Annotated in this window: 56 protein-coding genes (2 of these 56 only partly in view); 27 read left to right on the top strand and 29 right to left on the bottom strand. The window is 68.0% G+C overall.

Annotation, left to right across the window (positions count from 1 at the left end; genetic code table 11):
• Positions 1-1,050, bottom strand: the 5' portion of a protein-coding gene (locus tag ABD116_RS24625) for an alginate lyase family protein (RefSeq protein ID WP_343974704.1). The gene continues 162 nt to the left of window position 1, outside the view; 1,050 of the gene's 1,212 nt are visible here — the first part of the coding sequence; the start codon lies at positions 1,048-1,050; its stop codon lies beyond the left edge, outside the window.
• Between the two features lie 180 nt (positions 1,051-1,230).
• Here ABD116_RS24625 and ABD116_RS24620 point away from each other — a divergent pair, with 180 nt between their 5' ends.
• Positions 1,231-2,343, top strand: a complete 1,113-nt coding sequence (locus ABD116_RS24620) for a glycoside hydrolase family 88 protein (RefSeq protein WP_343974701.1) — start codon at positions 1,231-1,233, stop codon at positions 2,341-2,343.
• Here the strand turns inward: ABD116_RS24620 and ABD116_RS24615 are convergent.
• Positions 2,323-2,913, bottom strand: a complete 591-nt coding sequence (locus tag ABD116_RS24615; protein WP_343974698.1) for a TetR/AcrR family transcriptional regulator — start codon at positions 2,911-2,913, stop codon at positions 2,323-2,325. The genes ABD116_RS24620 and ABD116_RS24615 overlap by 21 nt on opposite strands.
• A 97-nt stretch (positions 2,914-3,010) precedes the next feature.
• Here ABD116_RS24615 and ABD116_RS24610 point away from each other — a divergent pair, with 97 nt between their 5' ends.
• Positions 3,011-3,712, top strand: a complete 702-nt coding sequence (locus tag ABD116_RS24610; protein WP_343974695.1) for an SDR family oxidoreductase — start codon at positions 3,011-3,013, stop codon at positions 3,710-3,712.
• A gap of 80 nt (positions 3,713-3,792) precedes the next feature.
• On the top strand, positions 3,793-4,944 hold the full coding sequence (locus ABD116_RS24605) for a class I SAM-dependent methyltransferase (RefSeq protein ID WP_343974692.1): 1,152 nt from the start codon (positions 3,793-3,795) through the stop codon (positions 4,942-4,944).
• A gap of 1 nt (position 4,945) precedes the next feature.
• Here ABD116_RS24605 and ABD116_RS24600 read toward each other — a convergent pair whose 3' ends face one another.
• On the bottom strand, positions 4,946-5,530 hold the full coding sequence (locus ABD116_RS24600; RefSeq protein WP_343974689.1) for a DJ-1/PfpI family protein: 585 nt from the start codon (positions 5,528-5,530) through the stop codon (positions 4,946-4,948).
• Between the two features lie 213 nt (positions 5,531-5,743).
• Here ABD116_RS24600 and ABD116_RS24595 point away from each other — a divergent pair, with 213 nt between their 5' ends.
• On the top strand, positions 5,744-7,813 hold the full coding sequence (locus ABD116_RS24595; RefSeq protein ID WP_343974686.1) for a sialate O-acetylesterase: 2,070 nt from the start codon (positions 5,744-5,746) through the stop codon (positions 7,811-7,813).
• A 51-nt stretch (positions 7,814-7,864) separates the two neighbouring features.
• On the opposite strand, the gene ABD116_RS24590 is transcribed toward ABD116_RS24595, so the two are convergent.
• Complete coding sequence (locus tag ABD116_RS24590) at positions 7,865-8,491, bottom strand: TetR/AcrR family transcriptional regulator (protein ID WP_343974683.1); 627 nt, start codon at positions 8,489-8,491, stop codon at positions 7,865-7,867.
• 86 nt (positions 8,492-8,577) lie between these two features.
• On the opposite strand from ABD116_RS24590, the gene ABD116_RS24585 reads away from it, so the two are divergent.
• Together ABD116_RS24585 and ABD116_RS24580 are read left to right on the top strand one after the other, a co-directional pair.
• Complete coding sequence (locus ABD116_RS24585) at positions 8,578-9,381, top strand: alpha/beta fold hydrolase (RefSeq protein WP_343974680.1); 804 nt, start codon at positions 8,578-8,580, stop codon at positions 9,379-9,381.
• 239 nt (positions 9,382-9,620) lie between these two features.
• Complete coding sequence (locus ABD116_RS24580; RefSeq protein WP_343974676.1) at positions 9,621-11,723, top strand: serine/threonine-protein kinase; 2,103 nt, start codon at positions 9,621-9,623, stop codon at positions 11,721-11,723.
• A gap of 90 nt (positions 11,724-11,813) precedes the next feature.
• On the opposite strand, the gene ABD116_RS24575 is transcribed toward ABD116_RS24580, so the two are convergent.
• Both ABD116_RS24575 and ABD116_RS24570 read right to left on the bottom strand, forming a co-directional pair.
• Positions 11,814-13,106, bottom strand: coding sequence for an adenylosuccinate synthase (locus tag ABD116_RS24575; RefSeq protein ID WP_343974673.1), 1,293 nt, complete (start codon positions 13,104-13,106; stop codon positions 11,814-11,816).
• A gap of 366 nt (positions 13,107-13,472) precedes the next feature.
• On the bottom strand, positions 13,473-13,964 hold the full coding sequence (locus tag ABD116_RS24570) for a VOC family protein (protein ID WP_343974670.1): 492 nt from the start codon (positions 13,962-13,964) through the stop codon (positions 13,473-13,475).
• 88 nt (positions 13,965-14,052) lie between these two features.
• Between ABD116_RS24570 and ABD116_RS24565 the strand changes: the two genes are divergently transcribed.
• Complete coding sequence (locus tag ABD116_RS24565) at positions 14,053-14,874, top strand: DUF6597 domain-containing transcriptional factor (protein ID WP_343974667.1); 822 nt, start codon at positions 14,053-14,055, stop codon at positions 14,872-14,874.
• Here ABD116_RS24565 and ABD116_RS24560 read toward each other — a convergent pair.
• The 3 genes from ABD116_RS24560 to ABD116_RS24550 form a co-directional block, all read right to left on the bottom strand.
• Positions 14,865-16,082 carry an MFS transporter gene (locus tag ABD116_RS24560; RefSeq protein WP_343974664.1) on the bottom strand — a complete coding sequence of 406 codons (1,218 nt, stop codon included), beginning with the start codon at positions 16,080-16,082 and terminating at the stop codon, positions 14,865-14,867. The genes ABD116_RS24565 and ABD116_RS24560 overlap by 10 nt on opposite strands.
• Before the next feature lie 125 nt (positions 16,083-16,207).
• Entirely contained in the window at positions 16,208-16,981 is a 774-nt protein-coding gene (locus ABD116_RS24555; protein WP_343974661.1) for a 2-phosphosulfolactate phosphatase, read from the bottom strand.
• 13 nt (positions 16,982-16,994) lie between these two features.
• Positions 16,995-17,402 (bottom strand): DUF3151 domain-containing protein, encoded by a 408-nt coding sequence (locus ABD116_RS24550; RefSeq protein ID WP_343974658.1) that lies wholly within the window; start codon positions 17,400-17,402, stop codon positions 16,995-16,997.
• A 146-nt stretch (positions 17,403-17,548) separates the two neighbouring features.
• On the opposite strand from ABD116_RS24550, the gene ABD116_RS24545 reads away from it, so the two are divergent.
• Positions 17,549-17,998: an HNH endonuclease gene (locus ABD116_RS24545; protein ID WP_164601105.1), complete on the top strand. Its 450-nt coding sequence runs from the start codon at positions 17,549-17,551 to the stop codon at positions 17,996-17,998.
• 91 nt (positions 17,999-18,089) lie between these two features.
• A complete protein-coding gene (locus ABD116_RS24540; protein ID WP_343974655.1) occupies positions 18,090-19,142 on the top strand; it encodes a type IV toxin-antitoxin system AbiEi family antitoxin domain-containing protein in 1,053 nt (350 codons plus the stop codon).
• Positions 19,143-19,152: 10 nt separating this feature from the next.
• Here ABD116_RS24540 and ABD116_RS24535 read toward each other — a convergent pair whose 3' ends face one another.
• The 3 genes from ABD116_RS24535 to ABD116_RS24525 all read right to left on the bottom strand — a co-directional run bounded on the left by ABD116_RS24535 (position 19,153) and on the right by ABD116_RS24525 (position 20,714).
• A complete protein-coding gene (locus ABD116_RS24535; protein WP_343974652.1) occupies positions 19,153-20,019 on the bottom strand; it encodes an LLM class flavin-dependent oxidoreductase in 867 nt (288 codons plus the stop codon).
• Between the two features lie 90 nt (positions 20,020-20,109).
• Positions 20,110-20,247: a hypothetical protein gene (locus ABD116_RS24530; protein WP_343974650.1), complete on the bottom strand. Its 138-nt coding sequence runs from the start codon at positions 20,245-20,247 to the stop codon at positions 20,110-20,112.
• Positions 20,247-20,714 (bottom strand): nuclear transport factor 2 family protein, encoded by a 468-nt coding sequence (locus ABD116_RS24525; protein ID WP_343974648.1) that lies wholly within the window; start codon positions 20,712-20,714, stop codon positions 20,247-20,249. Before ABD116_RS24525 ends, ABD116_RS24530 begins: the two co-directional genes overlap by 1 nt.
• Before the next feature lie 75 nt (positions 20,715-20,789).
• Between ABD116_RS24525 and ABD116_RS24520 the strand changes: the two genes are divergently transcribed.
• Positions 20,790-21,410 (top strand): TetR/AcrR family transcriptional regulator, encoded by a 621-nt coding sequence (locus ABD116_RS24520; protein ID WP_343974645.1) that lies wholly within the window; start codon positions 20,790-20,792, stop codon positions 21,408-21,410.
• Between the two features lie 28 nt (positions 21,411-21,438).
• On the opposite strand, the gene fbaA is transcribed toward ABD116_RS24520, so the two are convergent.
• Together fbaA and ABD116_RS24510 are read right to left on the bottom strand one after the other, a co-directional pair.
• Positions 21,439-22,464, bottom strand: coding sequence for a class II fructose-bisphosphate aldolase (gene fbaA / locus ABD116_RS24515; protein WP_343974638.1), 1,026 nt, complete (start codon positions 22,462-22,464; stop codon positions 21,439-21,441).
• 163 nt (positions 22,465-22,627) lie between these two features.
• Positions 22,628-23,347: a GntR family transcriptional regulator gene (locus ABD116_RS24510; RefSeq protein ID WP_132156117.1), complete on the bottom strand. Its 720-nt coding sequence runs from the start codon at positions 23,345-23,347 to the stop codon at positions 22,628-22,630.
• Between the two features lie 113 nt (positions 23,348-23,460).
• On the opposite strand from ABD116_RS24510, the gene ABD116_RS24505 reads away from it, so the two are divergent.
• A complete protein-coding gene (locus ABD116_RS24505; protein ID WP_343974635.1) occupies positions 23,461-24,513 on the top strand; it encodes an SIS domain-containing protein in 1,053 nt (350 codons plus the stop codon).
• Positions 24,514-24,665: 152 nt separating this feature from the next.
• Here ABD116_RS24505 and ABD116_RS24500 read toward each other — a convergent pair whose 3' ends face one another.
• Complete coding sequence (locus ABD116_RS24500; protein ID WP_343974632.1) at positions 24,666-25,043, bottom strand: winged helix-turn-helix transcriptional regulator; 378 nt, start codon at positions 25,041-25,043, stop codon at positions 24,666-24,668.
• A 107-nt stretch (positions 25,044-25,150) separates the two neighbouring features.
• Here ABD116_RS24500 and ABD116_RS24495 point away from each other — a divergent pair, with 107 nt between their 5' ends.
• On the top strand, positions 25,151-25,732 hold the full coding sequence (locus tag ABD116_RS24495; protein ID WP_343974630.1) for a hypothetical protein: 582 nt from the start codon (positions 25,151-25,153) through the stop codon (positions 25,730-25,732).
• A 13-nt stretch (positions 25,733-25,745) separates the two neighbouring features.
• On the opposite strand, the gene ABD116_RS24490 is transcribed toward ABD116_RS24495, so the two are convergent.
• Positions 25,746-26,537: an IclR family transcriptional regulator domain-containing protein gene (locus ABD116_RS24490; RefSeq protein WP_343974627.1), complete on the bottom strand. Its 792-nt coding sequence runs from the start codon at positions 26,535-26,537 to the stop codon at positions 25,746-25,748.
• Between the two features lie 77 nt (positions 26,538-26,614).
• On the opposite strand from ABD116_RS24490, the gene ABD116_RS24485 reads away from it, so the two are divergent.
• From ABD116_RS24485 to ABD116_RS24460, 6 genes are read left to right on the top strand one after another with little or no spacing between them, the layout of a single operon-like run.
• Entirely contained in the window at positions 26,615-27,433 is an 819-nt protein-coding gene (locus tag ABD116_RS24485; RefSeq protein WP_343974624.1) for a CoA transferase subunit A, read from the top strand.
• Positions 27,426-28,178, top strand: a complete 753-nt coding sequence (locus tag ABD116_RS24480) for a CoA-transferase subunit beta (RefSeq protein ID WP_343974621.1) — start codon at positions 27,426-27,428, stop codon at positions 28,176-28,178. Before ABD116_RS24485 ends, ABD116_RS24480 begins: the two co-directional genes overlap by 8 nt.
• Entirely contained in the window at positions 28,171-29,286 is a 1,116-nt protein-coding gene (locus ABD116_RS24475) for a maleylacetate reductase (protein ID WP_343974618.1), read from the top strand. Before ABD116_RS24480 ends, ABD116_RS24475 begins: the two co-directional genes overlap by 8 nt.
• Complete coding sequence (locus ABD116_RS24470) at positions 29,283-30,488, top strand: thiolase family protein (RefSeq protein WP_343974615.1); 1,206 nt, start codon at positions 29,283-29,285, stop codon at positions 30,486-30,488. Before ABD116_RS24475 ends, ABD116_RS24470 begins: the two co-directional genes overlap by 4 nt.
• Before the next feature lie 8 nt (positions 30,489-30,496).
• On the top strand, positions 30,497-31,369 hold the full coding sequence (locus tag ABD116_RS24465) for an intradiol ring-cleavage dioxygenase (RefSeq protein WP_343974612.1): 873 nt from the start codon (positions 30,497-30,499) through the stop codon (positions 31,367-31,369).
• A complete protein-coding gene (locus ABD116_RS24460) occupies positions 31,369-33,096 on the top strand; it encodes an FAD-dependent oxidoreductase (protein WP_343974609.1) in 1,728 nt (575 codons plus the stop codon). Before ABD116_RS24465 ends, ABD116_RS24460 begins: the two co-directional genes overlap by 1 nt.
• On the opposite strand, the gene ABD116_RS24455 is transcribed toward ABD116_RS24460, so the two are convergent.
• Positions 33,086-34,351, bottom strand: coding sequence for an alpha-amylase family glycosyl hydrolase (locus ABD116_RS24455; protein WP_343974606.1), 1,266 nt, complete (start codon positions 34,349-34,351; stop codon positions 33,086-33,088). The two genes, ABD116_RS24460 and ABD116_RS24455, sit on opposite strands and share 11 nt — an antisense overlap.
• A gap of 48 nt (positions 34,352-34,399) precedes the next feature.
• Entirely contained in the window at positions 34,400-34,681 is a 282-nt protein-coding gene (locus ABD116_RS24450; RefSeq protein WP_343974603.1) for a hypothetical protein, read from the bottom strand.
• Positions 34,682-34,904: 223 nt separating this feature from the next.
• On the opposite strand from ABD116_RS24450, the gene ABD116_RS24445 reads away from it, so the two are divergent.
• Both ABD116_RS24445 and ABD116_RS24440 read left to right on the top strand, forming a co-directional pair.
• Complete coding sequence (locus ABD116_RS24445) at positions 34,905-35,402, top strand: SigE family RNA polymerase sigma factor (RefSeq protein ID WP_343974600.1); 498 nt, start codon at positions 34,905-34,907, stop codon at positions 35,400-35,402.
• A gap of 23 nt (positions 35,403-35,425) precedes the next feature.
• Entirely contained in the window at positions 35,426-36,187 is a 762-nt protein-coding gene (locus ABD116_RS24440) for a hypothetical protein (protein ID WP_343974598.1), read from the top strand.
• Here the strand turns inward: ABD116_RS24440 and ABD116_RS24435 are convergent.
• A complete protein-coding gene (locus tag ABD116_RS24435; protein ID WP_343974596.1) occupies positions 36,184-36,858 on the bottom strand; it encodes a TrmH family RNA methyltransferase in 675 nt (224 codons plus the stop codon). The two genes, ABD116_RS24440 and ABD116_RS24435, sit on opposite strands and share 4 nt — an antisense overlap.
• 33 nt (positions 36,859-36,891) lie before the next feature.
• Between ABD116_RS24435 and ABD116_RS24430 the strand changes: the two genes are divergently transcribed.
• A complete protein-coding gene (locus ABD116_RS24430; protein ID WP_343976807.1) occupies positions 36,892-37,581 on the top strand; it encodes a DedA family protein in 690 nt (229 codons plus the stop codon).
• Between the two features lie 4 nt (positions 37,582-37,585).
• Here ABD116_RS24430 and ABD116_RS24425 read toward each other — a convergent pair whose 3' ends face one another.
• From ABD116_RS24425 to ABD116_RS24400, 6 genes are all read right to left on the bottom strand, one after another.
• Positions 37,586-37,990: a hypothetical protein gene (locus ABD116_RS24425; protein WP_343974593.1), complete on the bottom strand. Its 405-nt coding sequence runs from the start codon at positions 37,988-37,990 to the stop codon at positions 37,586-37,588.
• A 127-nt stretch (positions 37,991-38,117) separates the two neighbouring features.
• Complete coding sequence (locus tag ABD116_RS24420) at positions 38,118-41,102, bottom strand: AfsR/SARP family transcriptional regulator (RefSeq protein ID WP_343974590.1); 2,985 nt, start codon at positions 41,100-41,102, stop codon at positions 38,118-38,120.
• Positions 41,103-41,383: 281 nt separating this feature from the next.
• Positions 41,384-42,169 carry a LemA family protein gene (locus ABD116_RS24415; protein ID WP_343974587.1) on the bottom strand — a complete coding sequence of 262 codons (786 nt, stop codon included), beginning with the start codon at positions 42,167-42,169 and terminating at the stop codon, positions 41,384-41,386.
• Between the two features lie 65 nt (positions 42,170-42,234).
• A complete protein-coding gene (locus ABD116_RS24410; RefSeq protein ID WP_343976804.1) occupies positions 42,235-42,918 on the bottom strand; it encodes a hypothetical protein in 684 nt (227 codons plus the stop codon).
• A gap of 5 nt (positions 42,919-42,923) precedes the next feature.
• A complete protein-coding gene (gene pyrE, locus ABD116_RS24405; RefSeq protein WP_343974584.1) occupies positions 42,924-43,472 on the bottom strand; it encodes an orotate phosphoribosyltransferase in 549 nt (182 codons plus the stop codon).
• 11 nt (positions 43,473-43,483) lie between these two features.
• The gene (locus ABD116_RS24400; protein WP_343974581.1) at positions 43,484-44,116 is read right to left on the bottom strand and encodes a class E sortase; all 633 of its coding nucleotides are present in this window, start codon (positions 44,114-44,116) and stop codon (positions 43,484-43,486) included.
• A gap of 110 nt (positions 44,117-44,226) precedes the next feature.
• On the opposite strand from ABD116_RS24400, the gene tdh reads away from it, so the two are divergent.
• From tdh to ABD116_RS24380, 4 genes are all read left to right on the top strand, one after another.
• Complete coding sequence (gene tdh / locus ABD116_RS24395) at positions 44,227-45,270, top strand: L-threonine 3-dehydrogenase (protein ID WP_343974578.1); 1,044 nt, start codon at positions 44,227-44,229, stop codon at positions 45,268-45,270.
• Complete coding sequence (locus ABD116_RS24390) at positions 45,270-46,451, top strand: glycine C-acetyltransferase (RefSeq protein WP_343974575.1); 1,182 nt, start codon at positions 45,270-45,272, stop codon at positions 46,449-46,451. The genes tdh and ABD116_RS24390 overlap by 1 nt, the downstream gene beginning before the upstream one ends.
• A 6-nt stretch (positions 46,452-46,457) precedes the next feature.
• Positions 46,458-47,543: a winged helix DNA-binding domain-containing protein gene (locus ABD116_RS24385; protein ID WP_343974572.1), complete on the top strand. Its 1,086-nt coding sequence runs from the start codon at positions 46,458-46,460 to the stop codon at positions 47,541-47,543.
• A 62-nt stretch (positions 47,544-47,605) separates the two neighbouring features.
• On the top strand, positions 47,606-48,430 hold the full coding sequence (locus ABD116_RS24380; RefSeq protein ID WP_343974569.1) for an aldo/keto reductase: 825 nt from the start codon (positions 47,606-47,608) through the stop codon (positions 48,428-48,430).
• Here ABD116_RS24380 and ABD116_RS24375 read toward each other — a convergent pair.
• The gene (locus ABD116_RS24375) at positions 48,427-49,296 is read right to left on the bottom strand and encodes a LysR family transcriptional regulator (protein WP_343974567.1); all 870 of its coding nucleotides are present in this window, start codon (positions 49,294-49,296) and stop codon (positions 48,427-48,429) included. The genes ABD116_RS24380 and ABD116_RS24375 overlap by 4 nt on opposite strands.
• A gap of 224 nt (positions 49,297-49,520) precedes the next feature.
• On the opposite strand from ABD116_RS24375, the gene ABD116_RS24370 reads away from it, so the two are divergent.
• Complete coding sequence (locus ABD116_RS24370; RefSeq protein WP_343974564.1) at positions 49,521-50,438, top strand: LysR family transcriptional regulator; 918 nt, start codon at positions 49,521-49,523, stop codon at positions 50,436-50,438.
• Here the strand turns inward: ABD116_RS24370 and ABD116_RS24365 are convergent, their stop codons facing one another.
• Positions 50,439-50,810: a winged helix-turn-helix transcriptional regulator gene (locus ABD116_RS24365; RefSeq protein WP_343974561.1), complete on the bottom strand. Its 372-nt coding sequence runs from the start codon at positions 50,808-50,810 to the stop codon at positions 50,439-50,441. It abuts the gene before it with no gap.
• A gap of 121 nt (positions 50,811-50,931) precedes the next feature.
• Here ABD116_RS24365 and ABD116_RS24360 point away from each other — a divergent pair, with 121 nt between their 5' ends.
• On the top strand, positions 50,932-51,792 hold the full coding sequence (locus ABD116_RS24360; protein WP_343974558.1) for an SDR family oxidoreductase: 861 nt from the start codon (positions 50,932-50,934) through the stop codon (positions 51,790-51,792).
• Here the strand turns inward: ABD116_RS24360 and ABD116_RS24355 are convergent.
• Complete coding sequence (locus ABD116_RS24355) at positions 51,789-54,134, bottom strand: helix-turn-helix domain-containing protein (protein WP_343974555.1); 2,346 nt, start codon at positions 54,132-54,134, stop codon at positions 51,789-51,791. The genes ABD116_RS24360 and ABD116_RS24355 overlap by 4 nt on opposite strands.
• Positions 54,131-54,295: the final stretch of an SDR family NAD(P)-dependent oxidoreductase gene (locus ABD116_RS24350; protein WP_343974552.1), read on the bottom strand. 603 nt of this gene lie beyond the right edge of the window; the window shows 165 of its 768 coding nt (coding positions 604-768); its start codon lies beyond the right edge, outside the window — the gene reads right to left on this strand; it ends in the stop codon at positions 54,131-54,133. Before ABD116_RS24350 ends, ABD116_RS24355 begins: the two co-directional genes overlap by 4 nt.

The following is a 54,295-nucleotide window of genomic DNA, read 5'->3' as shown; positions in this document are numbered from 1 at the left end:
GCGGTTGACGCTGCCGCCGCACAGCCAGGACGGTACCGGCTCCAGGTTGCGTTCCCAGCGGGACTGGAAGCCGAGCGCCTGGCGCAGGCGCTCACCGAACTCGGGGTAGAGGTCGATGCCCTGGATCCGGGACGTCTCCAGCACGTGCCCGATCGCGGCGATGCCGTAGCCGGTGTGGACGAAGTCGCGGCAGGTCTCCTGGGTCAGGCCGGTGACGAAGGTGCCCTGGCCTTGCCAGTACGCGACGATCTTGTCGCGGGTGTTGAGGTTCTGGCTCGGCTTGGTCTTCGGCAGCGCGCCGTCGGACTCCAGGTAGACGAAGGCGGGGACGCGGACCCGGTACAGCGAGATCGCCTTGTCGTAGACGGTCCGGTCCTCCAGGAACACCCCGATGCCCTGGATCGCCTCGGTCATGCTCAACTCCCAGTTGCCGTTGGAGTTCGAGCCGTTGATGATCTCGGGCAGGTAGACGTTGCGCAGCATCGTGCCGAACCGGGCCGAGTTCGGCCAGTTGCCGTAGACGTGCTTGATGATCTCGGCGGCCTTCGGCCACGACGAGGCCGACCAGGCGGTCTGCAGCGGCGCGTTGCTGTTGGTGTGGTCCTGGATCGTCGCCGACCAGGCATCCATCAGCTGGATCGACTTCTGGGCATAGCGATCGTCACGGGTGATGTACCAGATCACCGCGTCCGTGTACGCCGCGATCGCATCGCCGCGCTCGTCGCGGCAACCGATGTCGGGGTTGGAGTACGGGCCGCACTCGACCACCGCACGGGCCTTCGGCGTCCGCGACAGCGAGCCGTACACGCTGTTCTTGGCCTGGTTGAACGCGTTCGTCCAGGGCTGCGCGCCGGCGTTGACCTTGGCGCGGACGAAGTCGAGTTGCGCGGCGCTGACGCCGACGCCGGGATGCGTGAAGGTGGCCGGCGCGAGCGGCGCCTGGGTCGTTGCCTCCGCCTTCGGAGCGGCGACGGCCGGGCTGGTCAAAAAGCCGGCGACCAAAGCCGCGCAAGCGGCGACCAGGGCTGGAACGACTGCTTTCTTCTTCATGGGCGGGTCCTTGCATGTGGGGGCGGAAAGACTCGCCGGTTCCCCCCACTACCGAAGAGTCTTTTCGGAAGTTTGACGACAGAGGGTGAAGGCGTCAATATCCAAGCCAGCACCAATTTCACCCTGGAACAGAAATCTGATTTGTCCCATTAAATCTGGAACAAAGTGAGGTCTTGTCCCATGAAACGACGCCACTTCCTGAGTCTCGGAACCGCCGTCATGGCCGCCCCGGCACTACCCTCCGTCACCGCCTTCGCCGCCCCGCCCTCCGACGTTCTTCCGGCGAGAACACAGATCGTCGGCCTGGTACGCCGGGTCGCCGATCAGTGGATCGCCACCCACCCCGACTCCGGCGACAACGGCTGGGCCCGGGCGACCTTCTTCAGCGGTCTGATGGCCGCCTATCGGCTGACCAACGAGAAGCGCTATCTCGACTACACCCGCAGCTGGGCCGAGAAGCATTCGTACGGGATCATGGGCGGCGTCACCACCCGGCACGCCGACAACCACACGGCCATCCAGGCCTACCTGGATCTCTACGAAATAGAGCCTTCCGCCAACAAGTTGACTGCGGCAACGGACACGCTGAGCCGGATGGTTGCCAGTAGCAAGATCGACGACTGGTGGTGGGACGACGCGTTGCACATGGCGATGCCGCCGTTCGCCCGGATCGGCAAGCTGCGCGGCGATCCGGCGTACTGGACGAAGCTCTACCAGCTCTACAACGACACCAAGACCAGGCGCGGTCTGTACGTTCCGTCGCGCGGCCTCTGGTACCGCGACGACCGGTTCCTGCCCGGCAAGATCGTCTCACCGAACGGCAAGCCGGTGCTCTGGTCACGGGGCAACGGCTGGGTCGCAGCCGGGCACGTGAAGACGTTGAAGGCATTGCCCGCGACCCAGGCGAATGTGGCCGAGTACCGGAGCACGCTGACGCAACTGGTGGGTGCGTTGCGGCCGATCCAGCGGACCGACGGATTCTGGAACGTCAATCTCGCCGACCCGCAACATCTGCCCGGCCCGGAGACCAGTGGCACGGCATTCTTCACCTATGCCACGGCATACGCGATCAAAACCGGTTTGGTGACCGGCAGTGGCTATCTCTCGACGGCGGCGCGCGCCTGGAACGGAATGGCCGCGACAGCCGTCCATCCGGACGGTTTCCTCGGCTATGTCCAAAAGGTCGGCGACCGGCCGGAGTCTAGCCAGCCGATCACCTACGACTCGACCGCCGACTTCGGCGTCGGCGGCTTCCTGCTCGCCGGCTCCGAACTAGCGGGCCTGGCCGGCTAGCTCGGGAGCCTTCACTCCGGCGGCATCCAGGAGTGCCTCCGCCATCCTGATCCCGACGCCGTTGAGCGCCTGGGCCCGTACGACGGCCCGGGCGCTCGCGCCGTCGAAGGCCATCGTCAGCTGGATCGCCATCCCCTCGGGGTCGTCGACCCTGGCCGCCACCAGTTCGCCGAGGAAGAAGTCGGTCAGCCGCTGCTTGAAGTGCCGCGCGACCACGCTGCCCGGGTGCTCCGGGTTCTTGAGCTCGAACGCCGTACTGACGAACGGGCAACCGTAGAAGTCGCCCTTGCGGCTCTGCTGGTCGAGCTTCACGAACACCGCCAGGATCCGCTCGCGCGGCGTCAGCCCGTCGCCGGCGTCCGGCTCCAGCGCGTGCTGGTACCCCGGTCCGACGCTGGCCAGGCTCTCGGCGATCAACTCGTCCTTCGAGCGGAACAGCTGGTACATCGACTTCTTCGAGACGCCGGCCGCCTTGCAGAGCGCGTCCACGCCGATGTTGACGCCGTCTCGGTAGAAGAGTTCGCCCGCGGCGTCCAGCAGCCGCTCACGGGGTGTCGCCTGGGTGTTCATACCCCGAGCGTACCGGCTGGATTTGCGTTTGGAAACCGATCGGTTTAGAGTCTGGAAACAGATCGGTTTCCATCCTTCTCCCCCAGGAGCATCTGACATGACCACCCTCGAAGGCGCCGTCGTTCTCGTCACCGGCGGCCAGCGCGGTATCGGCAAGGCACTCGTCGACGACCTGCTGACCCGCGGCGTGAAGAAGATCTACGCGACCGCCCGCACCCCGAAGCCGAGCACCGACCCGCGCATCGTCGCGCTGCCACTGGAGGTCACCGACCAGGCCTCGGTCGACGCCTTGGTCAGCCAGGTGCAGGACGTGACCGTGCTGATCAACAACGCCGGGGGCAGCTCGCCGGACACCTACCTGGACGTGCCGTTCGAGGCGCTCCGGGACGTCTTCGAGATCAACTTCTTCGGCCCGCTGAACCTGACCCGCGCCCTCGTCCCGGTGATCGAGCGCAACGGTGGCGGCCACATCCTGAACGCCCACTCGGCCCTGTCCTGGGTCGCCCGGCACGGCGCGTACTCCGCGACGAAGGGCGCTCTCTGGCTGGCCAGCAACTCACTGCGACTCGAGGTCCTCGACCGCGGTATCAACGTCACCGGCCTGCACATGGGCTACGTCGACACCGAGATGGCCGCCAACGCTCCCGGGCCGAAGACCGCCCCGGCCGACGTCGCCAAGGCAGCCCTCGACGGCATCGAGTCCAACGCGTACGAAGTACTGGCCGACGACACCGCCCGCTGGGCCAAGACCGCGATCGCCGGCGACATCTCCGACGTCTACGCCGAACTCAAGCGCTGACCGTCACGCCGGGTCCTCGAGGCACCAGGCGACACGCACGGGGCGTCTTTTCGTAGCCTTCTTGCGTAAAATGGTTCCCGATGATTGATGTCGTTGCGGTGACGCGTCCCGAGGACGTCGTGGTGGACTTCCTCTCCGTTCTCGATCCAGGCTCCGGCCGCGAAGTGCATCTGGTCATCGCCGACCGCGGTGCCTATCTGAAGCTGCCGGCGGGAGTCCCGCTCGCCGGCCGCCTGGCGCCGCTGGCCGACCTGCTGCAGACGTCCGGCGAGGGCGCGAAACCGTTCTCGCCGGGCAGCGCGGCCGACGCGATCGCGCTCGAGACCGGCGATGTCAGGGCGACCGTCTGGACCCACTCCCCCGCCGACACCCGTTCGAGCCGTGGCCGGTGGGCGCTCGACCTCGCTTCCGCACTCGGGCGGGCGCCGGTGCGGCACGCGGTCGGCGACGGGCACTGGTTCCAGTGGAGGTCCGACCTCGACGTACGGCTCGAGCAGCCGGTCATCGACGCCAAGCTCGACTTCGTCAACACGCACTGCGCCGACCTGCTCTTGTTGGGCGAGGAGGACGAGAACGCCCTCCTGACGCGTCGGCTCCACGCGGTCGAGCGGTTCTTCGACGCGGACGGCGACGAGCGCGCCCGGCTGTTCGCGTTGATGGGCAGCATGAGTTCGGACGCGGCGATCGTGCCCGATCCGTGGGAGTTCGCGATTTCGGCGTACGAGATCGAGCGGCTGGACGCGACGGCGGCCTGGGTACGCGCGCATCTCGATCCGGCGGCCGGGCAGGTCATCGAGGTCGGTGCGTGCGAAGGCGCGCTGACTCGGCGACTGCTCGCCGACGGCTACTCGGTCGATGCCACCGAGCCGAATCCGGCCTTCCTTTCCCGGTTGGAGAGCCTGGCAAGGCTGCACGAGAACGTCGAGGGTGCCGTCCGGATCCACCCGCACAGCTTCGAGGAGCTGACGACGACGCGGCGACTGACGGGTTCGGCGTATCTGCTGATCGAGATGCTGTACTACGGCCAGGACCTCACTCTCCTCGACCGCTTCCCCACCGACCGGCTGTTCGTCTCGATGGACCCCGAGGTCCTGGCGCACCAGGCCTGGCCGCCTGCGTGGTCGGTCGAGCAACAACTCGACCTCGTCACCCCGCGAGTCGAAACGGTCGTCAACGGCCGCGCCTACCTCCGCAAACGCGGCAGCCGCGGAATCCTCTTACGCAGAAGGTGATTCAGCTCCGGTAGACGTCCCGGACCCGGGCGTACTCCATCGTCGCCGCGATGCCGTCCGCGACCTCGGCCGAGACCTCGCGCTCGACGATGTGCAGGGCGAGGTCGATGCCGGCCGTGATGCCGCCGGCCGTCACCAGGTCGCCGTCGTCGACGACACGGTTGTGCTTCACGTCGGCGCCGAAGGTCTCCAGCTCATGCCAGGCGCCGCGGTTCGTCGTGGCCGGGCGGCCCTTCACCAGGCCGGCCTCGGCCAGCAGTATCGAGCCGGTGCAGACCGAGCCGATCCATTGGGTGTGGGGCGCGACCTCGGCGATCCTCGGCGCCAACACCGCGCGTTGCGCCCAGGACCCGCGCTCGGCGCGGTTCATCCAGCCGCCACCGGGGACGAACAGCGCGTCCGGCGTACCGAGTCCTTCCGGCGCTTTGAACTCCAGGCCGTGCAACCCGGTCACCGACGCCGGGCCGTCGAGCCCGACCAGGGCCAGCTCGAACTCCGGCCGCCGGGACGCGTGGCTCCAGACCTCGAACGGGCCCATCACGTCCATCTCGTCCACACCGTCGAACACCAGGATCTCGATTCGCATGGCACCAGCTCATCGTGACCGCCGCCACAGCGAAAGTGGCGCGATAGACATCGTTCACTAGATTCCAGCCAACGCGCTCGAACACCAGCACACAGAAAGTGGTAGTCACAACCGCTCGGCGCAGGGATCGGACCGCTGAGCGCAGAAAGCTCGCACGAAGGGTGAGCGACCCGCTACCCATGGTGGAGACATCCCGCCCATGGAGGTCCGCCCATGCCTCGACGCGTCAACGCCGGCTCGATCGTCACCATCGCCACCACCCTGATCGCCACCACTGCCACCCTGCAGGCGGTGGTGGCACCGGCAGTCGCAACCTCCTCCGGACAGTCGGCCGCAACCAGCTGCGACACCGCCGCCGCGGGCTTCACCCCGGTCCTCCAGCTGGACATCCCGCAGCAGGCCGGCTGGCTCAACGAGACCCCGCCGTACAGCCTCGACCGGACCGCCGAGATCGGCGCCAACTTCGACCGGGTCGGCTACTGCGTGGAGCTCAACGGACCCGACGGACCACAGTGGGTCTGGACGGCGATGGAGCCGTTCTCCAGCGACGCAAGGCGGATCGGACTGCCGACGAGGCCTGGTGAACTCGTCCGGCAGCGCGTGAGCGATCTGGACGTCCAGTCGAACGTGCCCAGCGTGACGAGTGGCACCGGCCAGACCGGCTACCTGGAGATGTGGCCGAACCAGTACCAGGAGAGCGCCAGCACCCAGGTCTCGAACGCGTCGCCGATCACTTTCGATGTCGACGACAACCCGACCTCGCCACTCGGCTACGGCTCGTTCCAGGTCGCGCAGATCGGGCCCACCCGACCGTCGGACCTCGCGGCCAAGCAGGTCTTCGCGATCAACACGTTCACCGAGTCGGACAACAGCACGCTGTCCCTCGGCATCGGCACCAGCCTGACGGGCCAACCCGACTGGACCTTCGCCAACAACGCGAACCGCTACTCCCAGCGCCGATTCACCGCGTACGTCCGTACTGCGGTCGTCGCGCTCAGCGAGTCACCGCAGGACCGGCAGTTGATCCCCCGCGACGCCAAGGGCGGCTCGACGGTACCGGTGGCCGGGCGGGTCACCGATCCCCGAGTACGCCGGGTGCAGCTGCGGGTGACCAGCAACGGCCACACGGACACGTACAGCTCGACATCGAGCACCTTCCGGTTCACCCCGAGGATCAAGGCGGGCCTGCAGGAGTACAGCTTCGAGGTGCGGGCTACTGGTCCGGGCTTCGACCGGGTAGTGGCTCGGCGAGACAGTGTGGTGTCCGGTGACGTCTATGTGGTGCAGGGGCAGTCCAACTCGGAGGCGGCGAAGTACAACGGCGCTGCCAACGTGGAGGAGTCGGAGTACTTGCGCAGCTACGGCTCGCCGACCTCGGACCCCAGCCTCTCGGGCGCCGATCGGGTCTGGCACTACGCGACCGGTGACGTGACCAACCAGTCCGGCTCGATCGGGCAGTGGGCGATCCGGATGGGCCGGCGGATCGTCGACACCTACAAGGTGCCGGTGGCGCTCGTCAACGGAGCACACGGCGGGCAACCGATCAGCTTCTTCCAGCGCAACGACGCTAACCCCGATGACGTGACCACCAACTACGGCAGGCTTCGGCAGCGCCTGAGCGCCGCCGGAGTGATCGGCCAGGTCCGGGGCGTGCTCTGGTACCAGGGCGAGTCCGACAACGACAACGCTGCGGTGCACATCGCCGGATTCACTGCCCTGCTTCAGGATTGGCGATCCGACTTCGGGAGCAGTGCCCGGTACTACGTGTACCAGGTGCGCACGTCGCCCTGTGGCAATACGACCGCGATGAGCTTGCGGGAGGCGCAGCGGGAGCTTGGCGACACGGCAGGGGTCACGGTGCTCTCCACCAATGGGGTGTCGGGGCATGACGGGTGCCACTACGCGTACCTGGGTGGGTATCGCGACTTAGGCGACCACACGTTCGCAGTACTGGCTCGCGATCTCTACGGCGGGACGGCCGTTGGGGTGGCTCCGCCTAACCCTTCCCGCGTCAGCGCTAGCGGGTCGCAACTCGTAGTACAGCTGCGGTCGAGTGATGTGCTGACTGTCGACGCAGGGGTTGCTGCTGACTTCCGGGTGGACGGTGCGGCGGTTGCCGTGTCGTCCGTGGCCTACCAGGCCGGCGGGAAACTCGTACTGACTCTGTCTGGGCCTGCGACGGGTGTGACTGCTCTGACCTATCAGGGGCACAACGGCGCTGGGCCCTGGATCGCCAATGCCACTGGGACCGGGCTGCTCGCCTTCACGTTGCCAGTCACCTAAAAGCCGGGCGCGGCCGGTGCCCTCCGCCCCGAGGCATTGGCCGCGCCAGTACTACCGCTTCTTGTAGGCAGCCAGGAAAGCCTCGACGCCTGCCTCGGTGAAGCGCGCGAGGTCTTCGGGTGTGTTGGCGTCCATCCGGCCGAAGAACATCACCCGGTTGCTCGGGATCCACAGCAGCAGGCCGGCCAGGTGGTTGGCGGCGATCACCGGGTCCTTGAGGTCGAGCAGGCCGCGTTCGGCCAGCCTGGCCAGGCAGGTGGCGAGGGTCGGGAGGACCCGGCCGAAGCCGCGGTTCCAGTACTCCTGGCCGAGGTCGGGGAAGCGGGCCGCCTCGGCGATCACCAGCCGGCGCATCTGCTGCACGGACTCGGTCATGATCCCGCCGACGAAGGCGTCGGCGAGCCGGCGTACCGCGTCGTCGATGTCGTCGGCCTCGGCGACCTCGCGGCCGATCTCGGCGAACGGGTCCTCGACCCGGTCGCTGATCGCGACGATCAGGGCCCGGAACAGGTGCTCCTTGTCGGCGAACTGCTTGTAGACGGTCTGCTTCGACACCGACGCGGTGGCCGCGACCTGGTCCATGCTCGCGCCGACGTAGCCGTTCTCCAGGAACGCCTCCAGCGCGGCGTCCAGGATCTGCTCGCGCTTGAGCGCCGCGCGGGCGGTGAGTTCTGGCATCGATCGTCTCCTTTCGGCAGTACTAGACAGTACCGTACTCTTCTGGGTACGGTACGGTTCAGTACCCAAATCGTGAGGAGAATCCGATGTCCACAGTTCGTTCGTCCGATGGCACCGAGCTCGGCTACTCGCAGGTGGGGTCCGGCCCGGCCGTGATCCTGGTCGACGGGGCCACCGGGTTCCGCGCCTTCAACCAGACCTCGGCGCAGATCGCGGAGCTGTTGTCCGGCTCCTTCACCGTCTACACCTACGACCGCCGCGGCCGGGGCGAGAGCGGCTGGAACGACGCCTCGACCACGCCGTACGACGACGAACTGGCCGACCTTGCCGCGATCATCTCCGCAGCAGGCGGTTCGGCCGCGGTCTGGGGCATCTCTTCGGGCGGGATCCTCGGGCTCGAGGCTGCTCGGGCCGGACTGCCGATCACCAAGCTGGCGGTCTACGAGCCGCCGTTCATCGTCTCCGACATCCGCCCGCCGCTGCCGGCCGACTACGTCGAGCAGCTGCAGGCCGCAATCGCCGATGGACGCCGCGACGACGCCGCGAAGATCTTCCTGATCAAGGCGGTCGGGATGCCGGAGGAGTACCTCGGCGGCATCATCGAGAGCCCGTTCTGGCAGACCATGCTGGACGTCGCGCACACCATCGCCAACGACGGCGCCATCGTCGGCAAGACGATGTCAGGCGACCCCGCCACGCTCGACCGGTACGCCGGTGTCGCGGTTGAGACGCTCGTCGCCTATGGGGATGCGACCGACGCATCCATCATCGAGGGCGACCAGTTGCTCGCCAAGGTGCTGCCGTCGGCGACTCTCGAAGTACTGCCCGGCCAGACGCATGACGTAGCCGCGGACGCGATCGCGCCGGTCCTACTGCGCTTCTTCAGCTGAGCACGTCGGTGGCCAGGGTGGCGTCGATCGTCTGCAGGTACTCGACGATGCCGGCGCCCATCCGGACGTTGGTCAGGTTGGCGATCGCGTAGTGCGTCATGGGCCGGTCTCCCTGTCGTTCCTTCGGATGAGAACAGCTTGGGACGGAACGCGCTTTAGGACGATTACGTCCGAGGTCATAGCGAAAGGACTCCGTCGCGGGACAGCGGTTGGGCTGGTCTCGACGTACGGTGGATGCCATGTCAGGTACAGGGGGACAGCCTTCGACACCAACGGAGGTGCTGGAGGAACGGATCGGGCCGTACCGGTTGATCCGGCGGCTCGGGCAGGGCGGCATGGGTGTCGTTTACCTGGCGGAAGGACCTGAACACAAAGAGGTAGCGCTCAAGGTACTGCGGGCTCACGTTGCGCACGACCCGACCGCGCGGGCCCGGTTGCAGCGTGAGGCGACGACGCTGCAGAAGGTGAACCACCCTGGTGTCGCGGGGATCCTTGACCACGACCTGCACAGCGACCGGCCGTACCTGGTGACGCGGTTCGTCCCGGGCCGACCCATGGACGAGCAGGTGGACGAGCGCGGGCCGCTGACGCCACAGCGCTGGCTGCCGGTGGCCGGCTGTCTGGCGGAGTCGCTGCAGGCGATCCACCAGGTGGGGGTCGTGCACCGCGACCTCAAGCCGGGCAACGTGATGATGTTCAACGGCAAGCCGGTGATGATCGACTTCGGCATCGCCCAGGCAGCCGACGACCTCCGCCTCACCCAGACCGGCCTGGTGATCGGTACGCCGGGCTACCTCGCACCGGAACTCATCGAGGGCGAGATGGTCTCCGAGTCCGCCGACTGGTGGGGCTGGGCGGCCACCGTCGCCTACGCCGCGACCGGCCGACGTCCCTTCGGCAAAGGCCCCTTCGAGGTAGTCCTCCACCGAGTCCACTCCGGCCAGGCAGACCTCGAGGGCCTGGACCCCCGCCTGAAGCCCCTGCTCGCGGCAGCCCTCTCCCCTGACCGCCGAGACCGCCCCACCCAGACAGAGATCATGGCCGGCCTGAACCGCTACGCCGAAGGCCGCGACGCCCTGATCCCCAACCCTGCAACCACCGAAGCACCCCCCAAGACCGCCCTCATCACCCCACCAACCGCGGTGATGACCCGAGTAATGCCCGAAGACGAAGCAGCAGCCGCCGCTGCTGCCGGCTGGGGAGCCGCTGGCGCGGCGGCGGGCGCCGCGGACGGCGAGCACGATCCGGCCGAGGTGGCACAGCTGGTCCCACCGGTGATCCCGCCGCTCTCCGCCTTCACCCCGGCCCGTGACATGCTCCGCGACGTCGCCGCCAAGCAGAAGGCCAAGAAAGCCGCCGCTGCCGCAGCAGCAGGCGCCGCAGGCGCGGCAGTGGTCGGCGGCCCGGCCGCCGCGGCCGGACTAGCCGGTCCGGCGGGAACGCCCGTTCATCCGGCGACCTACAGTCCCGTGCCTACTGCGGCTCCGCCTGCGGGGATGCCGCTGAACTACCAGGGGTATCAGCCCGGGGGTTACCAACCGCAGTATCCGGCGCAGCCGCAGTACCCGGTGCAGCCGCAGCCGCAGTTCCAGCCTCAGCCTCGGGGTTATGAGCAGCGTGGGAGTGAGGTTGCCCGGCGGGATACTGCTGTGCCGGTGGCTCGGGCTGATGTGCCGGCGTCGGCTGATCAGCAGGTGGCTCGGTCGGTGCTGGTGGTTGGCTTCATGCTGGCGCTGGGTGGGTTGATTGCGTATACGCCGGGCTTCGGGGTGCTGGTGGCCGCGTTGCTGATTGCGCTGGCACGGACGGTCGACCGCGGTAGTACGGCGATCATGCGCCGCCGTCAGGTCCGCGGCGGTCGCGGCAAGTCGGACGGACTAGTGGCAGTCGCCGCTAGCCCGATGCACCTACTGGCGGCCGCGCTCATCACCGTGTTTTGCCTGATCCTGCCGGTCATCATGGGCTTCATCGTCGGCGGCATCGTCACCGCCGGCGCCGCCAACACCTACGGCCTCGAGTGGGTCCCGCTGTCCGCGGTCGGCTTCGGCGCCGGTGGCATCGCCGGGCTGTTCACCGCGTGGTGGGGACCAGGCGGTACGTCGCTGCGCCGCGGCGCCAAGATCACTCTCCGCAAAGCCGTCCGCCCCGCCTGGCTGAGCCTGCTCATCGCCGCCATCCTGATCGGCGCGGGCGCGCTCATCTTCAAGGACGCGACGGCGGGCAACGGCGCCGCCTGGGCCCGCCAGCCGATCACAGCGCCGGAGCTCCCCAACCGCCCCGGCCTCGGCGACATCGGCGACTGGCCGATCATCCGAGACCTGCCCATCATCGGCAACGGCTGACCCGGCTCGCCTGACGCTGCGCGAGGCAGTACGGCGTACAGGACGAACCCCAGCCGATCGGCGGCAAGCCGACCAGCTGGGGTCCTGGGATCAGAAGCGGTTGTCCAGGATGACCATCTGGGAGCGCTCCGGGCCGACGCCGACCGCGGAGATCGGGGCGCCGCTGAGCGCCTCGACCGCCTTCACGTAGGTCTGCGCGTTCTTCGGCAGGTCCTCGAAGGTCCGGCAGCCGGTAATGTCCTCGCTCCAGCCGTCGTACTGCTCGTAGACCGGCTTCGCGTGGTGGAAGTCGGTCTGCGTCATCGGCATCTCGTCGTACCGGACGCCGTTCACCTCGTACGCGACGCAGACCGGGATCTTCTCCCGCCCGGTCAACGTGTCCAGCTTGGTGAGCACGAAATCGGTGACCCCGTTGATGCGCGCCGCGTACCGGGCGATCACCGCGTCGTACCAGCCACAGCGCCGCGGCCGCCCGGTCGTCGTACCGAACTCGAACCCCTGCTGCCGCAACCACTCGCCATCGGCATCCAGCAGCTCCGTCGGGAACGGCCCCTCGCCGACACGCGTCGTGTACGCCTTCACGACCGCCATCACGCGATCGATCCGGGTCGGCGGGATGCCCGAGCCCGTGCAGGCGCCCGCCGAGATCGCGTTGGAGGACGTGACGAAGGGGTAAGTGCCGTGGTCGACGTCCAGCAGCGTCGCCTGGCCGGCCTCCATCAGGACCGTCTTGCCCTCGTCGAGGGCGCGGCCGAGCAGCAGCGGGGTGTCCGCGACCATCGGGCGCAGTCGGTCGGCGTACCCGAGCAGTTCGTCCATCACCTCGGCGATCTCGACCGCTCGCCGGTTGTAGACCTTCACCAGCAACTGGTTCTTCTGCTCCAGCGCGCCGGTGACCTTCTGCTCGAGGATCTTCTCGTCGTACAGGTCCTGGACCCGGATCCCGATCCGGTTCATCTTGTCGGCGTACGTCGGGCCGATGCCGCGCCCGGTGGTGCCGATCTTCCGGCTGCCGAGGAACCGCTCGGCGACCTTGTCCAGGGTCCGGTTGTACGGCGGGATCAGGTGCGCGTTCGCGCTGATCAGCAGCCGGGACGTGTCCACCCCGCGGACCTGCAGCGCGTCGAGCTCCTCGAACAGCACGCTGAGGTCGACCACCACCCCGTTGCCGATCACCGGGGTCACGCCCGGGGTCAGGATTCCGCTCGGGAGCAGGTGCAGGGCGTACTTCTCGTCCCCGATCACGACCGTGTGGCCGGCGTTGTTGCCGCCGTTGAACTTGACCACGTAGTCGATCGTCGCTCCGGTGTTGCCGAGCAGATCGGTCGCCTTGCCTTTGCCCTCATCGCCCCACTGGGCGCCGACGAGCACGATTGCGGGCATCTCAGCCCTCCTCTTCACGCGTCGGCCCGGACGGCATCGTCGCCGTTCGGTGGCCGGCCGCTAGAAACGGTGAAGCCCGGGCATCGTTCACCAAAGCTTCGCTTCGGTGACGCGTCCAGGCTCTTGCGACCCAACCCTACCGGAACTGCGCATTACCACGTAGTTGCTCGTCGGCGTGGGCAACACGTGACACCGAGCGCGCAATTCACCACGACGGGTTGCCATTTTCCGTGATCACGTGCACACTCTTAGTCAGCGGCCCGCCGAAACTGCCGCAGGGGACGGTTCCGGCGGGCCGCTTTCTTCATGCCTGCAAGGGATTCCGGGCGATTCACAAACTCTCAAGCTCGTTGCCGCGGGCGTCGATCATGTTGCATCGAGCCCCTCCGGGTTGGACGCCAGCCACTCCTTGATCCGGCGGTCGGCTTCCTCCGGGGAGACGTCCTCGACCTTGGTCATGATCGCCCAGCGGTGGCCGAACGGATCGATGATCGTGCCGAAGCGGTCGCCGGTCATGAACGTCTGGACCGCCTCGACCTGCCGGGCGCCGGCCTCGATCGCCTTCGCGAAGGTCGCGTCCACGTCCGGTACGTAGTGCACCAGCGACGAGTGCACCCACTCGCCGGTGGGAGCCTGCAGCCCGATCTGCGGCATCTCGTTGCTCAGCTGCAGCATCGAGTCGCCGAACCGCAGCTCCGCCTGGCCGAGCCGCCCGTCGGGCAGGTCCTGCCGGCTGACCACCTCTGCCCCGAACACGCCGGTGTAGAACTCGATCGCCTTCGGGCCGTCGGAAACGGCCAGGTAGGGGGTGAGCGAGTGGTAGCCGGCCGGGATCGGGTTCACCTTGTTCGTCGTCATGCCGTCAGTCTTCGCGAGCGAGGTGTGGCCGGTCTTGTAAGAACGCGACAGCCCGGTTTCTGTCGGTGGGTTGTCGTAGGTTCGGGGAGTGCCCAGGCAGCCGTACGACAGCGAGCGCGGCATCCTGCATCCCCGCGAGCAGGCCCGGCACCGGAGCCTGAGCCGGCTCCTCCCGAGCCCCGGCATCGACCGGTTCGTGGAGTGGTACTGGATCGTCGAGTGGGACCTCCAGGAGCCGTATGTGGCCGAGGTGCTGCCGTATCCGTGCGTCAACGTGACGTTCGAGGAGCCGGGCGGCGCGTTCGTGAACGGGGTCTGCACCCGCAAGTTCGAGCGGGAGCTGGTCGGCCGGGGCCGGGTCTTCGGGGTGAAGTTCTGGGCCGGCGGGTTCGGCGCGATGACCGGGCTCGACGTCGGCTCGTTCCGCGACCAGGTGCTGCCCTTGCGCGACGTGTTCGACGACGCCGACCGGTTGGCCGACCTGGTCTTCGCCGAGTCCGACGACGTCCGCCGCCGAGCCGTCTTCGAGGCGTACCTGTCCGATCACCTGGTGGCGGCGGACGCGCAGTACGAGCTGGTCCGGGCGGTGATCGCGGCGATGAGCGAGGATCGCGAGCTGACCCGCGTCGACCAGGTCACCGAGCGCTTCGACCTCCCCATCCGCAAACTCCAACGCCTCTTCCGCCGGTACGTCGGCGTAGGACCCAAGTGGGTCCTCCGCCGCTACCGCCTCCACGACGGCGCCGACCTGCTGGCCCGCGGCGAACTCACCGACCTGGCCACCCTCTCCACCGCCCTCGGCTACTTCGACCAGGCCCACTTCTCCCACGAATTCAAAGAACAAATAGGCCTGACCCCAGCCGAGTACGCCACCCGAGCCGCCGCCGAATCCCAAATCACCTACCGCTGACGCACCACGACAGCCATGCCGGTGGCGACCAGCGTCGCGGCGATGGCCAGGGCGAACCCCAGCTGCGATCCATGCGTGTCCACTGCCCGACCGGCGACCGCAGCACCCATCGCAATGCCGGCTGCACTGCCAGAGTTCAACCAGGTAAAGGCTTGGGTCAGTACTGCGGGTTCAACCTCGGACTCGACCAGTACTGACGCCAGCACCTGGATCGGCGCCAACGCCAAGCCAGGCAGCGCCAGTGCGAGGCCGAGAGCCAGCGGGCTGTCCACCAAGACCAAGGGCAGGCTGGTGACGAAGAGGATGGCAAAGGCAACGACGTACTGTCTGTGGGCCGGAGTGCGCCAACGCCTTGCTCCGTAGGCAACTCCTGCGACCAGACTGATCAGGCTGGTAATGCTGTACAGCGGCCCGGCCAGCTCAGCTGAGTCACGGTTCACTGCGAACGCTGTGACTGAGACCTGCATGCTGCCGAAGAACAGGCCGATGCCGATCGTGGCGCCGACCAGGGCGAGGAATCGCTTGTGCAGCAGGCGATCTGAGCCCTGTTGGCGTACCCGTGCGGCTGGCGGAGGCGCAGTACCGCGTTGTGCCGCCAGTGAGAAGCCGCCTGCGAGCAACAGACTTGTCGCCAGCACGGAGCCGACTACCGGGGAGACCAGAGCGCTAATGGTTCCGATGAGGGCTGGCCCGATCAGGAACGCGAGGCTAGTGCCGAGGGACTCCAGCGCGAAGGCGGACGAGAGTACTGGGGTTCCCCGCAGGACGTGCGACCAGCGGGCTGCTGTTTGTGCGCCTATCTGTGGCAGCGAGCCGCCTGCCAGCACGCCCGCCAGCACCAGCATCCACAGGGGTGCCGCCGCGAGCGTCAGGGTGATCAGCAGGGCGATGGCGGTCGCATGGAGTAGCAGGGTGATGGGGAGCATGCGGGGTTGGCCGTGGCGGTCGATTAGGCGGGCTACTTGTGGGCCGCCTACTGCTTCGGCGACTGCGAAGCCGCCGGTTACAGCGCCTGCTAGGGCGTACGAGCCAGTGGAGCCGTGGACCAGCCAGACGATGCCCAGGCCGGTCATGGCGATGCCGATCCGGGCTGGTGCGGCGGCCAGGTAGAACTTCAACGCTCCCGGGGTGCGCAGGGCGACTCGGTAGCCGCTCTCAGTCTGCTGCACGTGCTGGGGCGTGCGGATCCGTCCGGTGAGTGCCGGCACGGTAGTACCTTCCGCTGCCCGGCGGGGCGGTGACCTGACCGTGGGCGTCCTACTACGCCGGTCCGTCGTTGCCGCCTACAACCGTCCAAGTTCGGCAGGAAGCGGGGACGCACGCCGCCTGCCGGCTATGTCACCGGGCAGAACCTCGGGTGTTTTGATGACTCGCTGAGTCTACTACCTTGCAACACCGGCACGAGCCCGCTTATGTCCACCTCTGCCGCAACCACCACGTCCCCAGCGAAGCCGTACGCCGCAAGCTCCCGCCCGCCAGCACACTCATGCAGTACTTCGGGGAGCTCCCCCGCCACCTCCCGGTACGCCGCTGCGGCCGCCCGAGCCTCCGGCGACAGCGGGCCGACTCCACGGTCAGCCAGGCCGGCCACGAACGCGCCGGCACCCCAGAGGTCCTCCACTGCCGGGCGCAGCGAGCCGTCGGTCCACCTCTCACCCGCTGCGATCGCGACCACGGTCAGCGACGGGTCAGCGGTCAACTGGGCAGCAACCCAGTCCGCGGCGGCGGAGGTGTTGCGCAGAGATACGGCCACGACGGTCGAGCCACTGTCGCTGAGTTGCTGGGAGATGGTGGAGCCGTTGGGCGATGGGAGCACCAGTCTTCGCACACCCTGGGCCTGCCGGATGGAGGCCGGGGAGAGGGTGATGCCCTCTTGCGACCGGCCTACGGCCAGTACGGCGTCGAGCTGTTCGGCGTACGCGACTGCTGTCTCGTCGCGCCAGCGGTACGGGTACACGTCGATTCCGAGGTCGACAGCCACCGTGACGGCAGTGGTGAAGGACAAGACATCCACCACCGCCACAATGCTGCCGGGAACAGCGGCCGCGCCGGCCGGTCCCCAGTCGAAGCCGACGCGGAATCCCTGCTGTGCGTAGGGGCTGGTCACCCCCACAACCTACTTAAGCAAGTACGTCGGCAGCGGTCGGCGACGAGTCGCGGAGGAAGGTCGTGCAGCGCTCGGCCTCGTCCTTCTCGTCGATGATCGCCGCTGCCTTGCCGAGGACGGCCAGGCAACGCAGGAAGCCCCGGTTCGGCTCGTGCTCCCACGGGACCGGCCCGTGCCCCTTCCAGCCGTTGCGGCGGAGCGAGTCCAGACCACGGTGGTAACCGGTCCGGGCATAGGCGTACGCCTCGATCGTGCGCCCTGCCTCCAGGGCCTCCTCGGCGAGCACCGACCAGGCCAGCGAAGAGGTCGGGTACTTGGCAGCGAGGTCGACTGCGGGGGTCCCGGCGGCGAGTTCCGCAGCGGCGGGGTCGACGGGGAGTAATGTCTCGGGTGGGCCTGACAGCAGATTGTTCAATTCCATAAAGCACATCTTCGCCGATCACGCCGCCATCCCGGCACGTGACCGTCTGTCGAAATCCGTTGACCGTTCACCTGATGGCCACGGATGCTTGAGACCTTGCGTCGAGACCGCCGTGGTTCCCAGCTACGGCCGGAAGGAGGCACCGGATGAGCGTGATCGTCCTGAACGCGTCATACGAGCCGCTGCACACCGTGTCGATCCAGCACGCCATCCGGATGCTGGTCCGCGAGGTCGCAGTGGTCGAAGAGGCGCATGGTGAACGGACCATCGGTCCCTTCCCGGTGCCCAGAGTGCTCCGCTTGGTCCGTTATGTGGTGACGCACTGGCGGTACGCCGCCGGCCGGATGAAGTACAGCAAGCACGGCGTACTGCGCCGGGACAAGTTCCATTGCGCGTACTGCGGGCTGGCCAACGCCGACACGATGGATCACGTCCAACCGAGATCCAGAGGCGGCCGGACGGAGTGGCTGAACGCGGTCGCCGCCCATGCCTCGTGCAACGAGCGCAAAGGCAACCGGACGCCGTCCGAGGCCAACATGCCGCTCCTTTGGCAACCCTGGGTACCAACCCGCGCCGAGCTCGTCATACAGACATGACGGGCTATTTTTATGCCCTCTTCGCGGTCGGCTGTCCACAGCTTTGAACTGAGCGCCGATCCGGGGCGGTGTCCGGTGCACCTTCTTAGGTGTGAACCCACAACTCAGCGTGATGACGCACATCCGCGGCGGGGTCTTCACGCGAGCCGATGCGCGCGCGTGCGGCTACCCCGACCCTGACATCGACTCCCTGCTGGACACCGGCGGCTGGCGCCGGATCAGGCCGGGCACCTATGCCCCGCACCAAACCCTCACCCTGGTCGACGACGCCATGCTCCACGTCCGCCGCCTCTTCCAGGTACTACGTCGCGGCGACCCCGGCCTGATCGCCAGCCACCAGTCAGCCGCAGCCCTCCACGCCCTCCCCCTCTGGGGCCTGGACCTCACCCACCTCCACCTCACCACCCGCACCGCCCACCCCAGCCCCGATGGCACCCACCTCCACGTCCGGGACCCCATCGGCCCCGGCATCACCACCTGGAACAAACTCCGTCTGACCACCCCAGCCCGCTGCGTGGCCGAAGTGGCCGCAACCGCCCCGCTAGCCCCTTCAGTAGCCCTAACCGAAGCCACCCTCTACGCCGGCCTAGCCACCCACCCCACCCTCAAACGAGCCGCCACCCAGCTCGCCGGCCCAGAAGAACTTGCTCGCGTGCAACGAGTACTCGAGTTGGCCAGTACCGAGTCGGCTTCGGTGGCGGAGTCTCGGCTTCGACTGATCCTGAACGAGGCAGGGCTGCCTTCGCCGTCCTCATCGCCGCCGCCGATGCCTGACGACCAACTGGTCGATCTCGCCTGCGCGCTCTGGTTCCCGGACCAACGGACCGTCGTCGAGTTCGAGCCCCGTTTCCCCTTCTGGAGTGAGGAATTCGACGACTACGCGACGGACGCCGCCGATCGCGCCTTCGGCGCCACCCCGTCAGCGGACCCCCACCCACCCGACCCGCTCGAGTACTGCTTCATCTCCTGGCACGACCTCGACACCCCGACCACAGTCGTCGACCAACTCCGATCGACTTTCGCCCGAGCCGCCCGCCAGACCGGCGTCCACCTCTTCGACCCCACCCGGCAACGCCACCCCCGCTCAGCCTTCCGCCGCTCCCGCCTCTACCTCTCCACCGCCACCCCAGACCAACCCAGCTGACAGCCTCCCGCTATCTGAAGGGGCCGTCGGCAATCACTGCCTTGACTTCTGCCTGCGTGACGGAGTGTGGGTCGAACTCGGTGAGGGACCAGGTCGCGCCGGCGGCTACGTAGGGGGCGGGGTCGACATCGGGCTCCAGCGCAACCGCCACGTCGTACGGCGCAACCGAACCGGCCGTAGTCGAGTCGGATGGTGGCGCGGGCGGGTCGGATTGGAGTGCTTCGGTGCGGAAGGTTTGTACTGCGGCTACTGCTTCGGCTAGTTCGTCGGGGGAGGTGAGGTTCACCGGGAAGAAGCCGTTGTAGCGGGCGGCTCGGCGGCGGGGGCGGGTGTTGCCGGGGAAGCCTGCGATCCAGATGGGGATGCCGTCGGGCTGGGCCGGCTTGGGCAGGAACTCAACGTCGTTGACGGTGTAGTGGGTGCCTTGGTGATGGACCGGTTCGCCCGTCCAGGCGCCGCGGAGGATGTCCAGTGACTCGTCTGTCATGGCGGCCCGGGTCCGGTCGTCGGGCTCGTCGCCGAAGCGGCTGAACTCCTCACCGAAGCGGTCGGCGCCGATGCCGACGCCGAGGGTCAGGCGCCCGTTGCTCAGTACGTCGAGGGACGCGGTCTGGCGGGCGAGGACCGCCGGGCGACGGCGGGCCAGCGGTGTGACCATCGGGCCCAGCCGGAGTCGCTCGGTGACCATCGCTGCGGCGGTGAGAGCGACCCAGGGGTCGGCGACCGCGCGTACCGGGGAGCGCCAGCGCACGTGGTCCCAGACGAACAACGCGTCCCACCCCGCCTCCTCAGCGGCCGCGGCCAGCGACGCGACCACCCGCGGATCGGCCAGCTCGTCGAACAACGGGATCCAGACGGCAGATTTGAGCGAAGTCATGTCCCCCACCGTAGAAAGCGCAGGGGTCCATGAATAGCGATCTTTTCTGATGGAGGTGATCAGAGTTCCCGATGTTCAGACGGCTGTCCGCTAGCGGGACGAGGGTTTGGCCGGGTGCGGTTTGTCGGTGGGTGGGTTGCGGAGGACCCGGTACGCCCCGGCCGTGCGGCTGCCGCCGGAGCGGTTCGGCGACGGCCGGGTCGAGAAGGTCACCCGATAAGAACTCATCAGACCCCGGCCCCGGCGGCGGAGCCGGAGACGTCGGCACCGGCGGAGTCGGCGGCGGCTTGGGCTGCGGTGAGTTGGGCGATGATGGCGCCGGTGTCCATCCAGACGTTCTCGCGGCTGATCAGGCCGTCGCGGAACTCGAGGACGTGCAGCAGCCGGGCGGTGACCACGGTCCCGTTGCCCGGTACGCCGTACAGGTCGCCGACGACGGTCTGCGTCATCATCACCTCGTCGACCATGAAGTCGTCGCCGTACATCCGCCGGATCGGTTCGTAGATCTCGTCCGTCGCGCCGTCGAACAGCGCCTGGTAGACCGGCGCCACCTCGGCATGCCCCTTGCGCACGCCGAGCCCGACGACGTCGTGCTCGACATCCTCGGCCAGAGTGGCGAGTGTGGCCGCCAGATCGTGGGCAGCCTCCCCGGCGAAGTGCCGGTCGAGAACAGCGTCCATCTCAGCTGGTGTCATTGCGATCCCCCAGGGTTCGTCGTTATGCGATAGATTTATCATCATGAGAAACCATTCTCACGTCAAGGGGGTTCGATGACGGCCCGTGAGCAGCAGAAGCAGCGCACCCGGCAGGCGCTCATCGACGCGTACCTGACGATGGTTCGCGACGGCGGCGAGTCGCCGACCGTTCAGCAGGTGGCCGAGAAGGCGGGGATCTCGGTCGCCACGGCGTACCGGTACTTCCCGAATCCGAAGTCGTTGCGCGACGACGGCTCGACCTTCGCGACGCGCGACTTCCCGACCTTCGAGGAGGTACTGGCCGACGCCGGCGACGATCCGCTGGTCCGGGTCGAGTTGCTGATCCGGACGATCACGGGACTCCAGTTCGCGGACGAGCCGGTCTGGCGGAGCGTGTTCCAGATGACCCAGGAGCGGTGGTTCGCCCAGTGGGAGGCCGGCGGCGAGATGGTGCCGGTACGGTCCACCGCCCGCCGCGACGGCGTCGAACTGGCGCTGCGCCCACTGGCCGGCGAGCTACCGAAGAAAGACTTCGCCCGCCTGGTCAACGCGGTGATGCTGGTCTGGGGCGTAGAAGCCGTCATCGCCACCCGAGACGCCGTCGGCCTGGAACCCGGCGAAGCTCTAGACACCATGGTCTGGGCCGCCCAAGCCCTAATCCAGGCAGCCCGCAAACAGCAGGAAGGGCCCGCCTGACGGCGAGCCCTTCCAGTAAAAGCAGGTACTACGCGAGCAGCGAGGTGCCCGTCGAGCGGAGGTTCTCGCAGGCCTCGACGACTCGGGCGGCCATGCCGGCTTCGGCTGCCTTGCCCCAGGCGCGGGGGTCGTAGGCCTTCTTGTTGCCGACCTCGCCGTCGATCTTCAGCACGCCGTCGTAGTTGGCGAACATGTGACCGGCGACCGGGCGGGTGAACGCGTACTGCGTGTCGGTGTCGACGTTCATCTTGATGACGCCGTGGTCGACCGCCGCGCGGATCTCCTCGAGCGTCGAGCCCGAGCCGCCGTGGAAGACCAGGTCGAACGGGCGGTCCTTGCCGACCTTGGCGCCGACCGCGTCCTGGATGTCCTTCAGGATCTCCGGGCGCAGCTTGACCGAGCCGGGCTTGTAGACGCCGTGCACGTTGCCGAAGGTCAGCGCGGTCAGGTAGCGACCGTGCTCGCCGGTGCCGAGCGCCTCGACCGTGGCCAGGCCGTCCTCGACCGTGGTGTACAGCTTGTCGTTGATCTCGTTGGCGACGCCGTCCTCCTCACCGCCGACGACCCCCACCTCGATCTCCAGCACGATCTTCGCCGCCGCGGCCTTGGCCAGCAGCTCCTTGGCGATCTCCAGGTTCTCGTCCAGCGGCACGGCCGAGCCGTCCCACATGTGCGACTGGAACAGCGGGTTCTCGCCGCGGGCGACCCGCTCGGCGGAGATCTCCAGCAGCGGCCGGACGAAGCCGTCCAGCTTGTCCTTGGGGCAGTGGTCGGTGTGCAGCGCGATGTTCACGTTGTAGTTCTTCGCGACCTCGTGCGCGTACGCCGCCAGCGCGACCGACCCGGTGACCATGTTCTTGATGGTCGAGCCGGACAGGTACTCGGCGCCGCCGGTGGAGACCTGGACGATGCCGTCCGAGCCCGCCTCGGCGAAACCACGGATCGCGGCGGTCAGCGTCTGCGAGGAGCTGACGTTGATGGCCGGGTAGGCGAAGGCGTTCTGCTTGGCCTTGTCCAGCATCTCGGCGTAGACCTCAGGGGTGGCAATAGGCATGTCTCGCGGTACTCCTCACAGCAAAGTTCCATGTGGGTTGAGCTCCAGTATCGCCGCAGCACACTTCGTCGGACGAGGCGGCCCGCCTGCTGAGCCGGCCAGGTGACCGGGGAGCGAACAGCAGGGGAACAGACCAGTTGATGAACAGGACCGATCCAGTTTGTTACGCGGACCCCGACCGCGGACCGCGCGGTGTGAGGGCCATGTGCAGCCGGTAACGATCGGCCCGGTACGCCGACCAGGACAGCTCGACCACCTTGCGGCCGGCGAAGGTCGTGCGCTCGAGGACCAGCAGGGGTGCCCGCCTGGCCACACCGAGCACCCGGGCGACATGGCCGTCGGCGTTGTCCGCCCGGACGGTCTGCTCACCCGAGGTGACGACGACGTCGTACTCGCTCGCGAAGACGTCGTACAGGGTGCCGAGCTCGCGGCCGAGCAGGCCGGGGAAGAGCGCGGACGGGTAGTAGCCGACCTCGTAGGCCATCGGCGACGCGTCGGCCGTGCGCAGCCGCTCGACCCGGATCACCTTGGTGCCCTTGGCGACCCGCAGCCCCTTCGCGGTCTCGTCGGAGGCCTCGATCTCGGTCGCCGACAAGACGACCGTGCCGGGCTCCAGACCACGGGCGCGCATCTCCCGGGAGAACGAGGTCAGGTGCAACTGGGAGTCGACCTGCGGGCCGGTGACGAAGGTCCCTTTGCCGTGCACGCGCTCCAGCGCGCCCGACTCGACCAGGTCGCTGATCGCCTGCCGGACGGTCACCCGGGAGACGTTCAGCTTGTCCACCAGCGCCCGCTCGGAAGGGATCGGGTCGCCCGGGTGCAGCTCGACGTCGATCAGCCGTTCCAGTACCGATCGGACCTGGGCCCGTTTGGTCGCCACCATCGAAACTCGATCCTCCAGACCTCGGCGGAACTCGGGGGGTGCCCCGATTCACCGCTCACTGCTATCGTGCGCAGCATACCTGTTAAGACCAGATAGGACCAGTGATCGTCGTGGTGTCAACGCCCGTCCCCGTCCCTGCCACCCAGATGGCACGCGAGATCGCCGAGCAGCCAGCGGCGCTGGCCGCGACGTTCGAGCACGTGCTGCCGCTGCGGCACGAGATCACCCGGCTGGCCGCGGGCCGCCGGCACGTGATCTTCGTGGCCCGGGGCTCGTCGGACAACGCCGGCGTGTACGGCCGCTACCTGACCGAGATCCACGCCGGCCGGCAGGCATCGCTGGCCGCGCCGTCGGTGGCCACCCTGTACGGCGCCAACCTCGATCTGTCGAACTCGCTCGTCGTCGCGGTCAGCCAGTCCGGCGCGACCCAGGAGATCGTCGACACGGCCGAGTGGGCCAAGCGCAACGGCGCCGCCATCGTCGGCATCACCAACGACGGCGACAGCCCGCTGGTCTCGGTGGCCGACGTCGCCCTCATCACCCAGGCCGGCAAGGAGCTGGCCGTCCCGGCGACCAAGACCTACACGACCCAGCTGGCCGCGATCACCGTCGCGGTCGACGCGCTCGCGCAGAAGCCGGGCACCCTGGACGCCGACATCGCCCGCGTCCCCGACGCGGCCGCCAAGATGCTCGAAGGCTCGGTCGACGCCGCCGCCGACCTGCTCGCCGGCGCCCACGACGTACTGTCCAGCGGCCGCGGCCTGACCTTCGGTACGACGCTCGAGGTCGCCCTCAAACTCGAGGAGACCTGCCTGCAGCCGGTCCGCGGCCTCTCGTACGCCGACCTGAAGCACGGCCCGATCGCCGTCGTCGACTCCGACCTGGTCACCATCCTGGTGGCGGCCGGCGAAGGCCCCGCCCTGCCGGGCATGACCGAGCTGGCCGCGATCGTCCGCGAGAAGGGCAGCAAGATCCTCGGCATCGGCGGCGACGCCCGCTTCGCCTCCCTCTGCGACGTCAACCTGGCCGGCCCGGACCTGCCCGAGACGCTCGCCCCGCTGGCCCTCATCATCCCGGCCCAGCGCGCGATCGAGGCCCTGGCCCGCAAGCTCGGCCTCGACCCCGACGCCCCCCGCGGCCTCCGCAAGGTCACCCAAACCGACTGACACCACCCCACCGACAGGTGGCGAGCCCACATCTGGTGGGCTTGAACAACAAACGGTGGCCGTGAACAAGTCCTGACTTGTTCACGGCCACCGTTTGTTGTTCACGGCCACCGGAAACTGTTCGAGCCCATCAGATGTGGGCTCGGACGAGTTCAGGCCTCGGCGCGGGACTGGTCGTAGTGGTGCTGGGCGTCGAGGATGCCGGGCATGCTGCTGGTCAGGTAGCCGATCAGGTCGAGGAGTTTGGCGGCCAGTACTTCGCCGGTCGGCGTGAGGCTGTACTCGACCTTCAGCGGGAAGGTCGACTGGACCTCCCGGATCACCAGGCCGTCGCGTTCGAGCGCTTGCAGGGACTGGGCCAGCATCTTCTGGCTGACTCCCTCGACCCGGCGGCGCAGCTCGTTGAAGCGCATCGGGCCGTCGGCCAGCGCGCCGAGCGCGAGCGATCCCCAGCGGCCGGTCACGTCCTCGAGCACCGGCCGGGACGGGCAGGCGGCGCCGAAGACGTCGTACTCCACCTCGTCAGCCATGTCACCAGCGTACCTCCGCGGGGTACCAGTTACTTGAAGGTTGTAGTACCTTCTGGAGAGCGGTATCTAGAAGTGACTACAGACCTCCACCGAAGGATGCGACCCAGATGATCGACCGACGTTCTCTGATCCGGAACAGCAGCGCGGCAGGATTCGGCGCGCTGGCGCTGGCCGCGGTGAGCAGTGGCAGCGAGCTGGCCTACGGCGCCACCGAGGGCCAGACCGGCCACAGCGACGGCTTCCCGGCCCACCTCACGGCCGCCGAGCGCAAGCACCTGAAGATCTTCGACGAGCTGGACTTCGAGATCTTCACCGGCCAGAAGTGGGACCGGCTGCACGAGAGCCACGCCCGCAACATCCGCGTGCACTGGCCCGACGGGCACTTCACCGACGGCATCGACAAGCACATCGCCGACCTGGCCGCGCTGTTCGTCTGGGCCCCGGACACCCGGATCCAGGAGCACCCGTTCCGGCTCGCCAACGGCCAGCTCACCGCGGTCACCGGTTACATGAAGGGCACCTTCACCAAGCCGATGCCGGACGGCAAGGGCGGCTTCATCCAGCCCACCGGCAAGAGCTACAACCTCCCGATGGCCACCGTCGGCATCTGGAACAAGCGCAACACCATGGACGAGGAGTACCTGTTCTGGGACAACCAGACCTTCTTCGCCCAGATCGGCCTCGGCTAGCAGCTAGAGAGTTCTAGATCCGTCCGCGCCGGCGCAGTGCGGTGCCGATCTGGTCGGCGCACTCCAGTAGCGGCTCCAGTACTTCGCATTGCAACGACGCACGGGTAGAGCGGGATGCGTGCGCCGAGACGTTGAGGGCGGCAACGGCTCGGCCACGCGAATCCCTGATCGGTACTGCGATCGACCGCAGCCCCAGCTCCAACTCCTGGTCGACCAGCGCATAGCCATCGACCCCCGCCTGCTTGATCAGCTCCCCCAGCTCCTCCACCGACGTCACGGTGTGCTCCGTCATCGCCTCCGGCTCCAGAGCCGCCAGGTACGCCGACACCTCGCCAGCGGACGCATCAGCCAGCAGCACCCGACCCATAGAGGTCACGTACGCCGGTAAGCGCGCACCCACGCCCAGCGCGACGGTCATGATCCGCCTGGTGGGCACCCGGGCGACGTACACGATGTCTGGCAGGTCAAGCGTCGCTATCGAGCAGGACTCGCGGGTCTTGAGGCTCAGCTCCTCCATGTACGGCCCGGCGATGTCGCCGAGGTCCAGCGAGGACAGGTAGGCCCAGCCGAGAGCCAGCACGCGCGGCGTGAGCGAGAACCGCCGCCCGTCGCTTCGGACATACCCGAGCTCTTCGAGCGTCAGCAAGATCCGTCGCGCGGTCGCCGGCGTGATGCCGACCTCGCGGGCCACCTCGCTCAGCGTCAGCGACGGCTGCTCGGCGTCGAACGCACGGATCACGGCCAGCCCACGCTCCAGCCCTTGGAGGAACGTGCCGCCCGAGCTTGTAGACGCATCACCAACCATGAGCTAGCCTTTTCGTTGAAAGAAGAATCTTTCGCTGAGCGAAATCTTAGCACTAAATATCTCCAGCGGAGTTGCTGATGACAAGTCCAGTGCCCCTCGCCGAGGCGATCGCCGCGCACGTCCACGACGGGGACACGGTCGCGCTGGAGGGATTCACGCATCTGATCCCCTTCGCTGCGGCCCATGAGATCGCTCGGCAGGGCCGGCGGCACCTGACGCTGGTCCGGATGACGCCCGACCTCATCTACGACCAGCTGATCGGTCTGGGCTGCGCTGACGAGATCGTCTTCTCGTACGGCGGCAACCCTGGTGTGGGGTCGCTGCACCGGCTGCGCGATGCAGTGGAGAACCACTGGCCGCACCGGCTCGTAGTACACGAACACAGCCATGCAGGACTGGCCAATGCGTACTCCGCCGGGGCTGCGCGGCTGCCGTTCGCAGTACTGCGGGGCTACCGCGGCACTGATCTGGAGGAGCAGCGGGACATCATCAGCCGGGTCACTTGCCCCTTCACCGGCGAGGAACTGGCCGCGGTGAAGGCGGTGAACCCGGATGTCGCGGTGATACACGCGCAGCTGGCCGACCGCGACGGCAACGTGATGCTCTGGGGGATCACTGGGGTGCAGCGGGAGGCAGTGCTCGCCGCCAAGCGGGCCATCGTCACCGTGGAAGAGGTGGTGGACGAGTTCCCCGAGCGCACTGGTGCAGTGATCCTGCCGAACTGGGTGCTGTCGGCGGTGAGCGTCGTACCAAATGGCGCTTGGCCGTCGTACGCCGCTGGGTATTCCGTGCGGGACAACGACTTCTACCAGCAGTGGGATGCGGTATCGCGCGATCGCGAGTCCTTCCTCGCCTGGGCTGCCGAGAACGACCTCAAGGAGACCAGCGATGTCTGAGTGGACGAGCGCGGACATGATGAACGTCGCGGCGGCGCGCGAGTTGCTCGACGGGGATGTGTGCCTGGTCGGTGTCGGGCCGCCCAATCTGGCGGCCAACCTGGCTCGGCGTACGCATGCGCCGAACTGCCGGCTCGTCTACGAGTCGGGTGCGATCGACGCGAAGCCGAAGAAGCTGCCGCTGTCGATCGGTGACGACGATCTGGCGGCGACGGCGGTCTCCGTGGTGTCGGTGCCGGAGATGTTCAATTTCTGGGTCGGGGCCGGGCGAATCGATGTCGGATTCCTCGGGGCGGCGCAGATCGACCGGTTCGGGAACATCAACACGACGGTGATCGGTGCGCACGCGGATCCGAAGGTGCGGTTGCCCGGTGCGGGCGGGGCGCCGGAGATCGCGGCGGCGGCCGGGCGGGTGATCGTGATCGTCAAGCAGTCGCCGCGGACCTTCGTCGAGCGGGTCGACTTCATCTCGTCGGTCGGCTACGGCCCGACCGGCCGCGAACGACAGGCACCTGGCGCCGGGCCGACGCTGGTCATCACGGACCACGGAGTACTTCAGCCGGACCCCGACACCAATGAGCTGACCATGACCCGCCTGCACCCCGGCGTCACCGCCGAGCAGGCGATCGCGGCAACCGGATGGCCACTGAAGGTTGCCGACAGCATCGAAGCGGTCCCGGCACCGACCGGCCACGAGCTGGCCACCCTCCGCAAACTCCGCGACCGGGAGCCCTTCGATGACTGAGCCCTTCACCCACGTCGGGCTACCCAGCCGGGTCGTCCTCGGCGCCGGCTCGCTCGATCGGGTGGCCGACGAGGTCGGCCTGCTCGGCGTCGAACGGGTGCTACTGATCGCCACACGGTCCGCCCGCGACTGGGCTGATCTGGTCGAGCGCTCCCTTGGCGACCGGTTCGCCGGCCGCATCGACGAGGTCCGCCAACACGTCCCGAAGGAAATGGCCGATGCGGCCCGCGCCAAGGCGCGGGAGGTGGGGGCCACCGGAATCGTCGCGATCGGCGGAGGCTCGGCCATCGGCCTCGCGAAAGCCATCGCTCTCACCACCACCAACGCCGCCGAAGGCGACGGCCTAGGTGCGGGGGCGGGCGGGAGCAACGCCAGCACGGCGGATGTGAGTACAGCAGGGGCGGGGCTGGCGATTGTTGCTGTGCCGACTACCTACTCCGGGTCGGAGATGACGGCGGTTTGGGGGGAGACGGAGGGCGGTAGCAAGACGACCGGCACCGATCTGCGGGTTCTGCCGAAGTCGGTTGTCTATGACCCGGTGCTCAGTCGGCAGCTGCCGTTGAAGGTGACTGCGGCAAGTGTGGCTAACGCATTGGCGCATTGTGTCGAGGCGACCTGGACCGAGAAGGCCGATCCGATCAACGACGTCATCGCGGTCGAGGCGGCGCGGGCACTGCGCGAAGGACTCCTGCGGGTGCTGGAGAGCAGCGCCGATCTGGATGCCCGGAGCAACCTTTTGTACGGCGCTTCGCTGGCTGGGTCGGCGATGGCCAGTGCGGGCACCGGGTTGCATCACAAGCTTTGTCACCTGCTCGGTGGGATGTACGACCTTCCGCACGCGGAGACCCACGCAGCCGTTCTTCCGCAGGTGACCAGGGTGAAGGCGCCTGAGGTCCCCCGCGCCAAGGCGAGGCTCGAAGAAGCGTTGCGGACAAAGGATCTGGCGACCGGGTTGTTCGATCTGTTCAGCGCCGCGGGAGTCCCGACGAGCCTGCGGGAGCTCGGCCTCACCGAAGAGCAGGCGGCGGAAGCGGCCGAGCGGTTTCAAGCGAGTACTTCCATCGACGTCACAGAAATCCTCCATCGAGCTTGGGCAGGTGAACGATGAGCTCCGCATACCTGCTGGACGCCGTCCGTACCCCGGTAGGAAAACTGGGCGGCGCGCTGGCCGGCGGCCGCCCCGACGATCTGGCCGCCGTCACCCTCCGCGAGTTGCTGGTCAGGCATCCCGGCCTCGACCCGGCGCTGATCGACGACGTCTTCCTCGGCAACGCGAACGGCGCCGGCGAGGAGAACCGCGACGTCGCCAGGATGGCCGCATTGCTCGCCGGCTATCCGACCAGCGTCCCCGGTACCACCGTCAACCGACTCTGCGGCTCCGGACTGGAGGCCGCGATCCAAGCGGCAAGAGCAATCGAGACCGGCGACGCATCTCTCGTCGTAGCCGGTGGAGTCGAGTCGATGAGTCGGGCGCCCTGGGTCCTCCCAAAGCCCGACAAGGCGTACCCGCACGGCAGTGTGATGGCCGAGTCGACGTCCCTCGGCTGGCGCCTCATCAATCCGCGGATGCCGAAGGAATGGACCGTCTCCCTCGGCGAGGCCACCGAGCAGCTCGCCGAGCGGTACAACGTCGGCCGCGAGGCGCAGGACCTCTTCGCCCTGGAGAGCCACGAGAAGGCCGGCAAGGCCTGGGCAGCGGGCAAGTTCGACGCCGAGATCATCCCCTGGGAGCACCTCGCACCGATCCTCCCGAAGAAGACGACGCCGCTGTCCAGGGACGAGTCCATCCGTGACGGCGGGACCCCGGAAGTCATGGCGAAGCTCAAGCCGGCCTTCCGCGACGACGGTACGGTCACCGCGGGCAACGCCTCCACCCTCAACGACGGCGCGTCCGCGGTACTGATCGCCGACGAGGCAACCGCCCAGAGCCTCGGCATCACTCCCCTGGCGCGGATCGTCAGCCGGGCCGTGCACGGCGTCGAACCCCAGTACTTCGGTATCGCCCCCGTCGAGGCCTCCCGCAAGGCGCTCGCCAAGGCCGGTATCGGCTGGGACGACCTCACCCTGGTCGAACTCAACGAGGCGTACGCGGCGCAAAGCCTTGCCTGCTTGGGCGAATGGCCCGAGCTGGACCGTACGAAGGTGAACGTGAACGGCGGAGCGATCGCGCTCGGGCATCCGCTCGGCAGCTCCGGTACGCGAATTCTGACCACGCTGGCGCACGAGCTGCGCCGCCGTGGTGGCGGTTACGGCTTGGCGACCCTGTGCATCGGTGTCGGCCAAGGAACAGCGATGGTCATCGAGGCATGAGGAGCGACATGGATCTGGCTGGGGACGAGCTCACCGACGCGGTCGTCGCGAGTTTCGACGGGAGCAAAGACGAGCGCACCAAGACGGTACTGAGCGCGCTGGTCCGGCATCTGCACGAGTTCGCCCGTGAGGTCGAGCTGACGGAGGAGGAGTGGTTCACCGGGATCGACTTCCTGACCCGGACAGGGCACACGTCCACCGGCACGCGGCAGGAGTTCGTGTTGCTGTCCGACGTACTCGGGTTGTCCATGCTGACCGTCGGCCTGGGCAACAAGAAGCCGGCCGGGGCGACCCAGTCGACCGTGTTCGGGCCGTTCTTCGTCGAGGGTTCGCCCGAGATCAAGCTCGGTGACGACCTGTCCAACGGCGCGCCCGGCCAGCCCTGCCTGGTGTCGGGGCGGGTCCTCGACCTGCAGGGCAAGCCGATCGCCGGGGCACTGGTGGAGACCTGGCAAGCCGACGAGGACGGCTTCTACGACGTCCAGAAGAACCTCGACGGACCGCAGAACCGCGGCCATCTGACGACCGATGCCGATGGCAACTATTCGTTCTGGGCCGTTCGCCCGGTCGCGTACCCGATCCCGGACGACGGACCGGTCGGCGAGCTGCTGCGGGCTGCCGGCCGCGGCCCGATGCGCCCGGCCCACATCCACTTCATGGTCACCGCGCCCGGTTTCTCCCGGCTCATCACGCACGTCTTCGCGGCCGGCGACGAGCACCTGCACGACGACGCCGTCTTCGGCGTGAAGGACTCGCTGATCGCCGAGTTCACCGAGCACCCGGCCGGTACGGCGCCTGACGGCCGCGTACTCGACCAGCCCTACTCGACCGTCCAGTACGACCTGGTGCTCGCCACCGACGAGGAGACCCGAGCATTGTGATGGAAACCGATGTGCTGATCGTCGGCACCGGGCCGGCCGGAGGAGCCGCCTCGCTCTTCCTGTCCAGCTACGGGATCGACAACGTAGTACTGACTCGCTACGGCTGGACCGCCAACACTCCGCGGGCCCACATCACCAACCAGCGCACGATCGAGCTGATGCGCGACATGGGCATCGAGGACCAGATTATCGGCAAGGGCACCGAGCACGCGCTGATGGGCCAGACCGCCTTCAGCACCAGCCTCGCCGGTGAGGAGATCGGCCGGATCCGCACCTGGGGAACGCACCCGCAGCGCCTGGCCGACTACACCGAGGCCAGCCCGACGCTGCCCTGCGACCTGCCCCAGACGCTGTTCGAGCCGATCCTGGTCAGTACTGCGGCCAGCCGCGGCGCGCGTTTGCGGTTCGACACGGAGTACGTGTCGCTGGAGCAGGACGACGACGGGGTGACCGCGACTGTCCGCGACCGGCTGTCGGGCGAGACGTACCAGATCCGGGCGAAGTACCTGATCGGCGCGGACGGCGGCCGGAGCAAGGTCGCCCAGGACATCGGGCTGCCGATGGCCGGCGCGATGGACATCGAAGGCTCGATGAACATCGTCTTCGAGGCCGACCTGTCGAAGTACGTCGCGCACCGGCCGAGCGTTCTCTACTGGGTCCTTCAGCCAGGCGCCCAGATCGGTGGCATCGGCGCCGGGCTGGTCCGGATGGTCCGGCCGTGGAACGAGTGGCTGATCGTCTGGGGCTACGACATCAACCAGCCCGCGCCGGTGGTCGACGAGGCGATGGCGACCGAGATCGTGCACAACCTGGTGGGTGACGACACGATCGACGTGAAGCTGAAGGGCACCTCGGTGTGGAGCGTCAACCACATGTACGCCGAGAAGGCGTCGGTCGGCCGGGTGTTCTGCATGGGCGATGCGATCCATCGGCACCCGCCGTCGAACGGGCTCGGGTCGAACACGTCGATCCAGGACGCGTACAACCTGGCCTGGAAGCTAGCGCTCGTCCTCAAGGGCCAGGCGTCGCCGAAGCTGCTCGACACCTATGACGAGGAGCGCACCCCGATCGCCAAGCAGATCGTGGATCGCGCGAACAAGAGCCGCACGCAGTTCGGGCAGATCTTCCATGCGCTCGGGATGACTCCGGACGCTCCGGCGGGCCGGACGATCGACTCGCGCAAGGACGACAGCCCTGAGGGCGCCGCGCAGCGCGAGGAGTTGCGCAAGGCGATCGAGCTCAAGGACTACGAGTTCAACGCCCATGGGGTGGAGCTCGGGCAGCGGTACAAGTCGGGTGCGGTCATCTCGGACGGTACCGACGAGCCGGAGTACACGAGGGATCCGGAGCTCTACTACCACCCGACTACCTGGCCGGGTGCGCGGATCCCGCACTGCTGGTTGACCAGGGGCACCGAGACCGTCTCCACGCTGGATATGGTCGGCAAGGGCCGCTTCACCCTGCTCACTGGCATCGGCGGCGAGGCCTGGGTCAAGGCGGCCCGGGCGATCGCCGAGGAGACCGGTGTCGAGGTGGAGGCGTTCGTGATCGGCCCTGGCCGCGAGTTGGACGACCTGTACGGCGACTGGGCGCGACTGCGCGAGATCACCGACAACGGGTGCCTACTGGTTCGGCCGGACGCTCATATCGCCTACCGGTCGCATGACCTGCCTGCCGACCCCACTGCTGCGCTGGGCGATGCGTTGCGGGCTCTGCTCAACCGGTAGCCAGCACTAGCCAGCCGTGCGCTGGTACCAGCAATGGGTCCTCCGGTAGGTGACCAGGATCCGACTGCGCTGCGATGACGAGGCCTGCCACTTCCACTGGGAAGCGGTAGGCCTCGTCTCCTACGTTGAGGAGCAGCAGTAGCTGGCCACGCGCGTCACCGGAGCGCAGTGCGAGGGCCTGGTTGGTCAGGTGGGCAACCTTGGTCCGCGACCGTGTCAGCCACGCATTGCGACGCCGTACGCCGATCAGCCGCTGATGCAACCGATACGTCTCCCAATGGGGGTTGGCCAACTCGCTGGGCTTGTCCGGGAACTCAGGGCGGACAGCATCGTCGCCACCGACTCTGTCCTCCTTGATGCCCTGCATGGCCTGCTCGTCACCCGCGTAGATGCTGGGGATGCCGGCCACCGAGAACAGCACCGCCAGCGCGTGACCCAGGTGCCGTGGATCGTCCAGCTTGCTCGCGATGCGCGTCACGTCGTGGTTGCCGACGAAGGTCTGCGGCACCAGCGGGTCGACGAGTTGCTGGTGCCGCTCCAGCGCATACGCCAACTCGAAGAAGTTCCGGTCGTTCAGCGAACTCCAGATCGCCTTCCACAGCTCGTACTGCGTGATGGAGTCCAGCGTGCTCGTCGCCGCATAGCCCGCGTAGTCACCATGGATCAGCTCACCTACGAACCACGCCTCCGGGAACCGTTCACGCACCTCCGACAACACCGCACGCCAGAACTCGGCCGGTACTGCGTACGCCGCGTCCAGCCGCCACCCGTCGATGCCGCGCTCGAGCCAGTGGCACATCACCTCGATGACGTGCTCGCGAACGGCCGGCTCCTCGTGGTTGAGCACCACCAAGTGCTGGTGGCCCTCGAAGTTGGCGATCGACCCGTCCGGCAACTGCCTGAACCACTCCGGCGGCGCCACGAAGCTGCGGGCAACATGGTTGAAGACCCCGTCGAGCAGGATCCGCAGCCCGCGTTGCTTGGCCGCGGCAACCAGCGAGTCGAAATCGTCGTAGTCGCCCAGCCGCGGGTCGATCCGGAAGTGGTCGATCGTGTCGTAGCCGTGCGTCTCCGACTCGAAGACCGGCCCCAGCAGCAGGCCGGAGCAGCCCAGCTCGATCACATAATCGAGCCAGTTCTCCAGCCGCCCGAGCCGTGCCGTCCGGAAGCCGGTCGGCAACGCCGCCGGCTCAGCACCGACGAACCCCAATGGGTAGACGTGCCACCAGATCGCGTGATCGGCCCACGGCACCATCGACGACTCCTCCCGAAACCCCTGGAGGAACACACAGTAGAGCGCCCCTCAGCTGGCGTGGCTCACGGGCGTCGGGAATTCGCGGCCGACTTCCTCGACCAGGGCAACGACTTCGGCGGTCTCCGCCTCGAGCAGCTTGAGCAAAGCCACCCGTGACTCATCACTGCGCGCCTCCACCGCGGCGGTGGAGATCGCTTGCACGGTGGCGACTTCGTGCACCAGCGCGCCCCAGATCTCTTCCAGCTGGGCGAGATTCGCCGGCCTGGCGATCTCCACCTGCGCGATGTCGCCGATCTCGACGGCCCGACGGACATGCAAATTCGAACTCATACTTCCCCCACGGTCGCACCTGACCCCGAACCAACGCATGCTGAAGCAGCGTCGTCCCCGCCCGAGTTGAGACTGACAACACCTCCAACGCGGGTCGCCACCCCGGGGTTACGGCCCCTGCGCAAACAACTTTTCCGGCAACTTTCTCGCGCTCAACCGCAACAAGACCCGGCCGCGGCCGCTCTTACTCCTTCGACAGGCTGTTACCGACGGAAGGGTGATCGTGAGTGCCGATCTCGAGGAGTTCAGCGAATTCGCCGCCGCCCGCGGCACGCAGTTGTTCCGGATGGCGTACCTGCTGGCCGGCGACCGGCACGCGGCCGAGGACCTGACCCAGACGACCCTCGGCAAGCTCTACGCGTCCTGGTCCAAGGTCAGCCGGGCCGACAACCCGGTGGCGTACAGCCGGACCGTCATGGTCCGCACCTATGTCGACTCCCAGCGCCGGACCCGGCTGGAGCGCCCGACTTCCGAAGTACCGGACAGCGGACGGTACGGCGAGGACACCGCCTTGCGGCTGACCCTCTTCGACGCGCTGGCCGAGTTGTCCGGGCGCGACCGGGCGATCGTCGTACTGCGCTACTGGGAGGACCACAGTGTCGAGGACACCGCCACCATCCTCGGCGTCAGCTCCGGCACCGTCCGGACCCGCAGCCAGCGCGCGCTGCTCAAGCTGCGCGAGCGCCTCGGCACCGACCTCAGCGAGTTGAGCGGGCGATGAGCCCGGAACCAGAAGGACCCCAGATGAGCTTCGAAACCGAACTCCGCGACCGCCTCCACGCCGGCGTCGACGACACTCCCGCCGACCTGGACCTGCTACTCACCGGAGGAGTTGCCTATGGCAACAAGCTGGTACGTCGCCGGCGACTGACCCGCATCTTCGCGGGCGCCGCGACCGTCGCAGTACTGGGCGGCGCCTTCGCCTATGCCAGCACGCTCGGCGGCCCCGCCACCATCGGCCCCGCCGCAACTCAGAGCACCGACGCCGTTCAGTCCAGGAAGGGGGCACTCACTCCACAGGCAGCGCTCGGGATCCTGCTCGAACTGCTGCCCAAGGATCACCCAGCAACCAACCTCCGCGGCGGCTTCGACGGGATGGGCACGGTGCGCGGGGTCTACACGACCGCCGACTACGGCAGCGCGACGCTGCGGCTCGAGATCGTCAAGGACGATGTCCCCCTGCAGTGCTTCACCAGCGACACCTACTGCAAGGTGACCACCCTGGCCGATCGCTCGAAGCTCCGGCTGCTGAACACGGAGATCGCCGCGACCGACAACGCCGGCGACGACCAGCAACTTCAGGCCAACCTGGCCCGGGCGGACGGTCTCAACCTCAACCTGATCGCGGTCAACACCGATCCGGCCCACCCCGCGATCACCCTCGCGCAACTGAGAGCGATCGCCACCAGCCCCCGCTGGCAACTCAAGCTCGACCAGGCCTTCATCGACAAGAGCGAGAAGCTCTTCCGGCCGCGGCTGGTCACCGAGCCTTCGGTGCCGAGCTAGGGCTGGATCTTCTGACCGAAGGTGTGGCGGCGGATCCAGGCGTGCATGGCGATGGCTGCTGCGGCGCTGGCGTTGATGGAGCGGGTGGAGCCGAACTGGGCGATCGAGAGGACGGCGGTGCAGATTTTGTGGGCCTCGTCGGTGAGGCCCGGTCCCTCTTGGCCGAAGAGCAGGATGCAGTCGGTGGGGAGGTCGTAGGTCTCCAGGGGGACGGAGCCGGGGAGGTTGTCGATGCCGATGACGGCCAGCTGGTGCTGCTCGGCGTACGCGGCCAGGTCGGCGAGCTGGGGGTGGTGGCGGACATGTTGGTAGCGGTCCGTCACCATCGCGCCGCGGCGGTTCCATTTGCGGTTGCCGACGATATGCACCTCGTGCGCCAGGAACGCGTTCGCAGTCCGGACGACCGAGCCGATGTTCAGATCGTGCTGCCAGTTCTCGATCGCGACGTGGAACGGGTTCCGCTGGGTGTCGAGGTCCTCGACGATCGCCTCCAGCCGCCAGTACCGGTACTTGTCCACCACGTTGCGGCGATCGCCGGCCGCGAGCAGCTCCGGGTCGTACCGGGGATCGTCCGGCAGATCGCCCTGCCACGGGCCGACACCGACCTCTGCGGTACCGACCAGGTCGGCTCCGACCAGGCCAGCGGCGTTGTCACGATTGGCTTCCTGCATGGGTGGGGACGCTACCCTGTCCGCGTGCTGACAATGGTCGCGATGCTGATGCCGAACTGGATGGACCCGGAATACCTGCTGAACTGGCTGGGTGACTGGTCACTCTGGGGCACGGCCGCGGTCGTCTTCATCGAGTGCGGGCTGCTGTTCCCGATCCTGCCGGGCGACTCGCTGCTGTTCGCGGTCGGCCTGTTCATCGCCCGCGGCAACATCGACGTCCCGCTCTGGCTGGCCTGCGTGATCCTCACCGTGTCCGCGTTCCTGGGCAACGTCTCCGGCTACTACATCGGCCGCGGGCTTGGCACGACGCTGTTCAAGAACCCGAACGCCAAGTTCCTGAAGCCGAAGTACATCGAGCAGACCCATGACTTCTTCGAGCGGTACGGTCCGCGCGCCCTGGTGCTGGCCCGGTTCGTCCCGATCGTGCGCACCTTCATCACCGTGGTGGCCGGGGCCGGCCGGATGGACCCGCGGAAGTTCTTCCTCTGGACCGGGATCGGCGCCGTCCTGTGGGCCAGCGGCATCACCCTGCTCGGCCACGCCCTCGGCAAGGTCAAGGTCATCCACGACCACCTCGAGTCGGCCCTGATCCTGCTGGTGCTGATCTCACTGGTCCCGATGCTGGTCGAGTTCGTGCTGGCCAAGCGGCGCGGCCGCGGCAGCGTCGCCGACGGCGTCGAGGCCCAGCTCGAGCAGCCCACCTCGCACCGCCGCAAGCACTGAGCAGTCAGTGCCCGAACGGAAAGTGCGGGTCTGACCAGACGTAGTCGGAGCTGAGCCCCGTCAGGTCTGTGGTGTCGACCTGACCGCAAGGCAATGGCCCGACCACCTGACCGGAACCGAGTGAACATGCCACCCGGATCCGGTCGGCCGCCTGGTACCAGACCAGCGCCCCCCGTGGCGCAGCCCCTTCGTGCAGCAGGGCGTGGTGGTCGAGCCATCGCAACGCGTCTTCCGGATCGTGCCAACCGCTGTCCTGGGCATAGCCGAACGCCATCCGCTGGAACTTCAGCGACCAGTCCTGCCAGGCCCCTGACCCCACCCGTTCCAGCTGCCAGCTCAGCGCGGCCTCTGTGTCCCGTGGGTTTGCCGCCCACTGCACAGCTCGGCCTTCCACAACAATCTCCCCCATGGGCCGTGCTCCCCCATCCTCCGGCCTGTGCCGTGGTGAGTAGAAGCTTGTCCTGGGCGCATACAGCCGCCGTACATTGCGCAATGTAACTACACAGGGCGACGAAGCCGTTGCGTAGAAGGCGAAATCAGCCGGCCGCGAGATCCGTGGTCAGCTCCGCCAGCGCGGCGCGAGCCTGGCCGGCCTTGGTGTCGTTGGCAACCAGCTGCCAGACGCGAGCCGCGCGGTCGAGGTACCGGCGGGCGAAGTCAACATTGTCGGCACTCGCGTACAGCCGGCCCAGGTCGTACGCCGCCTGTCCCTCGACACTGCGATCGCCGAGCCGGTGACCGATCGCGATCGCGTCCAGCAGCATCCGCCGGGCCGCCGCCTCGTCGCCGACACCGACGAACGCCTGCCCCAGCTCCGCTCGCCCGTACGCCGCGCAGTGGTCGTCACCCAGGCTGTTGAAGATCGCCAGGGACGCCTGCAACTGGCGCACCGCCTGGTCGTTGCGGCCCTGCTGCATCCGCAGCGACGCGATCCGGCGCCGGACCTTCGCCTCGCGGTGTGAGTCCCCGAGCCGTACTCCGAGCAGGAACGCCTCAGCCAGGTACCGGCCGGCGACGACCGTGTCGTTGCGGCTCAGCCAGATCGACGCGGCCGCGCTGCGAGCGACCGCCTCGCCGTTCTTGTCGCCGACCTCGACCAGCGCCTCCACGGCCCGCTCGTACTGCGCGAGGCTCTCGTCCGGCCGCCCACGTTCGCGCAGCCAGGTCCCGAGGCCGACCGCGACGATGCCGGCCCCCTGACGGTCACCGATCTCCTCGAAGATCGCAGCGCCCTCGGTGAGGTGCTCCCAGGCGACGTCCCAGTCGTCCCGGTAGATCGCGAGCTGGCCCAGGTTGCGACGGATGATCGCCTCGCCGCGCTGGTCCCCGCACGCGATCGCGCTGGTCAGGCCGGGCTGGTGCGACTCGTTCCAGTCGTCGTAGTACGCGCGCATGTCGAGGTACGGACCCCAGGCGGCCGCGATCCGCCAGGCATAGTCGTGCAGCCCGTTCTGCGCCGCCGCCCGGATGGCCGGGGCGAACGTGGACCGCTCTGCGTCGAACCAGGCGATCGCGTCGGACGGGGTAAACGGCTGCGGGTCGGGGGCGAGCAGTGGACCGGTGTGCTCGAGCGTGCCGAAGTACCCGAACGGTAGTGCCGCACTGGCTCGGCGGACCTTGTGCAGCAGGGATTCGAAGACAGTGCGCAGGTCCTTGATGGCCTGCGCCTTCTGCTCGTCGTCACCGACCCCGATGGCGTGCAAGCGGAGCAGGTCGTGCACGCGGTAGCGCGCAGTACCGTTTGCGTCGACCGTGCTGATCTGGACCAGGTTGACCTCGATCAGCCGGTCCATGCTGCGCCGCACCGACGCAGGCGTGGCGATGGTCTCCAGGATGCGGGCGGAGAACTCACCGACCGCGAAGTGGCCGATCAGCCGGTAGAGCCGAGCCTCCTCGGCGCTGAGCGCGTCGTAGCTCAGGTCGGCGCTGGTACGGACGGCGAGCTCGCCGATGCTCAGCTCATCCAGCCGGTGCGTCTCGTCGCGGAGTCGCCGAGCCAGCTCGGCCGGGCTGAGGTCCGGGCGCTGGGCGAGGCGGCTGGCGACGATCCGGATCGCAAGCGGCAGGTTGCCGCAAGCCTCGAGGATCTCGTTGACCGCCGCGGAGTTCGTGTCGACCCGGCCCACTCCTGCGACCCGCCGGAGCAGCTCGGCCGCCTCGCCGTCGTCGAAGGTGTCCAGCGGCGTACTGTCCGCGCCGGCCAGGTCCATCAACCGGTTCCGGCTGGTGATGACGACGGCCGACGCTCCGGTGCCGGGCATCAGCGGCGCAATCTGGCTCGCCGCGGCCACGTCGTCGAGGACGATGAGCACCCGGCGGCTGGCGAGCTCCGACCGCAACGTGGCCGACCGCCGCTCAGGATCAGCCGGTACTGCGGAGTCCGGCATGTTGAGACTCAGCAGCAGGTCGGTCAGCGCGGCCGCTGGATCACGCGGCTCGGTGGCGCCCCGCATGTCCAGGTAGATCTGCCCGTCCGGGAAGGATTCTCGGACCAGATGGCCTAGCCGGACAGCCAGTGAGGTCTTGCCAGTGCCCGGAGCACCCGAGATCACCGCGATCGGCGGGCGGACCGGGTCGCGGCCGCACACCAGGTCGCGCAGTTGCTCCAGGTGCTGCTGCCGTCCACTGAAGTCGGCCAGGTCAATGGGGAGCTGGCTGGGCGGCCGGTGCGGCTCGGTGAGCACTGGCGACGCCATGGGGCCGGTGGCGGGCTCCGGGGCAGCGGGTTGCGTCGTACGGGTTGCTGCTGGGATGCCGGGCTCGGGCCAGTTGGCGGAGCGGCCGTTCTCTGCACGGGCGCCGGCTGCTTGGAGCTCCGGGCCGGGCTTGACGTCCAGCTCGTCGGCCAGGGTCTGCACGGCTTTCGAGTAGGCCGCCCTGGCCTCACCGGTCCGCCCGGCGGCCAGTAGGGCGTCAACCAGTCGCCGCCAGAGCTGCTCGTCGTACGGGTCTTCGGTGAGGCGGCCGCTGAGCAGGACGGCGGCTCCGCTGGCATCGCCGTACTCAAGGCGCAGGTCGAGCAGGGTGTCGACCAGTCCCCGGTACTGCGCGTCGAGGCGAGCGATCGAGCCCTCCCACGCGGACGGGATGGTCAGGTCTTCGAGCGGGTGCCCGCGCCAGAGCGAGTACGCGCGCGACAGGACGAGCATGGCCTCGCGCTTGTCACCCGCGTCGCGCAGGTGACCACCCTCTGCGAGCAGGGACTCGAACAGGCTCGCATCGAGCTCATCGACGCCCACCGCGATGCTGTAGCCGGCAGCTGAGGTATCGATCGGGGCGACCAGTCCGGCGTCCTCCAGCACTCCGCGCAGGGCCCGGACGTAAGTACGGATGTTCGCCGTCGCCGAGCGGGGCGGATTGCCCTCCCAGAGCGCGTCGGCGATCAGGTCGGTGGAGACGAACCGGTTGGGGTGCAGCAGGAGCGTCGCGAGGAGCTGGCGCGGCTTACTGGCGCGTAGCGGCTGGCCCTGGACGTGAGCGAGGCGCAGAGGTCCGAGGATCTCGTACCTCAGACTGTCCACTTGCTCGCCCTCTCAACTGTTGGCCCGCCCCATGGTGTCATCCCGTCCGCCCCGCCGGGAAGGTTCGGCGGGTGCGATGTACGTCGCGATGTACGCGCGATGTATCCGGGCCGGGCATCGTGGTCTGCGGTACCGGGGGGAGGGCAGGCCCGGGGGCGACGAACTGACCGTCGCCGTCCCCGGGCCTGAATTCGGAACTGACGTTAGGACGCTGAGTACAGGCCTAGTGGGGGCACTGGCCGGAGGGAGGCTCAGCGCCCTATCTGACCGCTGGTGGCCGGTTACTGACCACCGGTGAAGGGCGGCTGGCCGTCCTGCGGACCGGGGGATCCCGCAGGCGGCCCGCCGACCGGGGGCTGGCCGACGGGGGGCTGGCCAGCCGGCGGGAACTGCGGCTGCTGGTACTGGGGCTGGCCCGGCATCTGCGGCTGGATCTGGCCCGACGACTGCGCGCCCGGCTGCATCTGCGGCGGCGCCTGCTCGCCCTCGACCGAGCCGATGGTGCCGAACGAGACCTGCGGGACCGCGCGGACCTGCTCGTCCTTGACCTCGAAGTAGCCGGCCTTCTCGAACTTGAACCGGCCCGCGATCACGTTCGACGGGAACGACTCGACCCGGGTGTTGTAGTCGCCGACGTTGGCGTTGTAGAACCGCCGGCCGGCCGCGATCCGGTCCTCGGTGTCGGTCAGCTCGCGCTGCAGGTTGAGGAAGTTCTGGTTGGACTGGATCTGCGGGTACGCCTCGACCGAGATCATCATCTGGCGCAGCGCGCCGGACAGCTCACCCTCCGCCGCCGCCCGCTGCTCCGGCGAGGCGCCCTGCACGTTCACCGCCTGGGTGCGCAGCCGGGCGACCTCCTCGAACACGTGCCGCTCGTGCGCGGCGAACGCCCGGACGGTCTCGACCAGGTTCGGGATCAGGTCGTAGCGGCGGTGCAGCTCGACGTCGATCTGCCGCCAGGACTCCTGGATCAGGTTCCGCTGCTTGACGAACCGGTTGTACGAGACCATCAGCGCGATGGCCGCAATCACGACGACCGCGACGATGATGACGATGACGAGGGTCATTTCCCTGCTCCCGAGTGTTGGCTGCGACTCGTTGCCGACTCTAACCGGATCGGGGGCCGGTGGAGTCAGTTGACGCGAGGATCGATGCCCGCGTAGTCGCGCCAGACGTACGGCGGGATGTTGTCGGTGACCAGATCGAGCAGCGCCAGCCGGTTCATCACCTCGCCGGGAGAGTGCGGGCCGGCGTCCCAGCCGATCAGTGAGTTGCCCTCGGTCCGCCAGCCGATCTCGCCGCGGGCGAGCAGCATCTCCATCATCTGCGGGTGGATCACGGCGTGCCCGAAGCGTTCGTCCTCGGCCAGCACGTGAAAGGAACGATTGAACTGCTCGCTCTCGAAATGCAGATCGCCGAAACCCAGCGCGTTGGCGACGGCTCCACCGAACAGACCCTCCTGGGTGACCTCCAGCCGTGGCAGCGCGGCTGGCAGTTGCATCACCACGACACCGAACTTGTGGGTGGTCGTCGTACGCCGGCCCTTGTGCGTCGTGTGGGTCTGGTAGCTGTAGTCGAAGGCAACGACCTGGCGGCCCTGATGGGCGCCGGTGAGGACGTTGCGGACCCGCCGGTGGTCGCCGGCCTGGAACGGCGTACCGGCCCATTGCCCTGCCAGGGCGTGGTTCTCCGGCTGGTAGCTGAAGCCTTGTCGAGCGGCGAAGGCAGCGAACGCCTCGCGGCGTTTCTTCGCGTTCAGGTAGTTGAGGTAGGCGACCCCGCCGCCGATCAGCAGACCGACGGCGATCACCACCACGATCGTCAAGAGTCGAGACCCAGCTCCTCGAGGCCGAAGACCGTGCGGTACTCCAGCCCTTCGGACTCGACCTTCTCCTGAGCACCGGTCGCGCGGTCGACGATCACCGCGACGGCGACCACCTCGGCGCCGGCCTCACGCAGTGCCTCGACGGCGGTGAGGACCGAGCCGCCGGTGGTGGAGGTGTCCTCGACGGCGAGCACCCGGCGGCCCTTCACGTCCGGGCCCTCGATCCGGCGCTGCAGCCCGTGGGTCTTCTCGGCCTTCCGGACGACGAACGCGTCCAGCTTGCGGCCCTGCTGGGCGGCCGCGTGCAGCATCGACATCGCCACCGGGTCCGCACCCAGCGTGAGACCGCCGACGGCGTCGTACTCGAGGTCCGCGGTCAGCTCGAGCAGGGCCGGCCCGATCAGCGGCGCCGCCTCGGCGTCCAGCGTGATCCGGCGCAGGTCGACGTAGTAGTCGGCCTCCTTGCCCGAGGCCAGCGTGACCTTCCCGTGCACGATCGCCTTGGTCTTGACCTGGTCCAGCAGCGCAGCGCGATCAGAAGTCATGAGGCCGCAGCTTACTTCTTGTCCGCCTTGACCAAGTGGCCGAAGGCAACGCTGCGGTCCGGGGAGTGGAAGAGGTCCTGGCAGGTGGTCAGGGTGATGATCGAGCTGGTCGGCGTCTCACGGGGCTTGCCGGGGACCGGTTCGAGCACCCAGTTGTCAGTCGGTTCGACGGTCAGGTCGCGGGGCGAACCGTCCAGTTCGTAGGTGTAGACGGTGTCGGCGGTCTCCACGATCACCTGGTCGCCCTTCTTCAGCTCCAGCAGCTTGCGGAACGGCGAACCGTGGGTGACCCGGTGCCCGGCGACGGCGAAATTGCCCGGCTCCCCCGGCATCTGCGTCTGCGGATAGTGCCCGATCCCCTTGGTCAGGTCGCTCTTCGCGACTCCTTCCACGACAGGCTTCTCCCAGTCCTTGCCGAGCTTGGGGATCCGCAGCAGCACGATCGGCGTACCGGCCTCGGCTTGTGCGGCCGGTGGTTTCTGCGCGGACGGCTGCCAGTCGTCGTGCAGGTCGCGCTTGAGGTCGTCCATCGCGTGGTTCGAGGTGATCCCGGTCCCGAAGTACTGCCACCCCACCCACCCGAGCAACCCCAGCCCGGCCACCAGCAGGACGACTCCCAGACCACGTACAACGCCCCGACCCATGACCCTAAGTATGCAGATGAGCTGTAAAGGCTGTGCACGTCGTGTCGATGGACGTGGGTGGTTGCGCGGGACGACGATGTGCTGAGCAACCACTTTCTGGAGGTACGCAGGTGAAGGCGCTGGTCAAGGCCGAGAGCAAGCCGGGGCTCTGGCTGCAGGACGTCCCCGAGCCGCAGATCGAGGCGGACGAGGTACTGATCAAGGTCAAGCGGACGGGTCTGTGCGGGACCGATCTGCACATCCAGAGCTGGGACCCCTGGGCGCAGAAGAACGTGCCGGTACCGATGGTGACCGGCCACGAGTTCTGCGGCGAAGTGGTGGAGATCGGCGCGGGCGTCCGCGACGTCGCCGTCGGTGACCTGGTCAGCGGCGAGGGTCACCTCGTCTGCGGCCGGTGCCGCAACTGCCGGGCCGGCCGTCGCCACCTGTGCATCAAGACGCGCGGCCTCGGCGTACACGTTGCCGGCGCTTTCGCCGAGTACGTGAAGCTGCCGGCCACCAACGTGTGGGTGCACCGCGACCCGGTCGACCTCGACGTCGCCGCGATCTTCGACCCGTTCGGCAACGCGGTGCACACGGCGCTGTCGTTCCCGGTCGTCGGCGAGGACGTACTGATCACCGGCGCGGGACCGATCGGCATCATGGCCGCCGCCGTCGCGCTGCACGCCGGCGCCCGCAACGTGGTGATCACCGACCTGTCCGACTACCGCCTCGACCTGGCCCGCAAGATCGGCGTCACCCAGGCGGTGAACGTCCGGGAGCGGAGCATCGCCGACGCGCAGCGCGAGCTCGGTATGCGCGAGGGCTTCGACGTCGGGATGGAGATGTCCGGCCAGCCGGCCGCGCTGCGCGACATGCTGGCGAACATGAACCACGGCGGCAAGATCGCGATGCTCGGGCTGCCCGCCGACGAGATCGCGATCGACTGGGGCACGGTGGTGCTCAACATGCTGACCATCAAGGGCATCTACGGCCGGGAGATGTTCGAGACCTGGTACTCGATGTCGGTGATGCTGGAGCGCGGGCTCGACCTCGGCCCGGTGATCACCCACCGGTTCGACTGCACCGACTTCGAGCAGGCCTTCGACGTGGCCCGCGGGGGCGACTGCGGCAAAGTGATCCTGGACTGGACCAACCTGGAGGAGAAGCACTGATGTTCGGCCGGATGCGCGACGACCTGACCACGACGATCGGCGAGATCCGCGACGCCGGGCTGTACAAGTCCGAGCGGGTGATCAGCTCGCCGCAGAACGCATCGATCTCGGTTGCCTCAGGCAACGAGGTGCTGAACTTCTGCGCCAACAACTACCTCGGCCTGGCCGACCACCCCGAGGTGATCGCGGCCGCTCGCGACGCCCTGGACCGGTGGGGTTTCGGGATGGCGTCGGTGCGGTTCATCTGTGGCACCCAGCAGATCCACAAGGACCTGGAAGCTGCCTTGAGCGACTTCCTCGGCCAGGAGGACACGATCCTCTACAGCTCCTGCTTCGACGCCAACGGCGGGCTGTTCGAGACGCTGCTCGGCGCGGAGGACGCGGTCATCTCCGACGAGCTCAACCACGCCAGCATCATCGACGGGATCCGCCTGTCGAAGGCCAAGCGGTACCGGTACAAGAACCGCGACATGGCTGATCTGGAAGCGCAGCTGAAGGACGCGGCCGACGCGCGGTACCGGCTGATCGCCACCGACGGCGTGTTCTCGATGGACGGGTACGTCGCCCCGCTCGACGAGATCTGCGACCTGGCCGAGCGGTACGACGCGCTGGTGATGGTCGACGACTCGCATGCGGTCGGCTTCGTCGGGCCCGACGGCGCGGGGACGCCGTCGCTGTTCGGAGTACAGGACCGGATCGACGTACTGACCGGCACCCTCGGTAAGGCGCTCGGTGGCGCGTCGGGTGGTTATGTGTCCGCGCGGCGCGAGATCGTCGAGCTGCTGCGTCAGCGATCCCGGCCGTACCTGTTCTCCAACTCGCTGGCGCCGTCCGTCACCGCGGCCTCGCTGAAGGCGCTGCAGCTGATCGGCGGCTCGACCGAGCTGCGCGACCAGCTCACCGCCAACACGAAGCTGTTCCGGACCAAGATGACCGAGGCGGGCTTCGACGTCCTCCCGGGCGACCACCCGATCTCGCCGGTGATGATCGGCGACGCGGCTGAGGCGGGCCGGCTGGCCGAGAAGCTGCTCGAGCTCGGCGTGTACGTGATCGCCTTCTCCTACCCCGTCGTCCCGAAGGGCAAGGCGCGGATCCGCACCCAGCTCTCGTCGGCTCACTCGACCGAAGACGTCGAGCGGGTGGTGGCCGCCTTCATCGAGGCCCGGGCTGCTCTAGCCTGACCCTTCATGAACACTCTCAGCCCGCGGGCCATCAACCGCGCGACGCTCGCCCGACAGCTCCTGCTGGAGCGCAGCGACCTCGGCGTGGTCGAGGCGGTCGACCGGCTCGCGGGCATGCAGGGGCAGGAGCCGAAGCATCCGTACGTCGGGTTGTGGTCGCGGCTGAACGGGTTCGCCGACACCGATCTGACCGCCGCCGTTGAGGCGCATGAGGTCGTGCGGGCGACGTTCTACCGCGGCACGCTGCATCTGGTCACGGCTGATGACTACCTGCACTTCCGTACGACGCTCAGCCCGATGCTCGAAGCGGGGCTGAAGCTGCTCGGGGACCGGGCCAAGGGGCTCGAACCCGACAAGGTGGCCGCCGCGGCACGCCAGCTCCTGGCGGTCGAACCGTTGACCTTCACCGAGGTGCGGGACGCCCTGCAGGCGAAGTTCCCGGACGTGAACGACCGGGCGCTCGGGTTCTGCGCACGGATGCTGGTGCCACTGGTCGTCGCGCCGTCCGAGACTCGCTGGGGATGGACCGCGAACGCGCGGTTCACACCGGCCGAGCAGTGGATCGGTCGGAAGTTGGGCCGGAAGGTCGTGCCGCAGGAGCTGGTCGTCCGCTATCTGGAGGCGTTCGGTCCGGCCACGTCGGCCGACTTCCAGACGTGGTCCGGGCTGCCGCGGGGGAAGCAGCTGTTCGACTCCATGGACCTCGAGGTGTTCAAGGACGAGAACGGCAAGGCGCTGTACGACGTACCGGCTGCTCCTCGGCCGCCGGAGGACTTCGAAGTACCGGTTCGATTCCTGCCGGAGTTCGACAATCTGCTGCTGGCACACGCGAAACGCCAACGAATCATCGCCGATGAGCACCGTCCGGCCGTCTTCACGAAGAACCTGCGAATCAAGTCGACCTACCTGGTGGACGGGTTGGTCGCGGGGCTGTGGACGGCCGAGAAGAAGCGTGGTGTGGCCACTCTCACCCTGACGCCGTTCGGTAGGACGCTGAAGAAGACCGCGACCGAGCTGGAGCGCGAAGGCGACGCTTTGTTGCGGTTCCTGGAACCGGATGCGAAGACCTACGAGCTGGTTACGGCCGGTTGATGAGGTTGTTGTCACACGTCGGATGACTGTGCTGGAGCGCTCTGTGCCAGTGGAATGGACAGATGAGCACAGTCCCCATGATCACCCTGGACAACGGCGTCGAGATCCCGCAGCTGGGTCTGGGGGTCTGGCAGGTCGAGGACGCCATCGTCGAAGGCGTCCTCGAGGCGGCCTTCGCGGCCGGCTACCGGCACATCGACTCGGCCGCGGCGTACGGTAACGAAGCAGGCGTCGGCCGGGCGGTCGTCGCCTCCGGGCTGCCGCGCGACGAAATCTTCGTCACCACCAAGCTGCAGAACGAGGACCAGGGCTACGACTCGACCCTGCGGGCGTTCGACGCCAGCATGGACCGGCTCGGCCTCGACCACGTCGACCTGTACCTGATCCACTGGCAGTCGCTGAAGAAGGACAAGTACGTCGAGACCTGGAAGGCGTTCCAGCAGCTGTACGCCGACAAGCGGGTACGCGCGATCGGCGTCTCCAACTTCCATATCCCTGCCCTGCAACGGTTGTTCGCGGAGACCGACCTGCGCCCGGCGGTCAACCAGATCGAGCTGCACCCGCATCTGCCACAGGACGAGCTGCGCGCGTTCAACGCCGAGAACGACATCGTCACCCAGGCGTGGAGCCCGCTGGCGCAGGGTGGGCTGGTGAACGATCCGACGCTGAAGGCGATCGGCGCGAAGTACGGCAAGACACCTTCGCAGGTGGCGATCCGGTGGCACCTGCAGCTGGGCAACGTGGTGCTGCCGAAGTCGAAGACGCCGAGCCGGATCGCCGAGAACATCGACGTGTTCGACTTCGCGCTGGACAACGAGGACATGGCCTCGATCGCCGATCTGGAGACGGGCGTACGTACGGGTGGCGACCCGGATCTCGTCGACTAGATCAGTTGCAGGAAGCGTCGTAGTACGGGCGAAGGATTGTCCGGCGACCAGGCCACGCAGAGGTCCCAGGGCGGCAGGTCGTCGGACAACTCGCGGTAGACGACCGCGCCCGGGTCGATCTGTGGGGTCGGCGCGATCAGCAGCGACACCCCGAGGCCGGCGGCGACCAGCGACACGATCGTCTGCACGTCGGCAGCTTCCTGCGCGATCCGGGGCGTGAAACCTGCTTGCTCGCAGTGGCCGACGATCGCGTCGTGGACGGACGGGCCGGTCGCTCTGGTGTAGAGCACGAAGTCGTCGCCGGCCAGCTCCTGGAGCCTGATGCGTTTGCGCTTGGCCAGTGGGTGTTTGGCCGGAAGCGCTGCTACCAGCGGGTCTTGGGAGATCACCCGCCGGCTCAGGCCGTCGCTGCTTCCGGGGAGCGGGCGGTAGAGGCCGACATCGATGCGGCCTTCTTTCAATGATCTGGTCTGGCGGATCGTGGTCATCGTCTCCAGATCGAGTACTACGTCCGGCTGCGCCTCGCGGAACGCGCCGAGCAGTCGCGGCAGCGCCTCGAAGGTGGCTGACTGGACGAACCTGAGCCTCAGCGTGCCGAGCTCGCCGCGATGCACCCGCTGCGCGTCCCGCTTGGTCAGCTCGGCCTGCTTGAGCAACTCACGCGCTCCCCTGAGGAAGGTTGCGCCGGCCGCCGTCAGCACGAACCGCTTCTTCACCCGGGCGAACAATTCCACGTCGAGCTCTCGCTCCAGCGCCGCGATCTGCCGGCTCAGCGACGGCTGCGTCAGATGCAGCTTCACCGCCGCCCGCCCGACGTTCAGCTCATCGGCGACCACGACGAACGCCTCCAGCAACCGCAGGTCCATGCTCTACATCATGCGCTTCCCGTATGAACTCTGGCTATTGTTTTCATTGGACGCATGATCATTGCTTACCTAGCGTCGAGGTATGGATCCCTTCACCATCAGCATCGTCCGCAACGTCGCCAAGTCCTCCCGCTCCGGGATGGCCGACGCTCCCGTAGTACCGGACAAACCCAGGCGCCGGCGCCGCTCTCGCCCCTCCGCACCGTTGTGCGAAGCTGACCCCCGTGATCGAAGTACGCCGGTTGCGAGTCCTGCGAGCGCTTGCTGACCACGGCACCGTCACCGCGGCCGCCGAGGTCCTGCACCTGACCCCGTCGGCCGTCTCCCAGCAACTGGCAGCCCTCGAATCCGAAGTAGGCCAGGAACTCCTCGAACGCCGCGGCCGCCGGGTGGCCATCACCTCCGCCGGCCGTCTCCTCCTCACCCACGCCGACCTGATCCTCACCGAGGTCGAACGCGCCGAAGACGCCATGCGCCTGCACGCCGACGGCACCACCGGCGAGGTCCGCATCGCAGCCTTCGCCACCGCCATCAGCCTCTTGGTCGCTCCCACCCTGCCGGTACTGCGCGAGTCCGTCCCCGGCCTCCGCCTCTCGGTCAGCGACGCCGAAGGCCACCAAGCGATCGCCCGCCTCCTGGACGGCGAGATCGACCTCGCCATCGCGGTCGAACACCGCGGCTCCCCCCGCCCCGACGACGAACGCCTGGCCCGAATCCCCTTGTACGCCGAGCCTTTCGTCGCCGTAGTCCACCGCTCCCACCCCGTCGCTCTTGCCGACGCCGTCGACCTGACCACCCTCTCCACCGATGACTGGGTGATGACCTCGGTCGGCAACCCGATCCGAGACGTAGTCCTCCTGGCCTGCGAACAAGCCGGCTTCCAGCCCCGGGTAGCCCACACCTCCGACGACTTCCGCTCAGTAGCCGCCCTGGTGGCCGCCAACGCGGGCGTCTCCTTGGTCCCCCGCCTGGCCATCGCCGACTACAACCCCGCCGACGCCGTCCTACTCCCCCTGATACCCCCCACCCCAGTCCGCCGAGTCTTCGCCGCCACCCGCAAAGCCCGAGCCGGCCACCCCCTGATCACCGCCACCATCACAGCCCTGCAAAAAACCGCCACCACCCTCCCCGTCACCTTCTAGCTAGACGCGGGCGTCGTCGTACGTGGCGTTGGCTTTTTGTACTTCGGGGACTTTGGACTCGACCCAGTGGGCGAGGGCGTGGACCTGGGTGGCCACGTCCTGGCCGAGAGGGGTCAGTGAGTAGTCGACGCGGGGTGGGATGACGGGCTTGGCGTCGCGGAGTACGAAGCCGTCGCGTTCCAGGGACTGGAGGGTTTGGGCGAGCATCTTCTCGCTGACCCCGCCGACGTGGCGGCGCAGCTCGCTGAAGCGGTACGACCGCTCCAGCAGCGCGGCGAGGACGAGGACGCCCCAGCGGCTGGTGACGTGTTCGAGGATCGCGCGGGACGGGCAGTCGGCCCGGTTGACGTCGGGGACGAGGGTCTCGGTCATGGCGGTTTCTCTTTCGCTTACCTGAAGATCAGTACCTTACTTTGAAGTGGGTACTTTAATGAAGACAGTACCCATCATAAAGTTAGTGACACCAGAACTTCTAGCGGAAGCGACACCAGATATGAGCATCGTCATCACCGGCGCCACCGGCCAGCTCGGCCGTCTCGTCATCGCCGACCTGCTGGCCGCGGGCGTCCCCGCCGACCGCATCACCGCGGTCGCCCGCAACGCGGAGAAGGCCGCCGACCTCGCGGCCCAGGGCGTCAAGATCGCCGTCGCCGACTACGACGAGCCGGCGAGCTTCGCCGGCGTCTTCGGTGCCGGCGACCGCGTCCTGCTGATCTCCGGCAGCGAGCCCGGCCGACGCATCCCCCAGCACGCGGCGGTCATCGATGCCGCCAAGGCAGCCGGCGTCGCCCAGCTCGCCTACACCGGCATCTTCGGCGGCCCCGCCAACAAGATGCTGCTCGGCGCGGAGCACCACGCCACCGAACAGCTCATCCGCGAGTCCGGCCTTCCGTACACGTTCCTCCGCAACAACTGGTACTCCGAAATGGCAGTCCGCGACCTCCCCGCCGCCATCGAGAGCGGCGTCATCGTCAACAGCGCCGGCCCGGATGCGCGCCTGGCCACGGCCACCCGCGAGGACTACGCCGCCGCGGCTGCCGTAGTACTGACCACCGACGGCCACCTCAACGAGGCCTACGAACTCGGTGGCGACACCGCCTGGACCTTCACCGAGTTCGCCGAAGAACTCACCCGCCAGACCGGCAAGCCCGTCGTCCACCAGTCCATCCCCAACGAAGAGATCCTGGCCGGCCTCCAGTCAGCCGGCATCCCCGCCGACTTCGCCAAGGTCCTGGCCGACATCGACGTCCAGACCACCGCAGGCGCCCTCTCCGCCACCCCCGGCACCCTGACCAAACTCATCGGCCGCCCGACCACGCCCATCGCCACCACCATCACCAAACTGCTCAGCTAGAGCAAGTCGCGGATCTCGTCGGCGGCAGGATCGGCAACCCGGTCGTAGAGCGTGATCGCCTGCACCCAGTGCCTTCGGGCGGAGTCTGGCCGACCGAGAGTCGCGTCGATCGTGCCGAGGCGGCGGTGCAGGTCGGCTTCCCGGTTCTCCCGCGGGGAGCGGATTGCGATCGGGAGGGCCAGCTCGAAGTACTCGCGAGCCCTGGTCAGATCACCACGCTGTTGCCAGGCGCGGCCGAGATGGTCGAGGGCACTGAGTTCGAGCATCCCGACCCCGTCGGCGCGGGCCCGGTCCAGTACGCCGGTCAGCATCGCCAGACCGCGCTCGTACTGACCGGACTCGACCAACGAGAACCCCATGTAGACAAGCTGCATGGGCGGACCGTCTCCGGCGCCGCCGGCTCGGCGGATCGAGAGCACCCGGTCGAACGCGGCCCGCTGTCCCGCCAGGTCTCCGGTCGCACCCGCCACCACTCCGGCCACCAGATTGGCCGACGGCGCCAGCGATTGATCAGTCAGTCCGGGCAGCAACGCCATCATCTCGGCGCCCACGCCGACGGCGTCGGCCGACCTGCCGATCTGAACCAGGGCGTAGGCCAGATCGAGCAGGCAAGCGAGAACCTGCCGATCGTCGCCACGGGCTCTCGCCAGAGGCAGGGCCGCTTCCAAGCAGCCGACCGCCAGGGCGTACTGATCCAGCGAGGCGTACATGTAGGCCAAGCCGAGCAGCAACCGGTCGTCCAGCTCGTTGTCCGGCTCGTCGAGCGCCCCGAGCACCGCCAGCAACAGGTCACGCGCTTCGGCGTAGTGCATCCGTACCAGCGCCAACCGGTGCATCCCCCAGGCCATCCGGGCGGCGGTCAGCCGGTCCTGGCGATCGCCCTCCACCGCCGTCCGGATCAGCCGGGCGAGGTTTCCGAGCTCGCTCGTCAGCCAGTCGGCCGCGGTGTCGCCGTCGGCGATGTCCCGGGCGCCCGTCGACCATGTAGCCGCCTCAGGCGGCGAGTACCGGCTTTGCAACTCGCTCGAACGCCACAGCATCGAGGAGTAGCAGCTCAGCTCACGCCGCCAGATCGCCTTGCGCTCCTGAGCTGCCAGCGTGGCGACGGCGCGCTGACGGCCCACGTCCCGGACCAGGTCGTGCATGCGGTACTGGTACAACGCTGGTGTCTCCAGCAACTGCACGTCGACCAACCGCTCCAGCAGTTTCTCCGCATCGTCGAGCGAGAGCTCCAGCACCTTCGCCGCGGCTCGCAACGGGAATCGGTCACCGTCGAACAGCGCAAGCACCGCAAACGCTTCCGCACAGGCGGAGTCGCCAGGTCGGTTGCTCTCGGCAAGCGCTTGGACCGAGAGCCCGATACTCACACCGACACCGGCAGCCGGCCCACTCAGTACTGCGAACCGCCCGCCGTCATCGGCCAACAGCCTGGCCAGGACAGACAGGCCACCAGGGTTCTGACTGCTCGGATGGCCACCGGCGATGCGGACGGCCAGCGGCAGCAGTCCACAGCGCCTCACCACCTCGCGGGCCGCTTCCGGATCGCTGCGAACTCTGTCATGGCCCACCACCTCGCCCAGCAGCCGGAGCGCCTCTTCCTCGCTCAGCACCTCCAGACCCAGGTGCCGAACCCCGGGCAACGCAGTGAGCGGGATCCGGCTGGTGATCACCACCGCGGACCCCGCAGTTCCCGGGATCAGCGGCAACACCTGCTCCAGGCTCGCCGCGTCGTCGAGGAGAACCAGGACGCGTCGCCCCGCGAGGGCCGTACGGTAGCGCCCGACTGCCATCTGAACGTCGTCGCGGTCTCCGCTCGGCGGCACACCCAGAGCTCGCAAGAGGGTCGCCAGCGACTCCGCGCTACCGACTGGGGCACTGCCACCGCCCAGGTTCAGGTAGAGCTGCCCGTCGGGGTAGTGGTCCGCGACCGAATGGCAGGCCTCGACCGCGAGCGCTGTCTTGCCGACCCCACCCATCCCGCCGACAGCCGAGATCACGACTCCTACCGAGTCCCCGGCCTTTCCCAGCAGGCTGCACAGCTCGCCCAGCTCAGCAGTTCGCCCGGTGAAGTCGACGAGCGCAGGAGGTAGTTGCTGCGGTACGCCGGATACTTTGCCGGGTGTCCGGCTCGCGGCTGCACTCAACTGCTCCGCCTCGGCCTGCGAGAGGGCAAGCGCCGAGGTGAGCTGAGCGATCGTCGTCAACCGCGGGTGACGACGGCGGCTGCCTTCCAACGCCCGGATCGCTTCGGTGCTCAGGTCCGCGCGGTAGGCCAGCCCTTCCTGAGTGAGGCCGGCCCGCGCCCGAAATCCCTTCAGCAGATGGCCGAAGGAGACGGTCATGCCCGCCGGCGGCCGTCCAGGCCGATGGTGGAGATTCGGGCGATCAGGGTGCGGGGGATGTAGCGGATGGCGGCGACTATGAGTTTGTAGCGGCGGGAGGGGATTGAGATGGATTTGCCTTGCATGAGGTCGGTCCAGGCGGCGTCTACCAGGTCGGCCGC

The organism is Kribbella koreensis (assembly GCF_039525325.1).
GTDB classification, from domain to species: domain Bacteria; phylum Actinomycetota; class Actinomycetes; order Propionibacteriales; family Kribbellaceae; genus Kribbella; species Kribbella koreensis.
This window is presented reverse-complemented; position numbering and strand designations above follow the sequence as displayed.

What these genes read in the sequence shown, in the direction of transcription:
- ABD116_RS24585 (WP_343974680.1), top strand. Translation starts at nt 8,578, where the DNA reads ATGTCCACAGTTCGTTCGTCCGATGGCACCGAGCTCGGCTACTCGCAG.
- ABD116_RS24450 (WP_343974603.1), bottom strand. Translation starts at nt 34,681, where the DNA reads ATGAGTTCGAATTTGCATGTCCGTCGGGCCGTCGAGATCGGCGACATC.
- ABD116_RS24390 (WP_343974575.1), top strand. Translation starts at nt 45,270, where the DNA reads ATGTTCGGCCGGATGCGCGACGACCTGACCACGACGATCGGCGAGATC.
- ABD116_RS24520 (WP_343974645.1), top strand. Translation starts at nt 20,790, where the DNA reads ATGACGGCCCGTGAGCAGCAGAAGCAGCGCACCCGGCAGGCGCTCATC.
- ABD116_RS24490 (WP_343974627.1), bottom strand. Translation starts at nt 26,537, where the DNA reads ATGGTTGGTGATGCGTCTACAAGCTCGGGCGGCACGTTCCTCCAAGGG.
- ABD116_RS24605 (WP_343974692.1), top strand. Translation starts at nt 3,793, where the DNA reads ATGATTGATGTCGTTGCGGTGACGCGTCCCGAGGACGTCGTGGTGGAC.
- fbaA (WP_343974638.1), bottom strand. Translation starts at nt 22,464, where the DNA reads ATGCCTATTGCCACCCCTGAGGTCTACGCCGAGATGCTGGACAAGGCC.
- ABD116_RS24465 (WP_343974612.1), top strand. Translation starts at nt 30,497, where the DNA reads ATGGATCTGGCTGGGGACGAGCTCACCGACGCGGTCGTCGCGAGTTTC.
- ABD116_RS24620 (WP_343974701.1), top strand. Translation starts at nt 1,231, where the DNA reads ATGAAACGACGCCACTTCCTGAGTCTCGGAACCGCCGTCATGGCCGCC.
- ABD116_RS24475 (WP_343974618.1), top strand. Translation starts at nt 28,171, where the DNA reads ATGACTGAGCCCTTCACCCACGTCGGGCTACCCAGCCGGGTCGTCCTC.
- ABD116_RS24495 (WP_343974630.1), top strand. Translation starts at nt 25,151, where the DNA reads ATGATCGACCGACGTTCTCTGATCCGGAACAGCAGCGCGGCAGGATTC.
- ABD116_RS24580 (WP_343974676.1), top strand. Translation starts at nt 9,621, where the DNA reads ATGTCAGGTACAGGGGGACAGCCTTCGACACCAACGGAGGTGCTGGAG.
- ABD116_RS24365 (WP_343974561.1), bottom strand. Translation starts at nt 50,810, where the DNA reads ATGACCGAGACCCTCGTCCCCGACGTCAACCGGGCCGACTGCCCGTCC.
- ABD116_RS24500 (WP_343974632.1), bottom strand. Translation starts at nt 25,043, where the DNA reads ATGGCTGACGAGGTGGAGTACGACGTCTTCGGCGCCGCCTGCCCGTCC.
- ABD116_RS24485 (WP_343974624.1), top strand. Translation starts at nt 26,615, where the DNA reads ATGACAAGTCCAGTGCCCCTCGCCGAGGCGATCGCCGCGCACGTCCAC.
- ABD116_RS24570 (WP_343974670.1), bottom strand. Translation starts at nt 13,964, where the DNA reads ATGACGACGAACAAGGTGAACCCGATCCCGGCCGGCTACCACTCGCTC.
- ABD116_RS24375 (WP_343974567.1), bottom strand. Translation starts at nt 49,296, where the DNA reads ATGGACCTGCGGTTGCTGGAGGCGTTCGTCGTGGTCGCCGATGAGCTG.
- ABD116_RS24380 (WP_343974569.1), top strand. Translation starts at nt 47,606, where the DNA reads ATGAGCACAGTCCCCATGATCACCCTGGACAACGGCGTCGAGATCCCG.
- ABD116_RS24455 (WP_343974606.1), bottom strand. Translation starts at nt 34,351, where the DNA reads ATGGTGCCGTGGGCCGATCACGCGATCTGGTGGCACGTCTACCCATTG.
- ABD116_RS24385 (WP_343974572.1), top strand. Translation starts at nt 46,458, where the DNA reads ATGAACACTCTCAGCCCGCGGGCCATCAACCGCGCGACGCTCGCCCGA.
- ABD116_RS24600 (WP_343974689.1), bottom strand. Translation starts at nt 5,530, where the DNA reads ATGCGAATCGAGATCCTGGTGTTCGACGGTGTGGACGAGATGGACGTG.
- ABD116_RS24530 (WP_343974650.1), bottom strand. Translation starts at nt 20,247, where the DNA reads ATGAGTTCTTATCGGGTGACCTTCTCGACCCGGCCGTCGCCGAACCGC.
- ABD116_RS24435 (WP_343974596.1), bottom strand. Translation starts at nt 36,858, where the DNA reads ATGCAGGAAGCCAATCGTGACAACGCCGCTGGCCTGGTCGGAGCCGAC.
- ABD116_RS24480 (WP_343974621.1), top strand. Translation starts at nt 27,426, where the DNA reads ATGTCTGAGTGGACGAGCGCGGACATGATGAACGTCGCGGCGGCGCGC.
- ABD116_RS24460 (WP_343974609.1), top strand. Translation starts at nt 31,369, where the DNA reads ATGGAAACCGATGTGCTGATCGTCGGCACCGGGCCGGCCGGAGGAGCC.
- ABD116_RS24470 (WP_343974615.1), top strand. Translation starts at nt 29,283, where the DNA reads ATGAGCTCCGCATACCTGCTGGACGCCGTCCGTACCCCGGTAGGAAAA.
- ABD116_RS24355 (WP_343974555.1), bottom strand. Translation starts at nt 54,134, where the DNA reads ATGACCGTCTCCTTCGGCCATCTGCTGAAGGGATTTCGGGCGCGGGCC.
- ABD116_RS24400 (WP_343974581.1), bottom strand. Translation starts at nt 44,116, where the DNA reads ATGGGTCGGGGCGTTGTACGTGGTCTGGGAGTCGTCCTGCTGGTGGCC.
- pyrE (WP_343974584.1), bottom strand. Translation starts at nt 43,472, where the DNA reads ATGACTTCTGATCGCGCTGCGCTGCTGGACCAGGTCAAGACCAAGGCG.
- ABD116_RS24615 (WP_343974698.1), bottom strand. Translation starts at nt 2,913, where the DNA reads ATGAACACCCAGGCGACACCCCGTGAGCGGCTGCTGGACGCCGCGGGC.
- ABD116_RS24440 (WP_343974598.1), top strand. Translation starts at nt 35,426, where the DNA reads ATGAGCTTCGAAACCGAACTCCGCGACCGCCTCCACGCCGGCGTCGAC.
- ABD116_RS24595 (WP_343974686.1), top strand. Translation starts at nt 5,744, where the DNA reads ATGCCTCGACGCGTCAACGCCGGCTCGATCGTCACCATCGCCACCACC.
- ABD116_RS24550 (WP_343974658.1), bottom strand. Translation starts at nt 17,402, where the DNA reads ATGGAATTGAACAATCTGCTGTCAGGCCCACCCGAGACATTACTCCCC.
- ABD116_RS24425 (WP_343974593.1), bottom strand. Translation starts at nt 37,990, where the DNA reads ATGGGGGAGATTGTTGTGGAAGGCCGAGCTGTGCAGTGGGCGGCAAAC.
- ABD116_RS24525 (WP_343974648.1), bottom strand. Translation starts at nt 20,714, where the DNA reads ATGACACCAGCTGAGATGGACGCTGTTCTCGACCGGCACTTCGCCGGG.
- ABD116_RS24510 (WP_132156117.1), bottom strand. Translation starts at nt 23,347, where the DNA reads ATGGTGGCGACCAAACGGGCCCAGGTCCGATCGGTACTGGAACGGCTG.
- ABD116_RS24360 (WP_343974558.1), top strand. Translation starts at nt 50,932, where the DNA reads ATGAGCATCGTCATCACCGGCGCCACCGGCCAGCTCGGCCGTCTCGTC.
- ABD116_RS24430 (WP_343976807.1), top strand. Translation starts at nt 36,892, where the DNA reads ATGGTCGCGATGCTGATGCCGAACTGGATGGACCCGGAATACCTGCTG.
- ABD116_RS24545 (WP_164601105.1), top strand. Translation starts at nt 17,549, where the DNA reads ATGAGCGTGATCGTCCTGAACGCGTCATACGAGCCGCTGCACACCGTG.
- ABD116_RS24535 (WP_343974652.1), bottom strand. Translation starts at nt 20,019, where the DNA reads ATGACTTCGCTCAAATCTGCCGTCTGGATCCCGTTGTTCGACGAGCTG.
- ABD116_RS24415 (WP_343974587.1), bottom strand. Translation starts at nt 42,169, where the DNA reads ATGACCCTCGTCATCGTCATCATCGTCGCGGTCGTCGTGATTGCGGCC.
- ABD116_RS24610 (WP_343974695.1), top strand. Translation starts at nt 3,011, where the DNA reads ATGACCACCCTCGAAGGCGCCGTCGTTCTCGTCACCGGCGGCCAGCGC.
- ABD116_RS24575 (WP_343974673.1), bottom strand. Translation starts at nt 13,106, where the DNA reads ATGCCCGCAATCGTGCTCGTCGGCGCCCAGTGGGGCGATGAGGGCAAA.
- ABD116_RS24590 (WP_343974683.1), bottom strand. Translation starts at nt 8,491, where the DNA reads ATGCCAGAACTCACCGCCCGCGCGGCGCTCAAGCGCGAGCAGATCCTG.